At 71.9% G+C, this 56,861-nt stretch carries 50 protein-coding genes and 1 riboswitch (1 of these 51 running past the window's edge); of the genes, 33 read left to right on the plus strand and 17 right to left on the minus strand.

From position 1 onward, the window contains the following. Together GA0115233_RS09510 and GA0115233_RS09515 are read left to right on the plus strand one after the other, a co-directional pair. On the plus strand, positions 1-1,379 hold a 1,379-nt coding region (locus GA0115233_RS09510; RefSeq protein WP_176711700.1), incomplete at its 5' end, for a multicopper oxidase domain-containing protein. Positions 1,380-1,477: 98 nt separating this feature from the next. After that, the gene (locus GA0115233_RS09515) at positions 1,478-1,867 is read left to right on the plus strand and encodes a putative zinc-binding protein (RefSeq protein ID WP_218063431.1); all 390 of its coding nucleotides are present in this window, start codon (positions 1,478-1,480) and stop codon (positions 1,865-1,867) included. Between the two features lie 2 nt (positions 1,868-1,869). Here GA0115233_RS09515 and GA0115233_RS09520 read toward each other — a convergent pair whose 3' ends face one another. The 7 genes from GA0115233_RS09520 to GA0115233_RS09550 all read right to left on the minus strand — a co-directional run bounded on the left by GA0115233_RS09520 (position 1,870) and on the right by GA0115233_RS09550 (position 8,867). Next, positions 1,870-2,526, minus strand: coding sequence for a hypothetical protein (locus GA0115233_RS09520; protein ID WP_093719699.1), 657 nt, complete (start codon positions 2,524-2,526; stop codon positions 1,870-1,872). A gap of 148 nt (positions 2,527-2,674) precedes the next feature. Beyond that, a complete protein-coding gene (locus GA0115233_RS09525) occupies positions 2,675-3,235 on the minus strand; it encodes a DUF7676 family protein (RefSeq protein ID WP_093719700.1) in 561 nt (186 codons plus the stop codon). Then, a complete protein-coding gene (locus tag GA0115233_RS09530) occupies positions 3,232-3,939 on the minus strand; it encodes a (2Fe-2S)-binding protein (protein WP_093719701.1) in 708 nt (235 codons plus the stop codon). Before GA0115233_RS09530 ends, GA0115233_RS09525 begins: the two co-directional genes overlap by 4 nt. After that, complete coding sequence (locus GA0115233_RS09535; protein ID WP_093719702.1) at positions 3,933-4,979, minus strand: ABC transporter ATP-binding protein; 1,047 nt, start codon at positions 4,977-4,979, stop codon at positions 3,933-3,935. Before GA0115233_RS09535 ends, GA0115233_RS09530 begins: the two co-directional genes overlap by 7 nt. After that, positions 4,976-6,076 carry a FecCD family ABC transporter permease gene (locus GA0115233_RS09540; protein ID WP_250746061.1) on the minus strand — a complete coding sequence of 367 codons (1,101 nt, stop codon included), beginning with the start codon at positions 6,074-6,076 and terminating at the stop codon, positions 4,976-4,978. Before GA0115233_RS09540 ends, GA0115233_RS09535 begins: the two co-directional genes overlap by 4 nt. Beyond that, a complete protein-coding gene (locus GA0115233_RS09545) occupies positions 6,073-7,290 on the minus strand; it encodes an ABC transporter substrate-binding protein (RefSeq protein ID WP_255310114.1) in 1,218 nt (405 codons plus the stop codon). Before GA0115233_RS09545 ends, GA0115233_RS09540 begins: the two co-directional genes overlap by 4 nt. A gap of 245 nt (positions 7,291-7,535) precedes the next feature. Further along, a riboswitch (cobalamin riboswitch) is annotated at positions 7,536-7,720 on the minus strand. 94 nt (positions 7,721-7,814) lie between these two features. Then, on the minus strand, positions 7,815-8,867 hold the full coding sequence (locus GA0115233_RS09550) for a LacI family DNA-binding transcriptional regulator (protein WP_313895831.1): 1,053 nt from the start codon (positions 8,865-8,867) through the stop codon (positions 7,815-7,817). Between the two features lie 171 nt (positions 8,868-9,038). On the opposite strand from GA0115233_RS09550, the gene GA0115233_RS09555 reads away from it, so the two are divergent. Further along, positions 9,039-9,518, plus strand: a complete 480-nt coding sequence (locus GA0115233_RS09555) for an ATP-binding protein (RefSeq protein ID WP_093719704.1) — start codon at positions 9,039-9,041, stop codon at positions 9,516-9,518. On the opposite strand, the gene GA0115233_RS09560 is transcribed toward GA0115233_RS09555, so the two are convergent. Next, on the minus strand, positions 9,496-10,521 hold the full coding sequence (locus GA0115233_RS09560; protein WP_313895839.1) for a LacI family DNA-binding transcriptional regulator: 1,026 nt from the start codon (positions 10,519-10,521) through the stop codon (positions 9,496-9,498). The two genes, GA0115233_RS09555 and GA0115233_RS09560, sit on opposite strands and share 23 nt — an antisense overlap. Before the next feature lie 286 nt (positions 10,522-10,807). Here GA0115233_RS09560 and GA0115233_RS40950 point away from each other — a divergent pair, with 286 nt between their 5' ends. The 6 genes from GA0115233_RS40950 (at position 10,808) to GA0115233_RS09590 (ending at position 18,531) form a co-directional block, all read left to right on the plus strand. Beyond that, on the plus strand, positions 10,808-13,309 hold the full coding sequence (locus GA0115233_RS40950; protein ID WP_313895840.1) for an ATP-binding cassette domain-containing protein: 2,502 nt from the start codon (positions 10,808-10,810) through the stop codon (positions 13,307-13,309). Beyond that, entirely contained in the window at positions 13,309-14,316 is a 1,008-nt protein-coding gene (locus tag GA0115233_RS09570) for an ABC transporter permease (RefSeq protein ID WP_093719706.1), read from the plus strand. Before GA0115233_RS40950 ends, GA0115233_RS09570 begins: the two co-directional genes overlap by 1 nt. A 111-nt stretch (positions 14,317-14,427) precedes the next feature. After that, positions 14,428-15,459, plus strand: coding sequence for a substrate-binding domain-containing protein (locus GA0115233_RS09575; protein WP_218063434.1), 1,032 nt, complete (start codon positions 14,428-14,430; stop codon positions 15,457-15,459). Between the two features lie 185 nt (positions 15,460-15,644). Further along, entirely contained in the window at positions 15,645-16,664 is a 1,020-nt protein-coding gene (locus GA0115233_RS09580) for a substrate-binding domain-containing protein (protein WP_218063436.1), read from the plus strand. 3 nt (positions 16,665-16,667) lie between these two features. Beyond that, positions 16,668-17,678 (plus strand): ABC transporter permease, encoded by a 1,011-nt coding sequence (locus GA0115233_RS09585; protein ID WP_255310117.1) that lies wholly within the window; start codon positions 16,668-16,670, stop codon positions 17,676-17,678. Positions 17,679-17,793: 115 nt separating this feature from the next. Further along, positions 17,794-18,531 carry a nucleoside/nucleotide kinase family protein gene (locus tag GA0115233_RS09590; protein ID WP_093719707.1) on the plus strand — a complete coding sequence of 246 codons (738 nt, stop codon included), beginning with the start codon at positions 17,794-17,796 and terminating at the stop codon, positions 18,529-18,531. 33 nt (positions 18,532-18,564) lie between these two features. Here the strand turns inward: GA0115233_RS09590 and GA0115233_RS09595 are convergent, their stop codons facing one another. Next, on the minus strand, positions 18,565-19,593 hold the full coding sequence (locus tag GA0115233_RS09595) for a LacI family DNA-binding transcriptional regulator (RefSeq protein ID WP_255310118.1): 1,029 nt from the start codon (positions 19,591-19,593) through the stop codon (positions 18,565-18,567). Between the two features lie 308 nt (positions 19,594-19,901). Between GA0115233_RS09595 and GA0115233_RS09600 the strand changes: the two genes are divergently transcribed. Next, a complete protein-coding gene (locus GA0115233_RS09600; RefSeq protein WP_255310123.1) occupies positions 19,902-20,720 on the plus strand; it encodes an ATP-binding cassette domain-containing protein in 819 nt (272 codons plus the stop codon). Between the two features lie 38 nt (positions 20,721-20,758). Here the strand turns inward: GA0115233_RS09600 and GA0115233_RS09605 are convergent, their stop codons facing one another. Then, on the minus strand, positions 20,759-21,943 hold the full coding sequence (locus tag GA0115233_RS09605; protein WP_176711702.1) for an ROK family protein: 1,185 nt from the start codon (positions 21,941-21,943) through the stop codon (positions 20,759-20,761). A gap of 167 nt (positions 21,944-22,110) precedes the next feature. Then, positions 22,111-24,117, minus strand: coding sequence for a phosphoenolpyruvate--protein phosphotransferase (gene ptsP / locus GA0115233_RS09610; RefSeq protein ID WP_093719710.1), 2,007 nt, complete (start codon positions 24,115-24,117; stop codon positions 22,111-22,113). Between the two features lie 176 nt (positions 24,118-24,293). Here ptsP and GA0115233_RS09615 point away from each other — a divergent pair, with 176 nt between their 5' ends. The 6 genes from GA0115233_RS09615 (at position 24,294) to GA0115233_RS09640 (ending at position 31,795) form a co-directional block, all read left to right on the plus strand. Beyond that, positions 24,294-24,770, plus strand: a complete 477-nt coding sequence (locus GA0115233_RS09615) for a PTS sugar transporter subunit IIA (RefSeq protein WP_093719711.1) — start codon at positions 24,294-24,296, stop codon at positions 24,768-24,770. Further along, positions 24,767-25,048, plus strand: a complete 282-nt coding sequence (locus GA0115233_RS09620; RefSeq protein ID WP_093719712.1) for a PTS sugar transporter subunit IIB — start codon at positions 24,767-24,769, stop codon at positions 25,046-25,048. Before GA0115233_RS09615 ends, GA0115233_RS09620 begins: the two co-directional genes overlap by 4 nt. 113 nt (positions 25,049-25,161) lie before the next feature. After that, entirely contained in the window at positions 25,162-26,649 is a 1,488-nt protein-coding gene (locus GA0115233_RS09625; protein WP_093719713.1) for a PTS ascorbate transporter subunit IIC, read from the plus strand. A 111-nt stretch (positions 26,650-26,760) separates the two neighbouring features. Then, positions 26,761-28,815, plus strand: coding sequence for a transketolase (tkt, locus tag GA0115233_RS09630; protein WP_093719714.1), 2,055 nt, complete (start codon positions 26,761-26,763; stop codon positions 28,813-28,815). A 31-nt stretch (positions 28,816-28,846) separates the two neighbouring features. Then, a complete protein-coding gene (gene tal, locus GA0115233_RS09635) occupies positions 28,847-29,956 on the plus strand; it encodes a transaldolase (RefSeq protein WP_093719715.1) in 1,110 nt (369 codons plus the stop codon). A gap of 381 nt (positions 29,957-30,337) precedes the next feature. Continuing rightward, positions 30,338-31,795: a sugar porter family MFS transporter gene (locus tag GA0115233_RS09640; RefSeq protein WP_093719716.1), complete on the plus strand. Its 1,458-nt coding sequence runs from the start codon at positions 30,338-30,340 to the stop codon at positions 31,793-31,795. Between the two features lie 61 nt (positions 31,796-31,856). Here GA0115233_RS09640 and GA0115233_RS09645 read toward each other — a convergent pair whose 3' ends face one another. Both GA0115233_RS09645 and GA0115233_RS09650 read right to left on the minus strand, forming a co-directional pair. Beyond that, positions 31,857-33,503: an MFS transporter gene (locus GA0115233_RS09645; RefSeq protein WP_093719717.1), complete on the minus strand. Its 1,647-nt coding sequence runs from the start codon at positions 33,501-33,503 to the stop codon at positions 31,857-31,859. A gap of 274 nt (positions 33,504-33,777) precedes the next feature. After that, positions 33,778-34,542 (minus strand): IclR family transcriptional regulator, encoded by a 765-nt coding sequence (locus GA0115233_RS09650; protein ID WP_093719718.1) that lies wholly within the window; start codon positions 34,540-34,542, stop codon positions 33,778-33,780. Positions 34,543-34,645: 103 nt separating this feature from the next. On the opposite strand from GA0115233_RS09650, the gene GA0115233_RS09655 reads away from it, so the two are divergent. The 8 genes from GA0115233_RS09655 (at position 34,646) to GA0115233_RS09690 (ending at position 41,988) form a co-directional block, all read left to right on the plus strand. Continuing rightward, on the plus strand, positions 34,646-35,806 hold the full coding sequence (locus GA0115233_RS09655) for a cupin domain-containing protein (protein WP_218063439.1): 1,161 nt from the start codon (positions 34,646-34,648) through the stop codon (positions 35,804-35,806). Between the two features lie 2 nt (positions 35,807-35,808). Then, positions 35,809-36,636, plus strand: a complete 828-nt coding sequence (locus tag GA0115233_RS09660; protein ID WP_093719720.1) for a fumarylacetoacetate hydrolase family protein — start codon at positions 35,809-35,811, stop codon at positions 36,634-36,636. A 23-nt stretch (positions 36,637-36,659) separates the two neighbouring features. Then, the gene (locus tag GA0115233_RS09665) at positions 36,660-37,322 is read left to right on the plus strand and encodes a maleylpyruvate isomerase N-terminal domain-containing protein (protein WP_093719721.1); all 663 of its coding nucleotides are present in this window, start codon (positions 36,660-36,662) and stop codon (positions 37,320-37,322) included. Between the two features lie 12 nt (positions 37,323-37,334). Further along, positions 37,335-38,615 (plus strand): FAD-dependent oxidoreductase, encoded by a 1,281-nt coding sequence (locus GA0115233_RS09670; protein WP_304363111.1) that lies wholly within the window; start codon positions 37,335-37,337, stop codon positions 38,613-38,615. Further along, positions 38,612-39,805 (plus strand): thiolase family protein, encoded by a 1,194-nt coding sequence (locus GA0115233_RS09675; protein WP_093719723.1) that lies wholly within the window; start codon positions 38,612-38,614, stop codon positions 39,803-39,805. Before GA0115233_RS09670 ends, GA0115233_RS09675 begins: the two co-directional genes overlap by 4 nt. Positions 39,806-39,937: 132 nt before the next feature. Then, complete coding sequence (locus GA0115233_RS09680; RefSeq protein WP_093719724.1) at positions 39,938-40,630, plus strand: 3-oxoacid CoA-transferase subunit A; 693 nt, start codon at positions 39,938-39,940, stop codon at positions 40,628-40,630. Then, positions 40,630-41,307, plus strand: coding sequence for a 3-oxoacid CoA-transferase subunit B (locus GA0115233_RS09685; RefSeq protein ID WP_093719725.1), 678 nt, complete (start codon positions 40,630-40,632; stop codon positions 41,305-41,307). The genes GA0115233_RS09680 and GA0115233_RS09685 overlap by 1 nt, the downstream gene beginning before the upstream one ends. Before the next feature lie 72 nt (positions 41,308-41,379). After that, positions 41,380-41,988: a TetR/AcrR family transcriptional regulator gene (locus GA0115233_RS09690; RefSeq protein WP_093719726.1), complete on the plus strand. Its 609-nt coding sequence runs from the start codon at positions 41,380-41,382 to the stop codon at positions 41,986-41,988. 9 nt (positions 41,989-41,997) lie between these two features. Here GA0115233_RS09690 and GA0115233_RS09695 read toward each other — a convergent pair whose 3' ends face one another. Genes GA0115233_RS09695 through GA0115233_RS09710 form a run of 4 tightly spaced genes read right to left on the minus strand, consistent with a single transcriptional unit; the run spans position 41,998 to position 45,428 of the window. Continuing rightward, positions 41,998-42,921, minus strand: coding sequence for a LysR family transcriptional regulator (locus GA0115233_RS09695; protein ID WP_093719781.1), 924 nt, complete (start codon positions 42,919-42,921; stop codon positions 41,998-42,000). Positions 42,922-42,931: 10 nt separating this feature from the next. After that, on the minus strand, positions 42,932-44,074 hold the full coding sequence (locus GA0115233_RS09700; protein ID WP_093719727.1) for an NAD(P)/FAD-dependent oxidoreductase: 1,143 nt from the start codon (positions 44,072-44,074) through the stop codon (positions 42,932-42,934). After that, positions 44,071-44,259, minus strand: coding sequence for a ferredoxin (locus GA0115233_RS09705; protein WP_093719728.1), 189 nt, complete (start codon positions 44,257-44,259; stop codon positions 44,071-44,073). The genes GA0115233_RS09700 and GA0115233_RS09705 overlap by 4 nt, the downstream gene beginning before the upstream one ends. Next, on the minus strand, positions 44,256-45,428 hold the full coding sequence (locus GA0115233_RS09710; protein WP_093719729.1) for a cytochrome P450: 1,173 nt from the start codon (positions 45,426-45,428) through the stop codon (positions 44,256-44,258). The genes GA0115233_RS09705 and GA0115233_RS09710 overlap by 4 nt, the downstream gene beginning before the upstream one ends. 243 nt (positions 45,429-45,671) lie before the next feature. Between GA0115233_RS09710 and GA0115233_RS09715 the strand changes: the two genes are divergently transcribed. The 9 genes from GA0115233_RS09715 to GA0115233_RS09755 all read left to right on the plus strand — a co-directional run. Then, a complete protein-coding gene (locus tag GA0115233_RS09715) occupies positions 45,672-46,646 on the plus strand; it encodes a phosphotriesterase family protein (RefSeq protein ID WP_093719730.1) in 975 nt (324 codons plus the stop codon). A gap of 82 nt (positions 46,647-46,728) precedes the next feature. Next, positions 46,729-47,685 carry a phosphotriesterase family protein gene (locus tag GA0115233_RS09720; RefSeq protein WP_093719731.1) on the plus strand — a complete coding sequence of 319 codons (957 nt, stop codon included), beginning with the start codon at positions 46,729-46,731 and terminating at the stop codon, positions 47,683-47,685. Between the two features lie 13 nt (positions 47,686-47,698). Then, positions 47,699-48,817, plus strand: a complete 1,119-nt coding sequence (locus GA0115233_RS09725; RefSeq protein ID WP_093719732.1) for an FAD-dependent oxidoreductase — start codon at positions 47,699-47,701, stop codon at positions 48,815-48,817. Positions 48,818-48,824: 7 nt separating this feature from the next. Beyond that, positions 48,825-49,748: an alpha/beta hydrolase gene (locus tag GA0115233_RS09730; RefSeq protein WP_093719733.1), complete on the plus strand. Its 924-nt coding sequence runs from the start codon at positions 48,825-48,827 to the stop codon at positions 49,746-49,748. Between the two features lie 30 nt (positions 49,749-49,778). Then, a complete protein-coding gene (locus GA0115233_RS09735) occupies positions 49,779-50,717 on the plus strand; it encodes an MBL fold metallo-hydrolase (protein ID WP_093719734.1) in 939 nt (312 codons plus the stop codon). Positions 50,718-50,735: 18 nt separating this feature from the next. Next, a complete protein-coding gene (locus GA0115233_RS09740; RefSeq protein WP_093719735.1) occupies positions 50,736-52,463 on the plus strand; it encodes a CocE/NonD family hydrolase in 1,728 nt (575 codons plus the stop codon). A gap of 184 nt (positions 52,464-52,647) precedes the next feature. Next, a complete protein-coding gene (locus tag GA0115233_RS09745; RefSeq protein ID WP_093719736.1) occupies positions 52,648-54,819 on the plus strand; it encodes an MMPL family transporter in 2,172 nt (723 codons plus the stop codon). Positions 54,820-55,160: 341 nt separating this feature from the next. Further along, positions 55,161-56,486, plus strand: a complete 1,326-nt coding sequence (locus GA0115233_RS09750; RefSeq protein WP_093719737.1) for a streptophobe family protein — start codon at positions 55,161-55,163, stop codon at positions 56,484-56,486. Between the two features lie 13 nt (positions 56,487-56,499). Then, positions 56,500-56,861, plus strand: partial view of a response regulator transcription factor gene (locus GA0115233_RS09755; RefSeq protein ID WP_093719738.1) — the start only. Its footprint extends 370 nt past the window's final position; the window shows 362 of its 732 coding nt (coding positions 1-362); its start codon is at positions 56,500-56,502; the stop codon falls past the right edge of the window.

Here is a 56,861-nt window from a genome sequence, read left to right on the forward strand (position 1 = left end):
ACGTACGGTCGCTGCCCGTCGTGGGCCGGTCCGCCGCCACGAGCGCGGACGGCGGGCGCGAGGTGACACCGACGGGCCGTACCACCGAGGTCGATGTGACGATCCGCGGGATGCGGTTCTCGCCCGCCTCGGTCGACGTGCCCGCCGGGGACCGGCTGGTGATCCGGCTGCACAACACCGGCACCGACACCCACGACCTGGTCCTGGAGACCGGCGCCCGCACGGAGCGGCTCAGCCCCGGGAAGCGGGACACGCTGGACGTGGGAGTCGTCGGCCGGGACCTGTCGGGCTGGTGCTCGGTGGTCGGGCACCGGCAGATGGGCATGGTGTTCGCCGTACGCGTCACCGGGGCCGAGCAGCCGTCGAGCGCAGCCGCCGACCACGATGGCACCGACCACGATGGCACCGACCACGATGGCACCGACCACGATGGCACCGACCACGACGGCACGGCCCACGACGGCACGGCCCATGACCAGGCCACAGGCACCGGCGCATCCGCCGCGAAGGTCTTCGACCCCATGGCCGAACCGCCCGAGGGCTTCACCGCCCGCGACGCCCAGCTCCCGCCCGCCACCGGCACCCTGCACAAGCGCACCTTCACCGTGAAGGAGACGAAGGCGGAAGTCGCCCCGGGCGTACGCCAGACCCTGTGGACCTTCGACGGCACCGCCCCCGGCCCCGTCCTGCACGGCAGGGTCGGCGACACCTTCGAGATCACCCTCGTCAACGACGGAAGCATCGGCCACTCCGTCGACTTCCACGCCGGAGCGCTCGCCCCGGACCGGCCGATGCGCACCATCCAGCCCGGCCAGTCCCTGACGTACCGGTTCAAGGCAACCCGCAGCGGGGTGTGGATGTACCACTGCTCGACCATGCCGATGTCCCTGCACATCGCCAACGGCATGTTCGGCGCCGTCGTCATCGACCCTCCGAACCTCCCCGAGGTGGACCGCGAATACCTGCTGGTCCAGTCGGAGTTCTACCTGGGCGGGCAGAACGGCACGGCCGACGCCGACAAGGTGAACGCCAAGCGGCACGACATGGTCGCCTTCAACGGGTACGCCAACCAGTACGACCACGACCCGCTGACCGCGCGGACCGGAGAACGCGTCCGGATCTGGGTGCTGGCGGCCGGGCCGAACGTGTCCAGCGCCTTCCACGTCGTGGGCGGCCAGTTCGACACCGTCTTCCGCGAGGGCGCCTACGACCTGCGCCCGGGAGGCGCCGAACGCGGAGGCGCACAGGTCCTCGATCTCGCCCCCGCGTCGGGCGGTTTCGTGGAGCTGACCTTCCCCGAGGCGGGCACCTACCCCTTCGTCACCCACGCCATGACGGACGCGGAACGGGGCGCGCACGGAGTGATCCGCGTGCGCTGAACGCCTCGTCGGCGCAGCCCGCGCCGGGGCCGAACGGCCCTGGTCACGGCCCCGAAAGCCCCATGCTCCGGACCGCCCGCCCCGCCTAGCATCACCGTGTGGAACGTCGCAAAGACCTGCCCCTCGTCTACTCCTGCTCCGGTTGTTCGAGCGCGGCCCAGATGACCAACTGGATCGCCGTCCAGCTCGACCGGCGCGGCATCGCCGAGATGTCGTGCATCGCCGGGGTCGGAGGCGACGTACCGAGCCTCGTGCGCAAGGCCCGCAGCGACCGTCCGGTCATCGCCGTCGACGGCTGCGTCCTTCAGTGCGCCCGCAACTGCCTCGCCCGGCACGGCGTGACCCCCACCGTGCACCACCTCCTCAGCGACGACGGCGTGCGCAAGCGGCTGGGCGAGGACTTCGACCCGCGGCAGGCGGAGCAGGTCCTCGACGGGCTGATCGCCAGGATCGCCGCGGCCGTCGAGGAGACCGCCCCGCAGCACTGAGCTCAGTTGGCCAGCGCCATCCGCTCCACGTACGCGACCTTCACCGAGTCGATGTCGGACAGCTCGCGGCCGTCCTCCAGGGCCGTGTACTCGTCGAACTCGCTCTTCTCGGTCTCGGTCTTGCCGGCCGCCACATGGGAGGCGCCGATGTAGGTCTGGCCGACGTAGTCGCCGTCCTCGTCGAAGGCGTTGACGATCACCGAGTAATTGGCGGGCCCGTCGCCCTTGTTGGTGATCTTGTACTTGAACTCGTAGACGGAGTCCTCCGATTCGCAGTCGTTGTAGGAGTACTCGTCGGTGTCGTCGCACTCCCCGCCGTAGGAGTCGGTGGGCTCCTCCTCCACCAGCTTGCCGCCGGAGAGCTCGACATGGTCGATCGGGTCGTCGCCGCGGGTCAGGGCCCACCAGGTGACGCCGCCACCGGCGAGGAGTATGACCGCCGCCACGGCGCCGATCACCGGACCGCGTCTGCGCCGAGGCGCCGTCGGCGGTGCGCCGTACCAGCCGGCGGGCTGTGTGGGCGGGGCCGACGGGGCGCCGTACCAGCCCCCGGGCTGCGTGGGCGGGGCCGGGGGAAGCGGGGGCTGCGAGGAGCCCACGAGTTCCGGCTGGGAAATGGTGGGCTGGGACTCCGGGTGCTGGGGTGCCTGGTCGTTCACTGGCTCTGCCTTCTCATGAGGGTCGGACGGGGTCGTCCACGAACATGCCCGCGGCGACCGGGGCGGGGAACACACCGGAAGTCTGCCAGCCGATTCCCGACGGCAGTTGGCCGGGAGTACGGCGGCGAGGGTTCTGCGATCCCTGCCGTCAGCCGCCGTGCCGGAAGCCGCTCCCCGTGCGGTCCAGGGGATCGGGGCCGAGGCCGAGGAACCGGGCGCGGAGGGCGTCCCAGGCGGCGAGGCGGCCGAAATCGGGGGTGTCGAGGATCTCCTGGCGGTCGGTGAGGAACGGGTTGGGCAGCAGGACCGTCATCATCTGCTCGTCGCGGCCGTTGAACAGGCGGATCCCCCAGGTGACGGGCGCCCCGTCGGAGCCCAGACCGCGGTACAGCTCGGCGCGCGAGCAGCGGCGGATCCGGCCGAGTTCGGGGCCGGAGGCGGTGTGCTCGCCGATGCACAGGTGGAAGTGCCAGGCGCCGAAGTCGACCGTGACGTACCCGTCGTTCAGGGTGATCGCGGTCGGGGCGCCGGGGGCGCCGACCTCCCAGGCGGCACCCTCGATGATCGGGCCGAAGTGGATGTGCTTCCAGTGGTCGGTGAAGACGGTCGTGATCAGGCCGAGGAGCGTCTTCTCGTCGACCGGGAGCGGCCAGACGTGCTGGGTGCCGCCCGAGGGCGTCTCGACGACGGTGGGTTCGGTGACGGTCATGCGGTCTTCTCCCTGTGGTTGGTCAGGACGCAGTCGCCGCACGTGCCCGCGCCCGGCACGCGGTAGTACAGGCAGCAACTGCGGCGTCGGAAGGTCAGGGGACGGGCCGGGGGCGCGGCGTATGTGCCGGCTCCTGCCAGCGGGGGGTGGTCCAGCAGGGCGCGGACCAGGGGGACGACGGGGAGTGGGGTGTGCGGTGCTCTGGTGAGCAGGACGCGGTGGGCGCCGATCAGGGCGGAGGCGGCGTTGCCCCGCAGGGTGTGCGGGGAGACGCCGGACGTGCGGCGGACGGCGTCCGCCCAGGGGGCGAGGTTGTCGACGACGACCGTGCGGTGCAGGGCCGTTCGGGGATCCTCCTCGTCCAGGGTGCTCGGGGCGGTCAGCCACAGGTCGAGGGGGCCCGAGGCGGGCAGGCGCCACCACAGGCGGCCGGGGTTCAGGTCGGGGACGCGTCCGGTGTACGCGGCGCAGGCCAGGGCCAGTGACCACAGGCGGGAGGCCGTGCCCAGGTGCAGGGTGGAGGCGGCGACCCTGGGCCGGTCGGTGCCGAGGCGGTCGGCGACCGCCCCGACGCAGGCGTCCAGCGCGGCCCCGTCCTCGTACAGCTCGGTCAGGGGGCGGAAGCCGTCCGGCCGGGGGCCCGTGCCGACCGCGAAGTACGGGCCGATCGTGGCGATGCGCGCCAGGACCTCGGGGGTCACCATGTGCGCGCCGTGCGGGTCAGCTCGTGGAAGCCGTGCGCCTCCGTCGTACGGGCGTCCGGTCCTACGAGGGTGAAGCGGCTCCCCTCCGTCCAGCTCACCCGCGCGTCCGCCCCCGCCCCGGTGTCCGCCACGGACAGGCCCTCGCGGGCCAACGCCCTTTCCACCAAGGGGAGTACGTCCGCCGGGGCGTCCACCGCCACCGCGGCGCGGGTGGCGCGGCGCAGGCCGAAGGTGCCGGTCAGCGGGTCGAAGGCGAGGTGGTCGGCGTCGAAGGCGGACGCCACCGCACCGCCCCGGATCAGGTCCTCGGGCGCCCCGGCGTGGACGCGGGACGTGCGGTCGACGAGCCAGACCGCGTCGGCCACGCGCAGGGCCAGCTCCAGGTCGTGGGTGCTGACCACGACCGTCAGGCCCTTGTCCCGGGCCAGATCGCGCAGCAGCACGGTGAGCGCCACCCGTGAGGGCACGTCCAGAAATGCCGTCGGCTCGTCGAGGAGGACGACCTCGGGCTCCTGGGCGAGCGCGCGGGCGGTGAGCACGCGTTGCCGCTCGCCGTCCGAGAGTTCCGCGGCCGGTCGGTCCGCGAGGTGGTCCGCGCCCACCGCCTTCAGTGACCACTCGACGGCCGCGTGGTCCGCGGCCGTGAGGCGGCCGGTGAACCCGGTGTGCGGATGGCGCCCGAGTCCGGCCAACTCCCGTACGGACAGCAGCCCGGCGTCCACCCGGTCGGTGAGGACGACCGCCAGCCGACGGGCGAGGGCGGCCGGTGAGGTCCGCGCCAGGTCCGCGCCGCCGATCCGGATACGGCCCTCCAGCGGCGGCAGAAGTCCGCACAGGGTGCGCAACAGGGTGGACTTCCCGGCGCCGTTCGGGCCGAGCAGGACGGTCAGTTCGCCGGGCGCGGCGTGCAGGGCAAGCCCCGACAGCACGGCGCGGGACGACCGCGAGCGGGTGCGGTAGCCGACGGTCAGCTCCTCGGTCTCCAGACCACCGGTCCGTATCCCCGGCTGGGCCGCTGTCTCGGTCAGCGTCTCGGTCACGAGGCCACTCCTTGTACGCCGCGGCGGCTGCGGATCAGGAACGTGATGACGACGGGGGCGCCGAACAGGGAGGTGATGGCGTTCAGCGGCAGCACGGAGTCGGTGCCCGGCGGTTGGCTCAGCAGCGCGCAGGCCAGGGCCAGGAAGGCTCCGGCGAGCATGGACGCGGGGATCAGCGCCCGGTGGTCCGAGGTGCCGAGGGCCACCCGGGTCAGGTGCGGAACGGCCAGGCCCAGGAAGGCGATCGGGCCGCAGAAGGCGGTGGCCGCGCCCGCCAGCACCGAGGTGCCGAGCAGGGCGAGGTCGCGGCTGCGCCGTACGTTCAGGCCCATGGTGCGGGCGTAGTCCTCACCGAGCAGCAGGGCGTTGAGGCGCTTGGCGGTCAGCGCGGCCAGGAGCAGCCCGGCGCCGACGACCGGCAGCATCACCCTCAGGTCGGGCCAGGTGGTGGCGCCGAAGCTGCCGAGGCCCCACATCACGAACTGCTGGGCCCGCTCGGGCCGGGCGTACACCAGCATCACGCCCACCACGGCGGTGGCCGCCGAGCCGATCATCACGCCGATGACCAGCAGGGTGACCGCCGAGCGCACCCAGCGCGACAGCAACAGCACGAGCGCCAGTACGGCGGCCGCGCCGATCGAGGCGGCCAGTACGACGCCCACCCGCCCCAGCCCGGCCAGGTCCCCGGTGAAGCTCCCGGCGACCCCGCCGGTGCCGACGACCACGGCGGCGACGCCCATGCTCGCGCCCGAACTCACGCCCAGGGAGTACGGATCGGCCAGCGCGTTGCGGAACAGCGTCTGCATCTGCACGCCCGCCACCGCGAGGGCGGCGCCCACGGCGGTGGCCGTCAGCGCGCGGGGCAGCCGTACCTCCTCGACGATCACGGTCCAGCGCGGGTCCTTCGCGGCGCCGCCCAGCAGGACCCGTACCACCTCCGCCACCGGCACCCGGTGGGAACCGGTCGCGACGGTGAGCACGAACAGCGCGGCGGTACCGGCCGCGAGGGCGAGGACGACGGCAGCGCGCCGCCGCCTTGGCCGTACCGCCGATGGCTTCTCGGGCTTCTCGGGCTCGATGGCCAGGGGGGTCGTCATGCCTTGGGCACCTGTCGGTAGAAGGCGAAGGTGTGGCCCTTCGCCTGCTCCGGGTGGAGCAGTGCGAACAGGTCGGCGAGGACCAAGTCGGGGCGCAGGACGCCGCGTTCGTAGTACTCGTTGCCGCCGCCGGGGCCGAGCGCCTTGGTGTTCGTCCAGACCTCGCCGTCGCTGACGGCCGTCAGCTTCCCGTACCGGTTGTCCGCCTTCACCGCGTCCGCGGTGGACTTCCACCGCTGGTCGGCGAGCCAGACCGGGGCGTCGCCGCCCTTGGCGTACACGGCCTCGAAGTTGAGCTGGAGATTCCCGGAACCACCCTTGCCCGACCAGGGGTAGGTTCCGCCGGCGTCCTTGATGAGCCGGGCCGCGTAACTGCCGCCGGCCGGCATGTACCACGTCCCCTGATACATCGTGCCGGGCAGCACCTGTACGGGCTCGGACACCTTGGCCGCCTTCTCGGCGACCTCGCGATAGTCGGCCTCGACGGTGTCGAACAGCTCGTCGGCCCGCTTCTCCGCGCCGGTGAGCGCGGCCATCGCCTTCACCCACTCGGCACGGCCCAGCGGACTGGGCTCCAGCCACTCGGCGTTGGCGACCACCGCGATCCCCGCCTGACGCAGCTTCGGGTACTGCGGGTCGTCGGTGCCCTGGGTCATCAGCACGTCCGGCTGCTCGCCGATGACCGTCTCGGCGTTGATGGCGCGGTCCTTGGCGTACTCGGTGACCTTGCCCTCCTCCACCCGCTCGATCACCTCGGCGGAGGAGATGTTCGCCTTGCTCGCGACACCGGTCAGCACGTCCAGGGTGCCGGTCTCGGTGAGCAGCGGCAGATGGGTGGTGGAGGCGGAGTACAGGCTCTTGACCGGCACGGTGATCTGCTGCGCCTTCGCCAGCGCACCGGTCAACTCCGGCTTCGGAGCACCGCACTTGACCAGCACGTACGACTCGGGCCGGCCCTTCGGGTACGGCTCCTTGACGGTGAGGACCTGGTAGCTCTTCTCGTAGCGGAGGGTGAAGTTCTTGGCGTGCTTCACCTGCGACTTGACCGGGAAGTAGTCCGTGCCCGGGTCGAAGTCCTTGATGCAACCAGCCTGCGGCGCCTGCGCTTTGGCGCCGGCGGGGGCATCGGGGTCACCGCACGCGGTGAGCGTGAGGGCGAGGGCGGTGGTGAGGACGGCGGCGGCCGAGGGCAGGGGGAAACGACGTACGGACACAGGCAGCTCCGGATGGCATGCGTGACAGACGCACCGGGCGCGCGGCACGCGGTGGCGGTGCGGTGAAGGGGCGTACGGGGAAGGCCCGTTGAGAAAGGGGAGGGAGGCTCGCTAGAACCGGAAGCGGAGCAAGGGCACGTCACTCGTCACGCGACGGCTCCGACGGAACACGGGCAGCCCACGGCCGCCGACACACCTGCACGGGCACACGAGTGCCACCGCCTCTCTCGGGGAAATCCGCCCCGTACTTCGAGGTGCGACGGCGTGAGTCTCCTGACTTGGGATCACAGCTTCTCCGGCCTTCCCATCCCTCGCGGGACGGTGGCCATGGGCGGAGTCGCTCCCCCTACACAGTGGCGGTACCGTGCCGGAATCTCACCGGCTTCCTCGTTCCGCCGTCGCTTGTCGGACGAAGCATCGCAGAACGGGGGTTGGGCACGCCAGGGCGCCTTTTGTGCGATCAGCCACAGGGAGGGTAGGGGCGACTACTCCACGTCCATGATCGGGCAGCGTTGCCGACGGCCTCAGCGGGCGGAGCCGCCGTCCTCCCCGGACCCGCAGCCGCACGAGTCACGGTGCTGGAACGTCGGCTGGATCAGGACCCGGCGCGGAGGCAGGTCGGGGTGCGAGATCCGGGACAGGGCCAGCTCGAATGCCTGCTCGCCGATCATCAGGGTGGGCTGGGCGATCGCGGTCAGCCGGGGCTGGAACAGGTCCGACCACTCGAAGTCGTCGAAGGCGACCAGCGCGATGTCGTCGGGGACGCGGATGCCGGCGGACCGCAGTCCCCGCATCGTCCCGATGGTCATCTGGTTGTTGCCCACGACGAGCGCGGTCGGCGGCCTGGACAGGTGCAGGAGCTTGGTGACCGCGTGCTGTGCGGGGGGCGCCTGGGAGTCACCCGGGACCAAGTACTCGTCCCGCCTGGGGATGTTGTTGCGCTCCAGGCCCCGCCGGTAGCCGCGGACGCGTTCCTCCGACGTGGCCAGCCCGGGGCGGCCGGAGATCATCGCGATCCGGGTGTGGCCGATCTCCGCGAGGTGGTCGACGAGACGGGCGGTGGACTCGATGTTCTCCACGCCGATCTGGTCGACCTCCTCCCGCACGAAGCGGTCCAGCACCGTCACGGGGATGCCGGCCTGCCTGGCGTAGCTCAGCGTCCGCGCCGCGTCGCCGGACGGGGCGAGCACGATCGCGCTCACCCTGCGCCGGAGCAGTTCGCCCACGGCCCGCAGTTCTGTGTCCGCGTCGTCGTGGGTCTCGGCCAGCAGCAGGGAGTAGCCCTCCTTGGTCGCCCGGCGGTCGAGTCCGTGCACGACGTCGGCGAAGTAGGGGTTGGAGATCGCGGACATCGCGAGCCCGATGGTGCCGAACTCCTCGCGCTGCTGCCGCGCCTGCTTCTCGGGGACGTAACCGCAGGCGGCCACCGCGTCGTGCACGAGACGGACCGTGTCCGGGGCCACCGTGCGGGTTCTGTTCAGCACGTGAGAGACCGTCGAGACGGAAACACCCGCGATGCGCGCCACGTCGCTCATCGTGGCGGTCTGACGGGGACGCCTGCCTGCCATGAACGGCATACTAGCAAAATTTGCGCAAACGGAACCGCCCCGGATGGGGGTGCCCGGCCTCGGCAAGGAGGCGGCGGAAGTGGGTGGCAAAGCTTTGCGCAAAGTCTTTACGGGGTGTCGCGCCGCCCTGTAACTTCCCTGTGTGCCGCCGGACAGGGGGCAGGTGAGGAGGTAGCCATCATGTTCACGAAAGCCGCCGGACTCGCCGCCCCACAGGCCGACGCCGTCTGCTCCATGGCCACTACCAGTGAGGCGGTGCCCGCCCTGCGGGCCTTCGCCCGGGACACGGCCCGGCGCTGGGGGATGGCCGAGGATGCGGTCCACGCCGTGCGCGTGACCGTCTCCGAACTGGTCACCAACGCCGTCCTGCACAGCGGCAGCCCCGACGTCGAACTCGGCATGCGCCTGCGGGGTGCCACCGTGACCGTCCTGGTGAAGGACAACGGCACATGGCTGCCCCGCGAGCCGTCACCGGTGCGGCGGTGCGAGTCCGACCGGACCCGGGGCCGCGGCCTGAACATCGTCCGCGCCTACGCCACGCACTGCTCCGTCGAGTCCTCGGTGAACGGCACCCGGGTCCGCGCCGAGTTCGATGTGTCGGCGCCCGCCCCTGAGTTCGCAGCCTTCGACGCCGAACTCATGGCTGTCGCCGCTCTGTAGAGGGCGGGCCCGGCTGCTCCGCGCACCCGCAGGACCGGCGGTGCGTCAGCCGGGGCCGCAGGCGCTCCACGCGCGGGGGTGCGTCCGGGTCCGCGAGGCGTTCGAGGAGGAGCTGGACCGCGCGCTCCCCGAGGGTGCCGGTGGGCTGGGCGAAGGCGGTCAGCGGCGGGTCGAACAGGTCGGCGCCCGGCAGGTCGTCGTAGGAGACCAGGGCCATGTCCTGAGGGATGATCAGGCCGGCCGTCCGCAGGGCCTGCATCGCGCCGATGACCATGGCGTTGTTGCCGACGATCACGGCGGTCGGAGGAGTGCCGGCGGCCAGCAGCCGCTCCATGGCCGCGCGGCCGCCGGGGATGTCGGAGTTGCCGTCGGCCACCAGGGAGGGGTCGTAGGGCAGTCCGCCCCGGGTCAGGCCCAGGCGGTAGCCGGTGAGGCGTTCCCTGCTGGTGCCGAGGCCCGACTTGCCGCCGATCAGGCCGATCCGGGTGTGGCCCAGCGCGGTGAAGTGGTCGACCAGGGAGGCGGTGGCCTCCTCGTTCTCCGGGCCGATCTGGTCGAAGCGGTCGTCGACGACCCGGTCCACCAGCACCGTGGGCGTCCTGGACTCCCGCAAGTGGTCCAGAGTGCGTCCGGGGCTGACCGAGGCCGCGAGGATGACGCCGTCCACGCGGCGCTGGCGCAGGCTGCGCACCACCTCGTACTCACGCTCGGGTTCGTCGTGCGAGTCGGCGAGGAGCAGGGTCAGTCCGGCGCGTACGGCCGCCTGGTCGACGCCCGCGAGGACGCCCGCGAAGAAGGGGTTCGTGATCGCCGACACGACCACGCCGATGGAGCTGGTGCTCGACATGGCGAGGGAGCGGGCCAGGGAGTTGGGTGTGTAGCCGGTGCGGGCGATGGCCTCCTCGACCCTGCGCCGGGTCTCCTCGCGCACCGGCCGGGTCCCGTTGACCACGTAGGAAACCGTGGCGATGGACACGCCCGCGACGCGTGCCACCTCGGTCATGGTCGTCACGGGATCACCTTCGTCGCTGTCGGGCCGGGCGCTGTCATCGGTCCGGCTGTTGTTAATCGCTTAGATTACCGGCCGGTCCCCCCTTGTTAAGCGCTTAACGCGCCCTTAATGTGGCGGCCGGTCGACGAATCTAAGCGCTTAACACATTCGCGACCCGCCGCCCCCGTCCCCACCCTCTCTCCACCCCGACCTCACAGGAGCCGCGATGGACACTGCCCGTACTCGAAGTCGCGCCCCCGGAGCCGCGGTGGCCGCCCCGCCGCGCGGCGCCGTCGCCATGGAACTCCTCGACGCGGCCAAGGTGTTCGGCTCGACCACCGTTCTCGACGGGGTGTCCCTGAGTCTGCGCCGCGGCGAGGTGCTCGGCCTGCTCGGTGAGAACGGCGCGGGCAAGAGCACCTGCGTCAAGATCCTGGCCGGGGTGCACCGGCCGGACCGGGGCGTCGTCCGCATGGGCGACCGCGACCTGGTCCTCCACGGTCCCGCCGACGCCCGCCGGCACGGAGTGGCCGTGGTGCACCAGCACCCGGGCCTGTTCGGCGACCTCTCCATCGCCGAGAACATCCACACCGGCCGGCTGCCCCGCACCCGCACCGGCGCGGTCGACTTCCGGCTGATGCGCGAGGAGGCCGCCCGCTGGCTCGCCGTGCTGGGCCTGGACCGCGACCCCGGTCTGCCGGTGTCCGAGCTGTCCACCTCCGAGCAGCAGCTCGTGGAGATCGCCCGCGCCCTCGCGGGCGAGGCCGAGGTGCTGATCCTCGACGAGCCGACCGCCGCCCTGTCCGCCGCGGAGGTGGCCACCCTGGAGGGCGTCATCCACCGGCTGCGGGAACGCGGCGTGGCGATGATGTTCGTCGGCCACCGGATGGAGGAGATCTTCCGGATCTGCGACCGGCTCGCCGTCCTGCGCGACGGACGGCTGCTGAAGACCGTACGCAGCCGTGACATCACCCAGCGGGACGCGGTTGCCCTGATGGTCGGCCGGGAACTCACCGACCTCTACCCCGAGCGCGAGGTCACACCGGGCGACGCCGTCCTCCAGGTCAACGGCCTCTCCCGGAAGGGGGAGTTCGAGGATGTCGACCTCACGGTGCGGGCGGGGGAGATCGTGGGGCTCGCCGGGCTCGTGGGCAGCGGCCGTACCGAACTGGCTCGCGTGCTCTTCGGAGTGCGGCGGCCGGACTCCGGCGAGATCCGGCTGAACGGGGAACCGGTCGCCCCGCGGTCCGTCGCCGACGCGCTCTCGCGCGGTATCGCCTACGTCTCGGAGGACCGCCGCGGGCAGAGCGTGATCGAGGAGTTCTCCGTCCTGGAGAACGCCACACTCCCCGTCATCGACAAGGCGACCCGGTTCGGCCTGGTGCTCCGGCGTGCTCAACTCGCCCTGGTGTCAGGTGCCCTGGAGCGGATGAAGCTGCGCTCCGCCGGGTACGACCAGCCGGTCGGGGCCCTGTCGGGCGGCAACCAGCAGAAGGTCGTGCTCGCGAAGTGGCTCGCCGTGCAGCCGCGGCTGCTGATCCTCGACGAGCCGACCCAGGGCATCGACATCGGCGCCAAGGCCGAGGTGCACCGGATCGTCAACTCCCTCGCGGAGAAGGGCATGGCGATCCTGCTGATCTCCTCGGACCTGCCGGAACTGCTCGGCATGTCCGACCGCGTCCTGGTCATGCGGCACGGCTCGGTGGCCGCCGAGTTCGACCGGGACCAGGCGACTCCCTACGCCGTGGGGCTGGCCGCCACCGGAGTCGGCGAGGAAGGCGCGCCCGAGGCCCGGAAGGCGTCGGCGGAGGCGGACCGCCCCTCCGGGCGATCGCTGTGGGCCCGGCTCCGCTCCCGCCGGGAGACCGGACTGCTCATGGCGCTGCTCGCGCTGGTCCTGCCGCTCAGCCTGCTCAACCCCCAGTTCCTGTCGCTCGGCAACCTGTCCGACCTGACCATCAGCGCCGCCCTGCTCGGCACCGTGGCCCTCGGTCAGCTGCTGGTCATGCTGACCCGCAACATCGATCTGTCGGTGTCGTCGGTCATCGGACTGACCGCCTTCGCCTCGGCCTCGCTGATCAAGGACCATCCCGGCCTGCCGATCGTCGTCCCCGTGCTCCTGGCCTGCGCGATCGGGCTGGTCTGCGGAGTGTTCAACGGACTGGTGGTGTCGTACGGACAGGTGCCCTCCATTGTGGCCACGCTCGGCACGCTGGCGCTCTTCCGCGGCATCGACGCGATGATGTCCGCGGGCAAGCAGGTCGCCGCGGGTGAGGTCCCGGATGCCTGGCTGGCGTGGACGGCGGCGAAACCGCTCGGTGTGTCCGTGCTCATCTGGATCAGCCTGGCGCTCTTCGCCGCGGCCGGGTTCGCGCTGGGCCGCACCAGACAGGGCCGCGAGCTGTACGCCTCGGGCTCCAACCCGGCCGGTGCCCGGCAGATCGGCATTCCGGTGGACCGGCACGTGCTCGCCGCGTTCACCGTGTCCGGGCTGCTCGCCGGACTGGTTGGCGCCCTGTGGGCCTCGCACTACGGCACCGTCGACGGCCAGGCGGCCTACGGTCTCGAACTCACCGTCATCGCCTCGGTCGTGGTCGGCGGAGTCGCCCTGCGCGGAGGTTCCGGCACCGTGCAGCAGGTCGCCCTCGGCACCTTCACCCTGCTGGTGATCGAGAACGTGCTCACCCTGGTGCGTGTCGACTCCCGCTATCTGCAGGCCGTGTTCGGCGCCGTGATCCTCGTCGCCGTCTCGTTCGACGCGGCCCTCGCCCGCCGCCGCTCCCATCGGAGGGCCGTCTGATGCGCACCTCCCTGCGGGCCCGGCTCACCAGCTGGGACTACATCCTCGCCGCTCTCGTCGTCGTGCTGCTGGTGGCGGCCTCGCTCACCCAGCCCGGTTTCGCCGGCGGGTTCAACTTCGCCAACTCGGTCTCGCAGATGTCGGACAAGGCCCTGCTGGTCCTCCCGCTCGCCCTGCTGATCATCGCCCGGGAGATCGACATCTCCGTGGCCAGCGTCGCCGGACTCAGCGGCGTCGTCCTCGGCATGGCCCTTGAGGCCGGCGGCCCGCTGCCGCTCGCCATCACCCTGGCGCTGCTCGCCGGAACGCTGTGCGGGGCGCTCAACGGCGTACTGGTCACCTTCGTCGGGCTGCCCTCCCTCGTGGTCACCCTCGGCACGCTCGCCCTGTTCCGCGGCCTGTGCTACGTGCTGCTCGGTGGGACCCCGATCACCGACATCCCCCTGTCCCTCACCACGTTCGGCAACGAGACGATCCCGCGCACCTACGTGCCCTGGGACATCGTGCCCTTCCTGGTCCTCGCCCCGCTGTTCGCGTTGTATCTGCACCGCACCGCCGCGGGGCGCCGTACCTACGCCATCGGCGGCGGGCCGGACATCGCCCGCTACGCGGGCGTCCGCCTGAACCGCATCCGGTTCGGACTGTTCGTCGTCTCCGGCGCCGTCGCCGCGCTCGCCGGGGTCATCACCGTGGCCCGCACCAGCCAGGCCGCCCCGGACGGCGCTCTGGGCTTCGAACTCGACGCCATCACCGTCGTGTTCCTCGGCGGGGTCAGCGTGCTGGGCGGCAAGGGCCGGATGCCCGGCGTCTGCTGGGCGCTCGTCCTCGTGGTCGGCCTGCGCAGCATGCTCCAGCTCGGCAATGTCAGCGGATACGCCCAGAGCGCGGCCGTAGGAGCCCTGCTGATCCTCTCGCTGCTGGCCACCAACACCGCCCACCGCGTCCACGCCGCGCTGACCCGGCGCCGGCTGCGCGCACTCGCGGTACGGGAGTCGGCGGTCCCCTGAGCCGAAGCGCCCCTTCAGGACCAGCGGAACACCCGCTTCAAGAGCCCCACGCAAGACCCGGTTCACAACCCCCACGCAAGACCGCACCACCCCCCGGAACGGAGAACCATGATGATGCGTCGCAGATCGATCGCGCTGGCCGTGACCCTGGCACTGGGCGCCGCGGTGAGCGGATGCGCCGGTGAGGACGGGGGCGCGAGCAAGGCCGCGGACACCTGCTCCTCTGGGCCGGTGACTGTCGGCTATCTGCCCAAGCTCGGCACCGACCCGTACATGACGACCCTGCGCGACGGCGCGAAGGCGGCGGCGGAGGAGATCGGCGGGGAGGTCGTCTACACGGCGCCCAGCGAGGCCACGGGCGCCGCCCAGATCCCGTTCGTCAACCAGCTCATCGCCCAGAAGGTGGGTGCCATCGTCATCTCCGGAAGCGACCTCAACGGCGCGGCCGCGGCACTGAGGAAGGCCCGGCGGGCGGGCATCAAGGTCATCTCCGTCGACTCCGACGTGGCCACCGACGCGCGCTCCCTGTTCGTCAACCAGGCCAAGACCTCCGAGCTGGGCGCGAAGATGCTCGACAGCATGGCCGAACTCATCGGTCACAAGGGCGAGTTCGCGGTGCTGTCGTCCACCGAGACGGCTGTCAACCAGAACGCCTGGATCGAGGACATGAAGTCCCGGCTGGCCACCGATCCGAAACTCAAGGACATGAAACTGGTGACGGTCGCCTACGGCCAGGAGAAGGCCGACGTGAACGCCCAGAAGGCGAAGTCGCTCGTGCAGGCGTACCCGAAGCTCAAGGGCATCATCGTCCCGGCCGGCATCGGCCTGCCCGCCGCGGCGGAGGCGCTGTCCCAGACCGGTGACCTCGGCCGGGTGAAGCTGACCGGACTGGCCCCGGCCTCGTTGATCAAGAAGTACATTCGCGGCGGGGACGTGCAGGACATCTGGTGGAACGTGCACGACCTCGGCGGGCTGTCCTACCACGCGGCCCAGGCGCTCGCGCAGTGCAAGGTGAAGGCCGAGCCCGGTGAGCGGATACCGGCCGGGGAGCTCGGCACGTACACGGTCGGCGAGCGCGGCGAGGTGGTGCTGGGCCCGGCCACCGTCGTCACACCGAAGAACATCGACGACTTCGAGTTCTGAGCACTTCCAGTTCCGAGTTCTTCCCGAGGGCGCGGGCGGTCCCCTGTCCCCGAGGGCTTCTCCCCTCGATGGGGGACCGTCCGCACCTCATGGCGCAAAGCTTTGCGCAATTGCTGTTCGGCCCGGTTTCGGGGCTGTATCGTCGCATTTGTCGCGCCCGATTGCGGCGTTATCAGGAGGTATTCATGTCTGGGAAGAAGGTGCGGACCAGTGCCGTGGTCATGGTCGCGGCGGCCGCCTGCGTGGTGACGAGTGCCGCCTGTACGTCCGAGAAGGTCGGCGGCGACTCCTCCGGCAACTCCGGTGACCAGGTCGCGATCGGGCTGGTGACCAAGACCAACACCAACCCGTACTTCGTCGAACTCCGTGAGGCCGCCCTGGCCCAGGCCGACAGGCGCGGTGCGAAACTGATCGCCCTCGCCGGCAAGTTCGACGGGGACAACCAGGGCCAGGTCGACGCCATCAACAACCTGGTCGCCCAGAACGTCAAGGGCATCCTGATCACCCCCAGCAGCTCCAAGGGCGTACTCGGGGCCATCGCGGCGGCCCGGGCCAAGGGCATCCTGGTGATCGCCCTCGACACCGCCACCGACCCGGCCGACGCGGTGGACGCCACGTTCGCCACCGACAACAAGGCCGCCGGGGTCGCGCAGGGCACGTACGTCCGCGCCGCGCTCGGCAAGGAGGAGCCCAACGTCCTCCTGCTGGACGGCACTCCGGGCTCCACCGTGGACGACCAGCGCCACACCGGTTTCCTCGAAGGCATGGGCCTCACCGAGAATTCACCGGAGATCAAGGGCACGGCGGTCACCAACGGCGACCAGACCAAGGCCCAGACGGCGATGGAGAACCTGCTCCAGCGCGACCCCGGTGTCAACGCCGTCTACACCATCAACGAGCCCGCCGCCGCGGGCGCCGCCAAGGCGCTGGGTGCGAAGGCCGGGTCCGGGGACGTGGTCATCGGCTCCATCGACGGCTCCTGCACCGGTGTGCGCAACGTCAAGGAGGGCCGGTTCGCGGCGACGGTCATGCAGTTCCCGCAGAAGATGGCGCGGACGGGCGTCGACGCCGTCGTGGAGTACGCCGACAACGGCACCGAGCCCTCCGGCTTCGTCGACACCGGCTCACAGCTCATCACCGACGACCCCGTCCCCGGCGTGCCCAGCAAGGACACCGCCTGGGGCCTGAAGAACTGCTGGGGGTGAGCCGTGACCGCCACCACCACGGCCCCGAAGGACCGGAGCGCCGCGCGACGCGGCCGCACCCTGATGAAGTGGTTCGCCACCAGCACGGCCGCGGGACCCCTGGTCGCCCTCCTGGTCGCGGTCACCGTCTTCGCGCTGACGACCGACACCTTCTTCACCGTCGACAACGGCTCGCTCATCGTCCAGCAGGTGCTCGTCGTGGGCACCCTGGCCATCGGGCAGACCCTGATCATCCTCACGGCGGGCATCGACCTGGCCAACGCGGCCATCATGGTGCTCGGCACCCTGGTGATCGCCCGGCTCGCCGGGGAGAGCGGGATGCCACCCCTGGCCGCCCTGATCGTCGGCATCGTGCTGTGCACCGCCCTCGGCGGTCTGTCCGGCGTCCTGGTCACCCGGCTCGCCCTGCCGCCGTTCATCGTCACCCTCGGCGTGCTCAGCGTCCTCACCGCCACCTCACAGCTCTACGCGAGCGGCCAGAGCTTCCCCGTCACGTCGTCGCTGCTGACCTGGCTGGGGGAGAAGAGCTATCTGTTCGGGCGGATCGAGGTCACGGTCGGGATGACCGTGATGATCCTGCTGACCGCCGGCGTCTGGTTCGCCCTGACCCAGACCTCCTGGGGCCGCAACGTCTACGCCGTCGGCGACGACGAGGAGGCCGCCCGCCTCAGCGGCGTCAACACCAAGCGGGTCGTCCTCAGCGTCTACCTGCTCGCCGGCTTCGTCTACGGCATCGCCGCCTGGCAGGCGCTGGGCCGCATCCCCAACGCCGACCCCAACGCCTTCCAGCTCGGCAACCTGGAGAGCATCACGGCCGTCGTCATCGGCGGCACCAGCCTCTTCGGCGGGCGCGGCAGCATCCCCGGCACCATCCTGGGCGCCCTGGTGGTCACCGTCCTGGCCAACGGGCTCACCCAGGCCGGCATCGACAGCCTCTACCAACAGGTGGCCACCGGCGTCCTCGTCATCGTCGCGGTCGCCGTGGACCGGCTGGTCCGGGTCCGGGCGACATGACGAACCGAACGCACGCCCCGGGCGGGGCCGGGAGGCGCGCCGCGCCTCCCGGCCCCGCCCGCGCGACCACGAGCCCGAGTCCCTTTCCTACCACCCTTGTTTTCCTGGAGAGCACATGACCAACGCCCTCACCGACTCCGGCGCCACGGGGGAGTTCGAGCCGATCTACCACGATCCGCCGCTTCCCGAACTAGCCGAGAGCGCCCTGCGACTTATGGGGCCGCACCGTGCTCTGCTCGGCATCGTCGGGGAACCCGGAGCCGGGAAGTCGACCTTCGCCGAGCAACTGCTGGCGCGGGTCGAGGCGGTACGGCCCGGGATCGCCACGGCCGTGTCCATGGACGGCTTCCATCTCGCCCAGCGGGTCATCGACGACCTGGGCATGGCACGGCACAAGGGCACCATCGAGACCTTCGACGGCCACGGCTTCGTCGCCATGCTGCGCCGCCTGAGGGACGAGACCGAGCACACCGTCTGGTGGCCGGACTTCAGCCGGGAACTCGAAGACCCGGTCGCGCAGTCCCTGGAGGTGGCGCCCCGGCACCGGCTGGTGATCGTGGACGGCAACTTCCTGCTGGCCACCCGGCCGCCCTGGGACCAGGTGCGCGGACTGCTCACCCAGACCTGGTTCCTCGACGCGGCCCCGGACGAGCGCCGCAGCCGCCTGATGCACCGCTATGTGCGGTACGGCTTCAGCCCGCACAACGCCCGCGTCAAGACCGAGGGCATCGACGAGCGGACCAGCGCGCTGATCCGCCGTACCGCGCACTTCGCCGACCGGATCCTGAGCGAGCGGCGCCCGCAGGCGTCCCGCGCGCACGGAGCCGGGGTGCCGTCGCACCACGGCTGCTGAGGACGGTACGCCATGCACGCGAGTCGTGGAAGGTCAGTTCGCCCCGGCGGCGCAGCCGCACGACTCGCGGTGCTGGAAGGTCGGCTGGACCAGGACGCGGCGCGGGGCGACGGAGGGATCGGCGATCCTCGACAGGGCCAGCTCGAACGCCTGCTCGCCGATGAGCGCCGTGGGCTGGGCGATGGCGGTGAGCCGGGGCTGGAACAGGTCCGACCACTCGAAGTCGTCGAAGGCGACCAGCGCGATGTCGTCGGGTACCCGTACGCCGGCCTCCCGCAGTCCGCGCATCGCGCCGATGGTCATCCGGTTGTTGCCGACCACCACCGCGGTGGGCGGCTCGGCCAACCGCAGCAGAGCGGTTGTCGCCCGCTGCGCCGGATCGGCCTGCGAACCCCCGCTGACCAGGTACTCCTCCCGCTCACGCAGGTCGCGCCTGGACAGGCCGAGCCGGTAGCCCCGGACGCGCTCCTCGGTGGTGGCGAGCCCCGGACGGCCGGAGATCATCGCGATCCGGGTGTGGCCGTTCTCGGCGAGGTGGTCGACCAGCCGCGCCGTCGACTCGACGTTCTCGACGCTGATCTGGTCGGTGTCCTGCCGTACGGCCCGGTCCAGGACCGTCACGGGGACCCCGGCCCGGCGCGCGTAGGCCAGGGTGCGCTCGGTGTCGCCGGACGGGGCGAGCACTATGGCGCTCACCTTGCGCCGCAACAGCTCGCTCACGGCGCGCAGTTCGCCGTCCGGGTCGTCGTGTGTCTCGGCCAGCAGCAGCGAGTACCCCTGCTTCGACGCCCGCCGGTCGAGGCCGTGCACGACATCGGCGAAGTAGGGGTTGGAGATGGCGGACATGGCCAGGCCGATGATGCCGAGGCCCTCCTGCTGCTGCCGGGTGACCTGTTCCGGCACGTATCCGCACGCGGCCACCGCGTCGTGCACCTGCCGGGCGGTGTCGGGGGCGACCGGACGGGTCTGGTTGAGCACGTGCGAGACCGTCGAGACCGAGACGCCCGCCAACCGGGCCACATCGCTCATGGTGGCCGTCTGCCGCGGCCGTCTGCCTGCCATGCCGGGCATCGTAACAACCTTTGCGCAAAGGAAAGGAAGTCGATTCGGACGCTCGGGCCGAGGCTTCCCGACCCCGGTGGCCGAACGCCCCGCAAAGGTTTGCGCAAAAGCTGTACAGAGGGTTTTGGGCGGAGTAGCGTCGGGCGTCGCCAAGGGTTCTCGCCCGGACGGCGCGACGCATCCTGGACCGGCACCGCACGCGGTGCCGACGACGGAGGTACGTAATGGACACCAAGACGCCGGCCGGATCGGGCTCGCATTCCTCACCCTCCTCCTCGGCGGTCGCCGAGGACGGGGCCCGGATCGTCATGCGGGCCGAGGGCCTGGTGAAGCGCTACGGGAACGTCGTGGCGATCCGGGAGTCGGACTTCGACATCCGCACGGGCGAGGTCCTGGCTGTGGTCGGCGACAACGGCGCCGGCAAGTCCAGCCTCATCAAGGCACTTTCCGGCGCGCTCGTCCCGGACGCCGGCACCATCACACTGCACGGCAGGCGGGTGCACTTCCACTCCCCGCGCGACGCCCGCGTGCTGGGCATCGAGACGGTGTACCAGACCCTCGCGCTCGCCCCGCAGTTGGACATCGCGACCAACCTCTTCCTCGGCCGCCCGCGCCGCCGCCCCGGAGTCCTCGGCTCCTGGCTGCGGCTGCTGGACCACCGTGCCATGCGGGAGGAGGCGGCTGCCCAGCTCGACGCGCTCGGCATCGCCACGCTCCAGGACATCGGCCAGTTGGTCGGGTCACTGTCGGGCGGGCAGCGCCAGGCGGTGGCGGTGGCCCGCGCCGCCATGTTCGGCACCGAGCTGATCATCATGGACGAACCCACGGCCGCGCTCGGCGTCCGTGAGTCCGACCAGGTGCTGGAGCTGATCCGGCGGATCCGCGACCGCGGCATCCCCGTCATCCTCATCAGCCACGACATGCCCCAGGTCTTCGAGGTGGCCGACCGCATCCATGTGCACCGGCTCGGCCGCCGCGCCGCCGTCGTACGGCCCCACGATGTCACGATGACGGATGTGGTCAGCCTGATGACCGGCGCGCTGAGCCAGGACGCGGACGGGCGGCTGTTCGAGACCGAGGTCGCGAAGAAGAGACACGAAGGGCACGGTCCCGCCACGCGGGACTGACGGCAGCCATCATGTCGGCGCGTACGGCGGCGGCCCGGTCAGCCCTTGCTGAGCTGGGCGTCGATGGCCTCGGGCGCGAGGAGCTGCTCGGAGGCGAGGGTGGCGGCGCCGACCAGACCGGCGTCGCCGCCCAGGAGGCTGTGGGTGATCTGCAGATCGCGCGTGGCCAGCGGGTGGGAACCGGCGTAGACGGCCTCGCGGATGCCCGCGAGCAGTGTCTCGCGCGCCTCGGCGAGCGCTCCGCCCACGGTCACCACGGACGGGTTGAGGACGCCGACGAGATCGGCCACCACGCTGCCGATGGCCCGCCCCGCCTGCCGTACCAGACCGACCGCGTCCGGGTCGCCCTCCCGGGTGAGCGCCACGATGTCCGCGGCCGTCCGCGCCTCGCGGTCCATGCTCCGCAGGTCCCGGGCGATCGCCCAGCCGGCCGCCTCCGTCTCCAGGCACCCCACGCTGCCGCACCGGCAGACCCTGCTGCCGCCGCGGCTGAGGTGTCCGATGTCCCCGGCCGCGCCGAGCGAGCCGCGGAACAGCCGTCCGTCGAGGACGAGACCGCTGCCGATGCTCATCCCGGCGTCCACCATCAGCAGGTCGGGTGTGTCCGGCCACTGCTTGCGCTGTTCTCCGAGGGCCATGACATGGGCGCGGTTCTCCAGATGGACCGGCACCTTCGCGAACCGCTCCGCGAAGAACCCACGCAGGTCGTAGGCGTGCCACTTGCCCATCATGGTGGGGGAGTTGATGCGCCCGGTGGCCGCCTCGACCAGACCCGGCAGGGCGAGGGCGATGGCCCGCACCTCGGCGGCGGCCTTGCCCGAGCGCTCCAGTACGGCCGTGAAGTGCTCGTCGACCTCCCGCAGGACGTGCTCCGGCCCGGAGTCCATGTCCACCGGGCCGCCGGCCGACGCCAGGATTCCCGCGTCCAGGTCGGTGACCGCCACCCGGCAGTGGTCGAGTCCGAGATCGGCGGCGAGCACGGTGCCGGAGCGGTGGTTGAACTCGAACACCTCGGCCGGGCGCCCCACCGAGGCGGAGCCGGGGCTGCCCGCGCCGTAGACGATGTAGCCCGCCTCCAGCAGGCCGGTAAGCCGGTTCTCGACGGTGGCGCGAGCCATGCCGGAGGCGCGGACGAGCTCGGACCGGGTGCGTGCCCGCTTGTTGCGGATCATGTCCAGCAGGTGGCCTGCCCCTGCCGCTGCTCGGCCGTTGCGAATCCCCATGCCAGTCATTATGCCAATCGTGTGAATAATTCGGTTCGGCAGTGGCGGGAAGCCGGAGCGCGATGAGACCGGGCCGGCACGGAGGCGGGGACGAGGGCATACGCACCGGCCCGGGGACTGGGGCCGGGCCGCTACGGGAGGTCAGGTCGCCGCACCGGCCCGGAGTCTCAGGGCCGCGTCGCCAACTGCGCGCCCAGGGTGGTCACGGCCTCGCGGGCATCCTCGCCGCGGGCCTCCACCCGCACCTCGGTGCCGCAGTCCGCGCCCAGGCCCAGCACCGCGAGCATGGCCTTGGCGGGGGCCCGCCGACCGGCCGCGGCCAGGGTGATCTCGGAGCGGAAGCGCTGCGCGGTCGCCACGAGCTGCGCGGCGGGGCGGGCGTGCAGGCCCTCGGGGTCGGCGACCGTCACGGTGACGGCCCAGCCGTCCTCGCCCAGCGGCTCGGCGGTGACCTGCGGGGTGGGCGGAGCGGACTCCAGGAGCGCGCGTACGGCGTCGGCGTCGTCGGCGTGCGCGGCCTGACCGGCGACGATCCTGGCCTCGGCGGCGCTCAGCGCGCCGATGGCGCGCGCGGCGTCCGGCAGGCGGGCGGCGGTCATGGACAGTTCGTCGACGCCGAGACCGAGCAGCAGCGGCTGGATCGCGGGGTCGCTCGCGGCCTCGCCGCACACGCTGACCGTGATGCCGTGCGCGTGCGCCGCCGCGACGACCAGCCCGATGGCGTGCAGCAGGGCGGGGGTGTGCGGGTCGAGGAGATGGGTGACCCGGCCGTTGTCCCTGTCTGCGGCGACCAGGTACTGCAGCAGGTCGTTGGTGCCGACGGAGAAGAAGTCGGCCTCGCGGGCGAGCGCCGAGGCGGCGAGCACCGCGGCCGGGGTCTCGATCATCACGCCGAGCCGGACCGGCCCGTGCGCCACCTCGTCGGCCGCCAGCTCGGCCCGCACTTCGTCGAGATGACCGCGTACGGCGGCCAGTTCCGCGATGCCGGAGATCATCGGCACACAGATCCACACCTCGCCGTGGGCGGCGGCACGCAGGGCGGCCCGGAGCTGGGTGCGCAGGACATCGGGGGCGTCGAGCAGCAGCCGCACGCCGCGGTGGCCGAGCATCGGGTTGGCCTCGGTGCTGGTCAGCGGGGGCAGCGGTTTGTCGCCGCCGACGTCGAGCAGACGGATCGTCGTGCGGCCCCCGTCCAGCGCTTGTACGGCCCCGGCATAGGCGGCGAACTGCTCCTGCTCGTCCGGCAGTCCGTCCGCGGCGAGGAAGACGAACTCGGTGCGGAACAGACCGACCGAGCGGGCTCCGGCCCGGTGGGCGCGTACGGCCTCGTCGGCGGAGCCGATGTTCGCGGAGAGGCGGACCCGGTGCCCGTCGGCGGTGGTGGCGTGGGGCAGCGGCTCGGCCGCGGCCGACTCCCGGTCGCGGGCGGCGGCGGTGGCCCGCTCGATCTCCTCGGGGGAGGGGTCGCAGGTCACCGTGCCCCGGTCGCCGTCGACGAGCAGCGGTGCCCCGGCCCGTATCGCCTCAAGACCCGGGACCTGTACGACGGCGGGGATGCCGAGGGAGCGGGCGAGGATCGTGGTGTGGGCCGTCGGACCGCCGCCGGAGAGCACGAACGCGCGCAGCCGGGTCCGGTCCAGGCCGATGGTCTGCGACGGAGTCAGGTCCGACGCCACCACGACGGCGTCCTCGGGGAGTTCGGGCTGTCCGGTCCGCCGGGCGGCGCCGAGCACGGTGAGCAGGCGCAGGCGCAGATCGTCGACGTCGGTGGCCCGCTCGGCGATGCGCGAGCTGTCGGAGGCCCGCAGGGCGTCCGCTTCCGCGGTGAGCACGCGTTGTACGGCGGTGGCGGCGTCCACGAGCTGTTCACGCACCGCGGCCGCCAGGCGTTCGCGCAGGTCGGGGTCGGCCAGCATCGCCAGGTGCGCGGCGATGATGCCCTGCCCCTCGGCGCCGGACACCGCGGAGCGGAGCGTTTCGAGTTCCTCGGCGGCGCTCTGAAGTCCACTGTCCAGCCGGGTCAGTTGGCCGGCCGCCTGGTCCGCCTCGATACGGGTCTCCACCAGATGCGTGTCGGGGGAGTTCCACAGCACTGCCGTGCCGCCGGCGATGCCGGGGGAGGCCGGGATCCCGGTGAGCGGGGTCGCCGTGGCCGGTACGGAGGGTGTTGCCATCAACGGTCCTAGGGTCGGGCGGCCGAGTCGCCGCGGTTGCCTGAGTCTCAACCAGGTTTCAGTTCAAAGTCAACAGATTTATGTCTAGCGCTAGACAGAATTCCTGTTTACGCTGCCGTCACCCGCCGCACACGTCCGCGACCGGGTGCATCTCCCCAACCAGCAAGGTTCCTCACATGTCCGACAAACTGTCCCTGCTGGGCCTTCTCCCCGAACAGTCAGTCCTGGTCAACGCCTCGGCGAGCGACTGGCGTTCGGCGATCCGCCTGGCCGGAGAGGGCCTGATCCTCTCCGGGGCCGCCACCGCCGACTACAGCGACGAGATGATCGCCACGGTCGAGGAACTGGGCCCGTACATCGTCATCGCCCCGGGGCTGGCCCTGGCCCACTCCCGCCCCTCACCCGCGGTCCGCGCCACCGGACTGTCCTGGGTTTCCCTCAGGACGCCCGTCCGCTTCGGCCACCAGGACAACGACCCGGTCCGCCTGGTCGTCGGCCTCGCCGCCACCGACCACAGCCAGCACACCGCGGCGCTCGGCGGCCTCGCCCAACTGCTCGCCGACCCCGCGCGGCTGGCGGAACTCGCCGCCGCCCCCGACGCCGCCACCGTGCGGCGCCTGATCAGCAACTTCGAACCGGAGGTCCAGTCATGAAGATTCTCACCGTCTGCGGCATGGGAGTCGGCAGCAGCATCATCCTGAAGATGAATGTCGAGAAGGCCCTGCGCAGGCTCGGCGTGACCGCCGACGTCGAGGTCGCCGACATCGGCACCGCACGCGGCGCCGCCGCCACCGCGGACTACATCGTCACCTCCGGCGAACTCGCCCCTCAGCTGGGCGAGGTGAAGGCCCGGATCGTGGTGATCGACAACCTCGTGAACGTCGACCTCATCGCCGACTCGCTCGGCGCCGCCCTGCGCGAAGCGGGCTGACGCACCGCACCGCCGCACCCCGCTCTCTCCCCGCACCCCGGGGGCCCAACTCGCCAGGGGCCCCGCAACCCCCAACTCCCCGCTCTCCCCGCCCGCTCCGAGGAGCACCCCGCATGGATGTCATCGTCGGCACAGCCGAATTCATCGTCAACAATGTTCTCAACCAGCCCGCCTACCTGGTCGGCCTCATCACCGCGATCGGTCTGATCGCCCTGCGCCGCAGCGCCGGCCAGGTCGTCGGCGGAGGCCTGAAGGCCGCGATGGGATTCCTGATCCTCGGCGTCGGCGCCTCCACCGTGGTCAGCGCTCTCGAACCGCTCGGAAAGCTCATACTCGGCGCCACCGGCGCCCGCGGTGTGGTGCCCACCAACGAGGCCGTCGTGGCGCTGGCGCAGGAACAGTTCGGCGCCCAGGTCGCCTGGGTGATGATCGCGGGATTCGCGGTGAGCATCCTGCTCGCCCGGTTCACCCCGCTGAAGTACGTGTTCCTGACGGGACACCACACCTTCTTCATGGCCACCCTGATCACCGCCCTGCTCGCACTGGCCGAGCTGTCGGCGGTCTGGATGATCCTGGTCGGCGCGGTCCTGCTCGGCACGATCATGGTCGTGATGCCCGCCTTCACCCAGCCGTGGACGCGCCGCGTCACCGGTGGCGAGGACGTGGCCATCGGGCACTTCGGGTCCATCGGCTACATCGCGGCCGGCACCGTCGGGCGCGTGGTCGGCAAGCGCAGCAAGAGCACCGAGGACATGAAGTTCCCCGAGGGCCTGAAGTTCCTGCGCGACTCGATGATCGCCACCGCGCTGTCCATGGTCCTCATCTACACCGTGGCCGCCCTGGCCATGCTCGGCCGGGCCGGCAAGAAGGAGGCGTTCGCCGTCATGGACGTCGCCTCCGTCGGCGAGTACATCATGGCCGGCGTCATGCAGGCGCTGCTGTTCGGCGTGGGCGTGGCCGTCATCCTCTTCGGCGTCCGCACGATCCTCGGCGAACTGGTCCCCGCCTTCAACGGCATCGCCGCCAAGGTCGTCCCCGGCGCCCTGCCCGCCCTGGACTGCCCCGTCGTCTTCCCCTACGCGCCCAACGCCGTGCTCATCGGCTTCATCGCCAGCTTCACCGGCGGCCTGGCCAGCCTCGGCGTGCTCATGGCGTTCGACGCGCCGCTCGGCCTGGCCCTGATCCTGCCCGGTATGGTCCCGCACTTCTTCACCGGCGGCACGGCTGGCGTCTTCGGCAATGCCACCGGCGGACGCCGCGGCGCCGTCGTCGGCGGCTTCGTCAACGGCGTCGTCATCACCTTCCTGCCCGCCCTCCTGCTCAAGGTGCTCGGCTCGCTCGGTCTGGCCAACACCACCTTCGGCGACGCCGACTTCGGCTGGTTCGGCCTGTCGGTCGGCTACGCGGTCAAGCTCGGCTCCGTGGGCGGCGTCCTGGTGATCGCGCTGATCGTCCTCGCCCTGCTGGGCGGCGCCATTGCCTTCCAGCGCCTGGTCGTGGACCGCGGCTGGAACCCGGCCGCCGCCCGCGAGGCCCACTTCGCCGAGCCCGGCAAGGACAAGGAGGACTCGGGCCCGCGGTCCGTGCCCGCCACCTCCTGACCCCCCTACCCGTCCGCCGCCCACCGGGCCGACCCCAGTGAGCGGCGGACGACCAGCCCGACGACCGGACGCCCCGCTCCGGCCGACCGACCGAAGGAGCCCTGACCCAGGGTGAGCACCCCAGACCTTGAGTGGACCGAGCTGGACCGGCGGGCCGTGGACACCGCGCGCCTGCTGGCCGCGGACGCCGTGCAAAGGGCCGGCCACGGCCACCCCGGTACCGCGATGAGCCTCGCGCCCGTCGCGTACACCCTCTTCCAGAAGGTGATGCGGCACGACCCCGCCGACCCGCGGTGGCCGGGCCGCGACCGGTTCGTCCTGTCCGCCGGTCACTCCTCCCTGACCCTCTACACCCAGCTGTACCTGGGCGGTTTCGGCCTGGAGCTGGACGACCTGAAGTCGTTCCGCACGTGGGGTTCGCGGACCCCCGGGCATCCGGAGTACGGCCACACCCCGGGCGTGGAGACGACCACGGGTCCGCTGGGCCAGGGTGTCGCCAACGGGGTGGGCATGGCGATGGCCGCCCGCTACGAACGTGGCCTGTTCGACCCCGGGACCCCGGTGGGCGAGTCCCCCTTCGACCACTTCGTCTACGTGATCGCGGGCGACGGCTGCCTCCAGGAAGGGATCGCCGCGGAGGCTTCCTCCCTGGCGGGCCATCAGAAGCTCGGCAACCTGGTCCTGCTGTGGGACGACAACCACATCTCGATCGAGGGCGACACCCGGACGGCCGTCTCGGAGGACGTGCCCGGGCGCTACGAGGCGTACGGCTGGCATGTGCAGCGCGTGGAGCCGCAGGCGGACGGCGACGTGGACCCTGCCGCGCTGTACGCGGCGATCCGGGCGGCGCAGGCCGAGACCGAGCGGCCGTCCTTCATCGCCCTGCGCACGATCATCGCCTGGCCCGCCCCGAACGCCCGGAACACCGAGGCGGCGCACGGCTCGGCGCTGGGCGAGGAGGAGGTCGCGGCCACCAAGCGCGTCCTGGGCTTCGACCCGGAGCGGACCTTCGAGGTCTCCGACGAGGTCGTCGCCCACACCCGGGCGCTCGTCGAGCGCGGCCGCGCGGCCCGTGCCCTGTGGGAGAAGTCCCTGGCCGAATGGCGCGCCGACAACCCCGGGCGGGCGGCGGAGTTCGACCGGATCGGCGCCGGGCAGCTCCCCGAGGGCTGGGAGGCGGCGGTGCCGGTGTTCGAGCCCGGCAGGTCCATGGCGACGCGAGTCGCCTCGGGGAAGGTCCTCCAGGGGCTCGGTGCGGTGATCCCGGAGCTGTGGGGCGGCTCGGCCGACCTCGCGGGGTCGAACAACACGACCATCGACAAGACCAGTTCGTTCCTGCCGAAGGGCAACCCGCTGCCCGAGGCCGACCCCTACGGCCGCACGATCCACTTCGGCATCCGCGAGCACGCGATGGCGGCGGAGATGAACGGCATCGCGTTGCACGGCAATACGCGGATCTACGGCGGCACGTTCCTGGTGTTCTCCGACTACATGCGCAACGCCGTACGGATGTCCGCGCTGATGCGGCTCCCGGTGACCTACGTGTGGACGCACGACTCCATCGGCCTGGGCGAGGACGGTCCGACCCACCAGCCGGTGGAGCACCTGGCCTCGCTGCGCGCCATCCCCGGCCTGAACATCGTCCGCCCGGCCGACGCCAACGAAACGGCGGTCGCCTGGCGCGAGATCCTGCGCCGCGACGCCCCGCACGGGCTCGCCCTGACCCGCCAGGGCGTGCCGACGTACGAGCGCAACGAGGCGGCCGCGAAGGGCGGTTACGTCCTTGTGGACGCGTCGAACGGCTCGCCCGAGGTGCTCCTGATCGCCACCGGTTCCGAAGTGCAACTCGCCGTCGCGGCGCGGGAGCGGCTGGAGGCCGACGGCGTGCCGACCCGGGTGGTGTCCATGCCGTCCGTGGAGTGGTTCGAGGAACAGGAACAGGCATACCGGGACAGCGTCCTGCCGCCCGCGGTCAGGGCGCGGGTCGCGGTGGAGGCCGGTGTCGGCCTGACCTGGCACAAGTACGTCGGGGACGCCGGCCGCATCATCTCCCTGGACCACTTCGGCGCCTCCGCCGACGGCAATCTCCTCCTGCGCGAGTACGGGTTCACACCGCAGTCCGTGGTGGCCGCCGCGCGGGACTCACTGAGCGCGGCAGCGCGCTGACGCCCATGCACACGAATCTGGAGCACCTCTCATGACCGACGCACTCAAGCGCCTCTGCGACGAAGGCGTCGCGATCTGGCTGGACGACCTCTCGCGGCAGCGGATCGCGTCGGGCAGCCTGGCCGCGCTGATCGAGAAGCAGCATGTGGTCGGCGTGACCACGAACCCGTCCATCTTCCACCAGGCGATATCCGAAGGGCGGGGCTACGAGGCGCAGTTGAGCGACCTCGCCGCCCGCCGGGTGACCGCGGACGAGGCCGTCCGCATGATCACGGCCGTGGACGTCCGGGCCGCCGCCGACATCCTGCGGCCGGTCTTCGACGCCACCCACGGGCGGGACGGCCGGGTGTCGATCGAGGTCGACCCGCGGCTCGCGCACGACACACGCGCGACCATCGCCGAGGCCAAGCAGCTGGCCTGGCTCGTCGACCGTCCCAACGTCATGATCAAGATCCCGGCCACCGAGGCGGGGCTGCCGGCCGTCACCGAGGTCATCGCCGCCGGTATCAGCGTCAACGTCACCCTCATCTTCTCGCTGTCGCGCTACTGGGAGGTCATGCAGGCATACCAGGCGGGCCTGGAGAAGGCCAGGCAGCGGGGCCTGGACCTGTCCCCGATCCATTCCGTGGCGTCCTTCTTCGTCTCCCGTGTGGACGCCGAGATCGACGGGCGGATCGACGCGCTCGGCATGGACGAGGCCGCGGCCCTCAAGGGCAGGGCCGCCCTGGCGAACGCCCGTCTGGCGTACCGGGCCTACGAGGAGGCGTTCGGCACCGACCGCTGGGCCGCGCTGGAGGGTGCGGGCGCCAACAGGCAGCGTCCGCTGTGGGCTTCGACCGGTGTGAAGGACCCGGCGTACAAACCGACCCTGTACGTCGACGAGTTGGTCGCCCCGAACACCGTGAACACCATGCCTGAGGCCACCCTCCGAGCCGTGGCCGAGCGCGGCTCGGTCACCGGGGACACGGTGCGCGGCACGTACGAGGAGGCGCGCGCGGTGCTCGACGCGATCGGGAGGCTCGGCATCTCCTACGAGGAGGTCGTGCGCCTGTTGGAGGACGAGGGCGTCGCGAAGTTCGCGGATGCCTGGAACGACCTGCTGGCCTCGACGGAGAGGGAGCTGAAGCGCCTGGCTGGCTGACCGGCGCGGGCGGCCTGGACGGAAGGGCCGGCGGCACGCTCCCCGAGTGCTGCCGGTCCTTCTTTGCGTCAGGGAAGTCAGGGCAGGGTCCGCGGGCGAGGAAAGATCTCGGGAAACTATTGCGCAAAGCATTGCGCATTTGGGTTCCATGGCGGATGCTCTAGCCGTCCACCCGTAAAGGCCCTGGCTGTCCCATCCGAGCCGCATCTCCTGGACCGCGGACGGCGCTTGTCCGCCGGAAGCCGTCATGCCCAGGGCCGAAGTGGCGCCCCCGGCCTGCCGTTCGGCGGCGGCCGGTGCGCGCGGTCACCCGTGCCCTGTTCCGCCGGGGTGACCGCGGGTCCAGGTGACGGCCATCCGAGAAGGGAAGACGGCGGATCCATGCAACTCGCCACAGACGCCACCAGACAGCCGCCCGGGGGCGGCGTCAAAACCTCGTCCATGGCCGCGATCGCCCTGATCGCCGCGATGTCCGGCCTCCTCTTCGGCTACGACACCGGCATCATCGCGACGGCGCTGCCCGGAATCAGCGACTCGTACCACCTGGTCTCGGAGAGCGACAAGCAGATCATCACGTCCGCGCTGCTGCTCGGCGCTGTGTTCAGCGCGCCGTTCACCAGCTACCTCTGTGACCGTTACGGCCGCAAACCGATGCTGCTGCTGATCGCCGCGCTCTTCATCGTGGCGACCCTGGTCTGCGCCGTCCGGACCACCCCGGCCGTGCTGACCGTGGCCCGCTTCTTCCTGGGGCTGGCGATCGGTGCGGCGAGCGGCGCGGCGCCGATCTACATATCGGAGATGGCACCGGCGGAGCGGCGCGGCCGGCTCGTGGTGCTCTTCCAGCTCATGATCATGATTGGGATCGTCTGCGCCCACTTCACCGGCTACTTCGTCGGCCACGAGGCATGGCAGTGGCTGATCGGCTTCGGCGCCCTGCCCGCCGTCGCGATGCTGCTCGGGGTCACACTCCTGCCCGAGAGCCCGCGCTGGCTGTACGCCCACGGGATGGTCGACAAGGCGGGGGCGGTACTGATGAGGCTGCGCGGCGACCGGGCGCTGGTCGAGCGCGAACTCGGCGGCATGGCCGAGGCGGTGGCCGAGGAGCGGCAGGCGAACGCGGGCACCTGGCGGGAGTTCTTCTCGGCGCGGGTGCGTCCCGCGCTGGTCCTCGGCGGCGGTGTCGCCATGTTCTCGCAGATCACCGGCAACAACGCGCTCGTCTACTACATGCCGACGGTCTTCCACGACCTGGGCTTCTCGGAGGACGCCTCCGTGCTGATGCCCGCCTTCGGCGCGGTCGGCGTCATGGTGATGACGTTCGTCGGCAGCCATCTCGTGGACGTCGTCGGTCGGCGCAGGTACCTGCTGGTCATGGTGCCCATCTCGATCGTGTCCTTCATCGTCATCGCGCTCCTGCTGGGCCAGGGCGCCGACGCCACGCAGGGCTGGCAGCTTTACGCGATTTTCGCCGCCGTCATCCTGTACATGGTTGCCAACAACGGCGCGTTCGGAGTGACGATCTGGCTCGTCAACGCCGAGGTCTACCCGATGAAGCTGCGCGGAAAGGGCGGCGCCTTCGGTGCCTTCAGCCACTGGTTCTTCGACTTCATCATCGCCGCCACCACGCTGACCCTGTTCCAAGTCCTGGGCGCGGCAGGCCCGTTCTGGCTCTTCACCGGCATCTCGGTGGTGTCCCTCGCCTTCGTCTACTTCCTCCTCCCCGAGACGAAGGGCAAGTCCCTCGAACAGATCGAGCACGAGCTGAACCAGGGGCGGTTCTACCAGTTCCAGCGGCGCGGCGCGCGTCGGGTGGAGTCGCGGACCGGCACGACTGTCTGACGCCGCGCGGCGGCAAGGGATGGACGCGCCCGCCGACGCGATGGCCGGCGGGCGCCGGTGGTCAGGGGCGGGCGGCGTCGGCCGTCGGCTCCGCCCATTCGGTCGGGGGAAGTGTGGCGGCGGTCGTCTCGGCCTCGTTCGCCGTGTCCGAGCGGATGCCGATCATGCCCAGGGCGGCGAGGGCCGCGGCGATCAGGGCCGCCACCGCACAGACCAGGTAGGCCGTGCTGAAGCCGGTGCCGAGGGCGTCCAGGGCCAGGCCGTGGGCCGCGGCACCCGGGGCCTCGGCGGGCAGGCTGTTGACGGCGATGGGGCCGCCCGCCTCGGCGATCTGACGGGCCGCCATCACGTCGCCGCTGGACAGGGTGGTGGACCCGGACAGGCTGGACGTGAAGGCCGAGCCCGCGCTGCTGAGGGCGACCGCGCCGACGACCACCGGGCCGAGGGCGAAGCCGAGGTCGCGCAGCATGTTGGTGGTGGCGCTGGCCATGCCCGCCAGGTGCGGGGGCACGCTGCTGAGCGCCACGGCCGTCACCGAGCTGACGCTCAGGGCGAAGCCGATGCCGATCAGGAGGGCGGGCACCAGGAACGGGCCCAGGTCGGTGTTCGTGACGTCCAACTGCGTGCACATCAGGGCGCCGATCGCGATCAGTACGAACCCGGAGGTCAGCAGCCAGGCCGGGGCGACCCGGTGGAGCAGCCGGGAGACGACCGGGATGAGGACGAACGCCGGTCCCTGGAGGAGCAGGAAGGGCAGCGCCACCCGGATCGGGTCCTGGTGCTGCACCGGACCCAGCCACATGCTGGAGGCGAAGCAGGCGCCGAGGAAGGCGAGCATGCCGATGACCGCGGCGAGGGAGGAGACGGCGAAGGCCCGGTTGCGGAACAGCCTGAGGTCGAAGATCGGGGACTCCGCGCCCAGTTCGACCACGACGAAGGCCGCGAGGATCACCACGCCGAGGGCGAGGGAGAGCATGACCGGCAGGGTCGTCCAGCCGGACTCGGGGCCCTCGACGGCGGCGAACAGCACCAGGACGAGACCGACGGCGAAGGTGACCTGACCGGCCACGTCGAGCCTGCGGCCCTCGGGCGCCCTGGACTCCGTGGCCAGCGCGGCGGTCAAAGCCATGCTGACCAGGGCCAGGCCGACGAGCACCCAGAACGAGCCGCGCCACGAACCGACCTTGGCGAACACACCGCCGATCAGCGGGGACACGGCGGCACCGGCGGACAGGAACCCGGCCCACACGGCCACGGCGTGGGCCCGCTGGCGCGCGTCACGGGTGACGGCGGTCAGCGCGGTGAGGGAGCCGGGGAACATGGCACCGGCGCCGAGGCCGTTCAGGGCGGCGCCGATCCACAGCACCTGGACGGTCGGGGCGAGGGCGGCGACAGTGCTGCCCGCGGCGACCAGCGCGGTACCCGTCAGGACGAGCCTGCGGCGGCCGAAGAGGTCGCCGAGGACGCCGAAGGTGAACTCGAAGCACACCACCGCGAGCATGAACGCCGCGGTGATCCAGGTCAGTTGCGAGCCGTGCGTGTTGAGGTCCTGCTGGAACAGTCCGTTCAGCGAGGCCGGCAGCGCGTTCGCGGTCTGAGCCACGAAGACCGCACCGCAGGCGGCAGCCAGTGTTCCCGCGTAGCCCGTCGGCCGGGCGGCCCCCGCGGTGGGGCCCTGGGACGTCGTCGTCCCGTTGTTGAACGTCATTGCTGTTGTTCTCCCTGACTGGGACCTCGGGGCTCCGGGGGAGGGAGACCCGAAGTGTGGAAGCGCTCGGCTCCGCGCACGCGGTGGGGGAGAGGGGGCACGGCGCGCGTCCGGCGTGGTGCCGTGGAGAATGGCATTTCGCTTTACGTAGCGTCAATGAAACGGACGGAAGATAATGCAACTGTTCTCTATGTAAGACGGGGCTCTGTCGCGGGGAGGGTCACGGAATGGGTCAGGGAATGGGTCAGGGAATGGGCCACGGAACGACGAGCGGCTACTGCCCGTCCGCCAGGTCCCGCTCCACCCCCCGCGCCGCCGCCTCCAGCGTCGCGACCAGCGAAGGAAGTTGCTGGGCGTCGTAGCGGACGCTGGGCAGGGACACCGACAGGCCCGCCAGTGCTGTGCCGTCCCGGTCGCGGACCAGGACGCCGATGGCGACGAGGCCGCGTTCGGACCGTTCCCGGTTCACGGCGAAGCCGTTGCGGCGCAGGCGGCGAAGTTCCGTCCGCAGCCGCCCCAGGTCGATGTCGTCGGCGTCGGAGTCGCCGTAGAGCTCCGCCAGTTCCTCCTCGGGCAGCTCGGCGAGCAGCAGCAGGCCCGCCGTGGTGCGGTGGGCCGGGAAGACCATCCCCTCCCGGGAGCCGACGCGCAGCGCCTGCCGGCACTCCACGCTGGCGATGAACCGCACGGTGTCCCCGGTGCGCACGATCAGGTTCGTCGTCTCGTCGAGGAGGCCGACCAGCCGGTGCAGATGAGGAAGGGCCACCGCGCGCAGCCGGGAGACCAGGGACTGCGAGTGCGCGGCCAGCTCCAGCACCGGGCCCGCGCGGTAGACGCGGTCCTCGCCCTGTACCGCGAAGTCCCGGTAGACGAGCATCGCCAGGATGCGGTGGGCGGTGGACCGGGCGACCCCCAGCCGCTCCGCGAGCTGCGCCACCGTCGCCCCGCCCTCCAGCTGCAGGATCGTCGCCGCGCGCAGCGCGTGGTCCACGCTGGCGATGGGGTAGGGCGGGGGAGTCTTCAGCGGCTTGTTGTCCATGGCGATCCCTCGGATTCTGCGGTGCCGGGCCGCAGCAGGCGTACGAATTCTGCTGTGCAGAATTTCCATGTTCTCTCAGCAGACAGCTTGCACGCTGAGCCCTGTGACTGAGTCCTCCCTCACCCCAGACATGGCCCACGGCTCCCCGGTCCGGCTCCAGGCAGTCGCCGCCGAGGGACAGCCCGACGTCACCCCGGCGCTCGAAGATCTCTACCGGGGCTTCGAACAGGAACTCCTCGTCCCGCTGTGGACCGAGATCGGCGACCTGATGCCCGCCCACCCGCGCTCGCGCGCCGTCCCGCACCTGTGGCGCTGGCGGAAGCTGCGGGAGCTGGCCGCGCAGGCCGGTGACCTGGTCCCGGTCGGCCGGGGCGGCGAGCGCCGCGCGATCGCGCTGGCCAACCCCTCCCTCGGCGGACGCCCCTTCGCCACGCCGACCCTGTGGGCCGCCATCCAGTACCTGATGCCCGGCGAGGACGCCCCCGAGCACCGCCACACCCAGCACGCCTTCCGCTTCGTGGTCGAGGGCTCCGGCGTGTGGACGGTCGTCGGCGGCGACCCGGTGCCCATGAACCGCGGCGACTTCCTGCCGCAGGCCGGCTGGAACTGGCACGCCCACCACAACGCCACCAGCGAGCCCATGGCCTGGATCGACGGCCTGGACATCCCCTTCCAGTACGTCACCGAGGCGCAGTTCTTCGAGTTCGGCCGCGACGAGATCACCGACGCCGAGCGGATCACCCCCGAGCGGTCCCGCTCCGAGCGCCTGTGGGGCCACCCCGGGCTGCGCCCGCTGTCGGCCGTGCCCGCGACCCCGGGCAGCCCGCTGCTGTCGTACAAGTGGGAGTACACGAACGCCGCCCTGCGTGACCAGCTCCTGCTGGAGAAGGAGGGCTACGGAGGCACCGTCGAGCCCGGTCACGCCGCCGTACGCTACACCAACCCGCACGACGGCTCCGACGTGCTGCCGACCATACGCGCCGAGTTCCACCGCGTCGCCCGGGGCGCCGAGACCGCACCGGTACGCGAGACCGGCTCCTCCGTCTACCAGGTCTTCGACGGCTCCGGCACCGTCACCGTCGGCTCCAAGACGTGGACGGTGACCCGCGGCGACCTGCTCGTCGTCCCGTCCTGGGAGCCGTTCTCCGCGAAGTCCGAGGCCGGGAGCGACGACTCCGACTCCGGCGCACTCGACCTGTTCCGTTTCTCCGACGCGCCCGTCTTCGAGGCGTTGAGGCTCGACCGCACCCAGAAGGACGCCTGACCATGAAGCTCGCCACCCTCCGCACCGCCGACGGCACCCGTGCGGTCCGCCTCGACGGCGACCGCCTCGTCGACCTCGGCCGCGCCGACCTGGGCGAGCTGTTCGCCGAGGACGGCTGGCAGGACCGCGCCGCCGCCGCGACCGGAATCACGTACCCGGTCGAGGGCGCCGACTTCGCGCCGGTCGTCCCGAACCCCTCCAAGGTCGTCTGCGTCGGCCACAACTACACCAACCACATCAAGGAGATGGGCCGGGAACTGCCCGCCTACCCGACCCTCTTCCCGAAGTTCGCCGACACCCTCCTCGGCGCCCACGACGACATTGTCAAGCCGGACGAGACCGACGCCCTGGACTGGGAGGTCGAACTCGCCGTCGTCGTCGGCAAGCAGGTCCGCCGCGCCGACGAGCGGCAGGCCGCCGACGCCATCGCCGGCTTCACCGTCATGAACGACATCTCCGTGCGCGACTGGCAGTTCCGCACCATCGAGTGGACCCAGGGCAAGATCTGGGAGGCCTCCACCCCGGTCGGACCGTACGTCGTCACCCCGGACGAGGTCGGCGGCGTCCGCCCCGCGCTCACGGTCACCACGACCGTCGACGGCGAGGTCATGCAGCGGGACGACACGGGCACGCTGCTGTTCGACCCGGTCTTCCTGGTCCAGTACATCTCCACCGTGATCACCCTGCGCCCCGGCGACATCATCGCCACCGGTACCCCGGCCGGCGTCGGCAACGCCCGCGACCCCAAGGTCTTCCTGGTGCCCGGCCAGACCGTGGTCACCGAGATCAGCGGACTCGGCGCCTGCGTCAACGAGGTGGTCAAGGCATGACCTCGACTCAAGGCGGTCAAGGCATGACCTCGACCCAAGGCGGTCAAGGCACGACCACGGTCACCCGCGGCCTCACCGACGCGCGCGCCTGGGCCCGTACCGGCACCGAACTGCTGCTCGACGCCGTCGCGGGCCTCGACGAGAAGGACTTCGCCGCCCCCAGCGTGCTGCCCGGCTGGACCCGCAAGCACCTCGTCGCGCACGTCGCCGCCAACGCCGACGCCCTCGGCAACCTGGTGCACTGGGCCGCCACCGGGGAGCGGACGCCGATGTACGCCTCCGCCCAGGAGCGCGCCGAAGGCATCGCCAAGGGTCCGATGCTGTCGGCCGGAGAATTGCGCGCCTGGCTGACCGACTCCGCGCGGAAGCTGACGGCCGGACTGGACGCGCTCTCCGACGAGCAGTGGCGCAGCGAGGTCGTCACCGCCCAGGGCCGTACCGTCCCCGCCACCGAGATCCCCTGGCTGCGCGCGCGTGAGGTGTGCGTGCACGCCGTCGACCTCGGCACCGGCGTGGTCACCTTCGCCGATCTGCCCAAGGGTTTCCTGGTCGCGCTCGTCGCCGAGATCCGCGACCGGCGCGCGCTCCCCGAACTCCCCGACGGACCGCTCCCCGAGGTCGCCGCCTGGCTCGCCGGACGCCCCCACACCCTCACCGACGCCCCCGAACTGGGCCCCTGGCTCTGAGAGGTCAGTGACATGTCCCAACCTGATGTGATCGTCGTCGGCGGCGGCATCGGCGGCCTGGGTGCCGCGTACTCGCTGACCCGCCAGGGCCTCGCCGTCCGCCTGCTGGAGAGCGCCCCCGCCTTCGGCGAGGTCGGCGCCGGCATCCAGCTCGCCCCCAACTGCACCCGCATCCTCGACGACTACGGCCTCCTCGACGAGGCCAAGAGCCTCGGTGTGGTCCCGGACGCGATGGTCATGCGCGACGCCGTGGACGGCACGGAGCTGACCCGGCTCGACCTGCGCCACCTGGAGGAGCGCTACGGCTACCCGTACCTGGTCATCCACCGCAGCGACCTGCACGGCCTGCTGCTGCGCGCCTGCGAGCGCGCCGGGGTGGAGCTGATCAACAACGCCAAGGTGACCTCGTACGAGAACTACGAGAACACCGACGGCGGCGGCGCCCGCGTCACCCTGGCGAACGGGGAGACCCACGCGGCCGGGGTCGTCATCGCCGCCGACGGGCTGCACTCCGTCGCCCGCAAGCTCCTCGTCGACGACCAGCCCGTCTCCTCCGCCTACGTCGCCTACCGCGGCACCGTCCCGGCCGAGCAGCCTCGGGTGAAGTCCGTCGACCTCAGCGAGGTCGTCGTCTACATCGGCCCGCGCTGCCACTTCGTCCACTACGGCCTGCGCGGCGGCGAACTGCTCAACCAGGTCGCCGTGTTCGAGTCCCCCAAGGCCCTCGCCGGCCAGGAGGACTGGGGCACCCCGGACGAGCTGGACGCCGCCTTCGAGGGCACCTGCGACTTCGTCCGCGAGGGGCTGCCGTACATGTGGCGCGACAAGTGGTGGCGGATGTTCGACCGGGACCCGGTGATGACCTGGGTGCACGGCCGGATCGCCCTGCTCGGCGACTCCGCGCACCCGCCGCTCCAGTACATCGCCCAGGGCGCGATCATGGCCATCGAGGACGGCTGGGTGCTCGGCGAGCACGTCGCCCGCAACCGCGCCGAGGACGGCACCGTCGACTGGACCGCCGCCCTCGCCGCCTACGAGGCCGTCCGCCCCGAGCACTGCCGCCGGGTGCTGACCACTTCCCGCAAGTGGGGCGAGCTGTGGCACCTCGACGGGCTCGCCCGCGAGCAGCGCAACGTCCTGCTGCGCGCCCGCGACACCTACGACTACTCCTTCGTCGACTGGCTGTACGGACCGACGGCGCTGACGCCGGAGGAGGAGCCGGAGCTGTTCACGCCGATTCCGCTGTCCTCGGCCCAACTGCCGGAACCCGCGCAGGCGGTGGGCACGCCATGAGCGACGCCTACCTGTACGCCGCCACCCGCACCCCGTTCGGCCGGTTCGGCGGGGCACTGGCCGACGTACGCCCCGACGACCTCGCCGCCACCGCCCTGACCGGGCTGCTCGACAAGGCCCCCGGCCTGGACCGCGCCGCGATCGGCGACGTGGTGTGGGGCAACGCCAACGGCGCCGGAGAGGACAACCGCAACGTCGGCCGTATGGCCGTACTGCTCGCCGGGCTGCCGGTGAGCGTGCCCGCCACCACCGTGAACCGGCTGTGCGGCTCCAGCCTGGACGCGGCGATCATCGCCTCGCGCACCCTGGAGTCCGGCGACGCGGACATCGTCGTCGCCGGCGGCGTGGAGTCCATGACCCGCGCGCCCTGGGTGCTGCCCAAGCCGGACCGTGCCTTCCCGGCCCGCGACGTCACCGCCGTCTCCACCACGCTCGGCTGGCGGCTGGTCAACCCCGCGATGCCGAAGGAGTGGACGGTCTCGCTGGGGGAGTGCAACGAACTCCTCCAGGAGAAGTTCGCCGTCTCCCGCGCACGCCAGGACGACTTCGCCGCGCGCTCCCACCGGCTTGCCGCCACCGCCTGGGACGAGGGCTTCTACGACGACCTGGTCCTGCCGGTCGAGGGCCTCACCCGGGACGAGGGCATCCGGCCCGGGACGAGCGTGGAGAAGCTCGCCGCGCTCAAGCCCTCCTTCCGTCCCGACGGCACGATCACCGCGGGCAACGCCTCCCCGCTCAGCGACGGCGCCTCCGCGCTGCTGCTGGGCACGGCCGCGGCCGGTGACCGGATCGGGCTGGAGCCCGAGGCGAGGATCGCCGGGCGCGGGGTGTCCGCCGTGGAACCGCAGCACTTCGGCTTCGCGCCCGTGGAGGCCGCCGAGCGGGCGCTGCGCCGGGCCGGTATCGGCTGGGAGGACGTGGGCGCGGTCGAGCTGAACGAGGCGTTCGCCGTCCAGTCGCTGGCCTGCGTGGACGCCTGGGGCATCGACCCGGGGATCGTCAACACCCGCGGCGGCGCCATCGCGCTCGGGCACCCGCTGGGCGCCTCCGGCGGGCGGCTGCTGGGCACGCTGGCCAAGGTGCTGCGCGAGCGGCGCGAGCGCTGGGGTGTCGCGGCGATCTGCATCGGCGTGGGCCAGGCCCTCGCCGTGGTGCTGGAGAACGTGACCGACGAGGTGAGCCAGGGATGAGTACGGTGACTGACGCGGCAAGCGAGCCGACGACGGCCGCGGTGACCGACGAGGTGAGCCAGGGATGAGTACGGTGACTGACGCGGCAAGCGAGCCGACGACGGCCGCGGTGACCGACGAGGTGAGCCAGGGATGAGTACGACCGTCGCCGCCACCACCGACGAGGCCGTGGCCGGGATCCAGGACGGCTCCACCGTCCTGGTCGGCGGCTTCGGCCTGGCCGGAATGCCCTTCGACCTGATCGACGCGCTCATCCGGCAGGGCGCCGGCGACCTGACCGTTGTCTCCAACAACGCCGGGAACGGCGACGTGGGCCTGGCCGCCCTGCTCAAGGCGGGCCGGGTGCGCAAGGTGATCTGCTCGTTCCCGCGGCAGAGCGACTCGTACGTCTTCGACGACCTGTACCGGTCCGGGCGCATCGAGCTGGAGGTCGTGCCGCAGGGCACGCTCGCCGAGCGGATGCGTGCCGCCGGGGCCGGGATCGGCGCCTTCTACAGTCCCGTCGGGGTCGGCACCCCGCTCGCCGAGGGCAAGGAGACGCGGGAGATCGACGGGCGGGTCCACGTCCTGGAGTACCCGATCAAGGGCGATGTCGCGCTGATCTCCGCCCACCGCGCGGACACCATGGGCAACCTCGTCTACCGCAAGACCGCCCGCAACTTCGGGCCCGTGATGGCCACGGCCGCCACCACGGTGATCGCCCAGGTCACCGAGATCGTCCCGGCCGGGGAGATCGACCCGGAGACCGTGGTGACGCCCGGCATCTTCGTCGACCGACTCGTACGGGCCGAGGCCCGCCGCCTCACCGTGGAAGGGGCCCGCTGATGACGACCGCCCTTGGAACGTCCCCCGTACTGGAGCGGGCCGACCGCGCCCCGCTCACCACCGACGAGCTGGCGGCCCGGATCGCCCGGGACATCCCCGCCGGTTCCTACGTCAACCTCGGGATCGGCCAGCCGACCCGGATCGCCGAGTACCTCCCGGCCGACGCCGGGATCGTGCTGCACACCGAGAACGGCATGCTCGGCATGGGCCCGGCGGCGGTGGGCGACGAGATCGACCCCGACCTGACCAACGCCGGGAAGGTCCCGGTCACCGAGCTGCCCGGGGCGGCGTACTTCCACCACGCCGACTCGTTCGCCATGATGCGCGGCGGCCATCTCGACGTGTGCGTGCTGGGCGCCTTCCAGGTCTCCTTCCGCGGCGACCTCGCCAACTGGCACACCGGGGACCCGGACGCCATCCCCGCCGTCGGCGGCGCGATGGACCTGGCGGTCGGGGCGCGGCGGGTGCTGGTGATGATGAAGCTGTTCGCCCGCGACGGCTCCCCCAAGCTGGTGCCCGAGTGCACCTACCCGCTCACCGGCACGTCCTGTGTGCACCTGGTCTTCACCGACCACGGCATCTTCGAGCCCGGCCCGGAGGGACTGCGGGTGCACGAGACGTACGGCATCACCGTGGCGGAACTGGAGCGGCGCCTCGGTGTCGCCCTGGTCGGTTGAATTCTTTACGGCCTGACAGGTGGCCGTCCGTCGTGTACGGACGGCGCGCACGGGTGCGTTAGGCTCCCCGGCATGGCTAACCTCCGGCAGCAGCAGAAGCAGATGACCCGCCGACTGCTGCTGGAGTCGGGGCTCGACCTGTTCACCACCAAGGGCTACGCGGCCACCAAGGTCGACGACATCGCCTCCGCCGCGGGCACCACCCGGGTCACCTTCTACGCCTACTTCCCCTCTCGCAGCGACCTGATGAAGGCACTCATCGACGAGCGCCTCAACGAGGTGCTGCAACGGGAGCGCTCACCGGAGCACGGCTCCACGGCCCTGGATCTGGTCGCCACCGTGGCCGACGGGACGCGCGAGGCGATCCTCGCCTGGCTGCGGGGCACCGCCGACAACTGGCCGCAGGTCCGGCCCATCATCCGGGTCGCCCGGGACGCCGCCGCGGTCGACCCGGAGCTGCGCGACCTGGTGGACCGCTGGATGGAGGAGGCCATCAGCGACATCGAGGACGGCCTGACCCGCGCCGGCCGCCTCGAACCCCACCAACGCCGCTTCCGCGGTGTCCTGGCCATGGCCGAGCTGGACTACGTCGCCCAGCACTGGGGCGACGCCGACTGGAAGCTCGACCGCGCGCAGATGCTCGCCGAGCTGGCCACGAGCTGGGTCCGGCTGCTCACCTGACCCGCCCGCTCACCGCTCGGCCGCCGCGTCCCGCAGCAGTTCCCGCAGCCAGTCGGCGAACTGCCGGTCCGCGAGCCGCGGGTTCCACACCATGTCGATGCCGAGTCCGGGCAGCGGGAACGGGAACTCCTCGATCCGCAGCTCGGCGAGGGCGCGCATGGTGGCCGCGACCCGGTACCGCAGCAGGGCGACGCCGCCGGCCCGGGCCACGTGGAAGGGCACCAGCAGGAAGTCGGAGACCCGCAGCCCGACGCGGTACGGGATGCCCTCGTCCTCCAGCACCGAGTACGGGAAGACCCGCCGCTCGGTGTCCACGATCACGTGCGGCTGGCCGGTGAGCAGGTCCAGGGCGCTCGCCTCCGGCGGGGTGTCCGGCGAGGCGACCACCACGACGCGGTCGTCGTAGAGCCGTTCGCGCGGGTACGGCGAGTAGTGCCCCTCGGAGATCAGCACGACATCGACGCCGCCCTCGGTGAACGTCGGCTCGCTCGGCACGGTGATCGTCCTGATCCGCAGCGTGGCGCGAGGGGCGCGTTCGGTGACCAGCCGGGTCAGCCGGGGGCCGACGACGAAGGCGGTGCTGTTGGTCATGGCGACCGTGATGACGCGGCGGTCGGTGGCCGGGTCGAAGGAGGGGAAGTCGACGATCTGCGCGGTGCGTTGCAGCACGTCGCGCAAGGGGGTGATCAGTTCCAGCGCGCGGGGGGTGAGGGTGACGCCGGCGCCCTGCCGTACGACGAGCTCGTCGCCGAGGAGGCGGCGCATCCGGGTCAGGGCGTGGCTCATGGCGGGCTGCGAGAGACCGACGCGTTCGGCGGCCCGGGTCACGGACCGCTCCTCCAGCAGGGCGAGGAGGGGCACCAGCAGGTTGAGGTTGACCGACGCGAGCCGGTCCAGTCCCGAGGCACCGGGGGCGCCCTCCTCGCCGTTCATGGCGCTCACCCTATGCGGCGGCCCGGCTCAGTCGGCGCAACCGGGGGATGGGGATGCGGTAGTCCAGGGCGACGGCCGTGGTGCCGCCGTCCTCCTGGCACCAGGTCATCAGCGCGGGCCCGTCCGGCCCGCCGTCCACGTACTCCGGCTCCCCGTCGGCGGGCAGGTGCCCGACGGCCTTGAGGGTCCGGCCGAACTGCTCGGTCCAGAAGTACGGCCGGAAGGCGAGCGGCGGGGCGTCGGCGCCGTGCACCAGCGCCCGCGCGGCAACCTTCGCCTGGTCGATGGCGCTGCTCCACAGCGGCACCCGGCGCCTGCCCCGCGAGGTCGGGAACACCGCGAGGTCGCCGACGGCCGCGATGCCGGGCCGCGCGAGACCGCGCTCGTCGACCGGGACCGCCCCGTCGACGACCAGTCCGGTGCCGTGCAGCCACTCGGTGTTCGGGACGTCCCCGACGGCGCTGAGCAGGACCTCCGCCCCCAGCTCGGCGCCCTCGGCGAGGACCACACGGGCGTCGCCGGGCGTCCCCTCGATCCGCGCCGCCCCGGTCTCCACCACGGTGAGCCCCTTCTCGCGGCCCGCGGCGGTGAGGACCCGGGCGAGATACGGGCCGAGCTGCGCGGCCAGCGGCTCGCCCTGCGAGACGAGCGTGACCCGGCAGCCCGAGGCCAGACAGCCCGAGGCGATCTCCATCCCGAGCGGCCCCCCACCGACGACCAGTACCGAGGGCCGGTCCGCCAGGCGGCGGCGCAGCTCCAGGGCGTCGTCGAGCCCGCGCAGGGTCACCTCGTCGGGCAGCGCGGACAGCCGCCGGGCGCGCGAGCCGGTGGCCAGTACGACACCGTCGTACGGCAGTGCCGTGCCGTCGTCCAGCGTGACCAGGCGCCGGTCCGTGTCGAGGCCGGTCGCGCGCACGCCGAGCAGTTCCGTCGCCCCATGGGTGGCGGGCGGCAGGGTGTGCGCGGCGCCGTCGTCGTCGCCGTCCAGCAGCAGCGCCTTGGAGAGGGCGGGGCGGCTGTACGCCGGGTGGCGTTCGTCGCCGACGACGGTCAGCTCGCCGTCGAAGCCGGCCTCGCGCAGGGTGTCGGCGGCGGTGATCCCGGCGATGCCGTTGCCCACGACGACGACCCGGCGCAGGGCGGCGGCGCTCATGCGACCCTCAGCGCGGCGACCGGGCAGACGCGGGCGGCGGCCCGGGCGAGCGCGGCGTCCGGCCCGTCGACCTCCTCCCGGTCCAGGACCAGCTCGCCCTCGTCGTCGAGGTGCATCAGCCGCGGTGCGGCCTCCTCGCACAGGCCGTGACCCTCGCAGCGGGGACGGTCGAGAACGATCCTCATGCGGGGATCACCTCCAGGACGGGGAGCGAGTCGATGCTCCGGGTGATGTTGGCGGGGACGCGGACCTCGGGGCCGACGACAAGACGGTCGACGCGCCGGGACAGCGCCTGGATCACGGCGTGGGCCTCCAGGCGGGCAAGTCCCTGGCCCGCGCAGCCGTGGGGGCCGTAGCCGAAGGACAGGTGGTCGACCGGGTTGCGGTCGATGAGGAAGGTGTCGGGGTCGTCGTAGTGGCGCGGGTCGTGGTTCCCGGCGCCGAGCAGCACCGCGATCTGGGCCCCCTTGGGCACGGTGACGCCCTCGATCTCCACGTCGCGGGTGGCGATCCGGCCCCACACGTTGACGGGCGGCCAGAAGCGCAGCACCTCGTTGAACGCGGCGGCGGCCAGGGCGGGTTCGTCGCGGACCCGGCGGAACTGCTCGGGGTGCGCGGCGAACAGGGCGACCACGTTGCCGATGGCGGCGATCGTGGTGTCGACGCCGGCGCCCAGGTACTGGTGGATGATGTGCCCGGCCGAGCCCTCCGGGATCGCGCCGCGGGCCTCGGCGTCGAAGATGCCGCGCCCGACGGAGCCCTCGGCCAGGTCCTCGGCCTTCACTTGGGAGCACCAGGCGTACAGCTCGCCGGCGATCGGGAAGCTCTCGGCGGTGCGCCGGTTCATCGGGCCGAGGACCTGCATGGCGGCCTGGCCCCAGCGCAGCATGTTGGCGCGGACGTGCCCGGTGAAGCCGATCAGGTCGGCGACGACCTGGAGCGGGAAGGCGCGGGCGAGCGCGTCGACGGCCTCGAAGGTGCCCTGCTCGACGAGGTCGGCGACCAACGCGTCGGCCTTCATCTCGACGCGGCCCTTCAGACCGCGCAGGGCGCGCGGGGAGAGGTTCTCGGTGAGGGTGGCGCGCAGCTGGGTGTGCACGGGCGGGTCGGAGGCCAGCGAGGTGCCGGTCAGGGCCTGGTTGGCGGCCGGGTTGAAGGCGATCGACGTCGAGGAGAAGGACTCCCAGTCGGCGAGCGCGTCCCGGATGACGTCGTAGCGGGTGAGGGCGTAGGCGTCGGTCTTCGGCAGGTGGACGACGGGGGCCGTCTCGCGCAGCTCGGCGTGGAAGGGCAGCGGGTCGAGGAGGACCTCGTCGGCGAAGAGATCGAGGTCGGAGGTGGGTGGGGTGCTCATGCCCTCAGTGAAGGGGCCGCCGCCGCATCCATCAAATGAATGATTCGCATGGCTCGGCATGAATCAGATGCATGTCCGGCGCCTTTCCTTGCCCGTATTGCTCTGACCTCCGCCGATTCCACAACCAGCAATCCATTGTTTTTTCGTGGTGTTCGTTTCATTGACGCGATGTAAAGCGAATGGCTACCGTGACGGTCAGGCACGGGGTGCACCGCCGCACCCCACCGGACACGTGAGGCAGACATGAGCGTGAACAGCACCACCGTGAACACCGTCCTCGGGCCGGTGCCGGCCGACGAGCTGGGCGTCGTCTCGGTCCACGAGGCGCTGCTGTCGGTGCTCCCGGGTGCCGAGCACGCCTTCGACATCACCCTCGACCGCGCCGGGATCTTCGAGACGCTCGCCGCCAAGCTCCGCGACTTCCGCGCCCACGGCGGCGGCACGATCGTCGACAGCACCGGCATGTTCCACGGCCGCGACCTGCCCCTGTACGAGGCCCTGTCCCGCGCCACCGGCGTGCACATCGTCGCCTCCACCGGCCAGGGACCCGAGGAACTGCTCGGCGGCTACTTCCTCACCCCGCAGACCAACCCGCCCACCCCCTGGCCCGCCGAGAAGTTCGCCGACCTGTTCACCCGGGAGATCACCGAGGGCATGGTCGTGCCGCGCGTCGAGCGCCGCCGCCCCGCCGGACTGGTCACCACCGCCGTCAGCCGCGACGGCATGACCGCCACCGACGAGAGCCTGCTGCGCGGCGCCGCCCGCGCCGCCCTCGCCACCGGCACCGCCGTCTCCTTGCGGTACGGCGACGACGCGGCGGGCGAGCTGGACATCGTCCGCGACGAGAAGCTCCCCGCCGACCGGATCGCCGTCGGCGGACTGGACCGCAAGGAGGCCGTCGACGCCGGCGGCCCCGAGAAGATCGCCGCCCGCGGCTCGTACGTCGTCCTCGACCACGTCGGCACCGAGGACGCCGAGCACCTCACCGACGACGACCGCGCCGACCTCGTCGCCGATCTCGTACGCGCCGGGTACGCCGACCGGATTCTGCTCTCGGTCGGCGCGACCGGCGTCGCCAAGGGGCACCCCGCCAACGACCTGCCGTACAGCCATCTGCTGACCGCCTTCGTGCCGCTGCTGACCGGCCGGGGCGTCGGCGGCGCGGACCTCGACCGCATCCTCCGCGCCAACCCGCGCGACCTGCTCGCGGTGCGCTGAGCACTCCCGGACCCCGCGGCCGGACCCGCGCGCCGCGCCCGCCCCGAACGACCGTCAAGAACTTCCCGAAGGTGAGTGTGTTGTGTCGCGAGTGAACACCGTCCTGGGGCCGGTCCCCGCCGAGGAACTGGGCTTCGTGGCGATCCACGAGCACATCGGCTACGGCATGCCCGGCTCCGAACTGGACACGCGGTGGTGGAAGACGCCCGAGCAGCGCTACCAGGAGACCGTCCCGAAGCTGCGCCGCTACCACGAGCTGGGCGGCCGCACCTTCGTCGACGCCACCGGCATCTGCAACGGCCGCGACGTCGACTACTACAAGTCGCTGTCCGCCAAGACCGGCGTGCACATCGTCGCCTGCACCGGCTTCGTCGGCGGCGACACCGCCCTGCCGTTCTTCGCCCGCGCCGATGTCGACTATCTGACCCGGCAGTTCGTGCACGAGATCACCGTCGGCATCGGTGACACCGGCAGCCTCGCCGGGGTCATCAAGGTCGGGGTGAGCCGGGGCGGGCGGATGACCAACCTCGACAAGCGGATCTACCGGGCCGCCGCCCGCGCGGCCCTCACCACGGGCGTGCCGATCCTCACCCACCTCGCGATCGACGCCGAGAACGCCGTCGCCATCTTCGAGGAGGAGGGACTGCCCCTGGACCGCGTCCTGTTCGGGCACGTCGACGACGGCGTCAACGCCGAGAAGACCCGCGACGTCTGGCTCGCCGAGAAGGGCGGCCGGATCGGCTTCGACACCTTCGGCTACGAGACCGAACTGCCCGACCCGCCCTTCTGGGCCCGCCCCCGCAAGGAGCGCCTGGACCACTTCCTGCGCTTCCTCGACGGCGGCCGGCGCCTGAAGCAGGTCCTCGCCTCCGCCGACGCCAACTGCTCACCGCTCGGCTGGCCCGGTGTCAAGGGCCACACCGTCAACTACCTCTTCGACGACCTCGTACCCGACCTGCGCGACGCCGGTCTGGACGAGGCCGCCATCCGGACGATCTTCGTCGACAACCCCGCCGACTTCCTGACCCTCCAGAAGTAAAGCGAGACCCACCATGCAGTCCTCGGAGCTGAAGAACCTGCGCGTCGCGATCGTCGGCGCGGGATACGGCGGCGCGGCCGCGGCCAAGGCCCTCAGCCTGCTCGGCGCCCAGGTCACCGCCTACGAGCAGGCAGGCGCCATCCGCGAGGTCGGCGCCGGAATCGGCCTGCGCCCGGCCACCATGAACCGGTTCCGCCAGTGGGGCATCTTCGACGCCATCGCCAAGGTGACCTCGCCCAGCGAGTACTTCGAGATCCTCACCGCCACCGGCGACCCGATCATGAAGGAGCCCTGGCCCGCCGACGGCGAGCAGACCCACACCCACCTCATCCACCGCGGCGACTTCATCGAGGCCCTGCTCGGCGTGCTCCCCGAGGGCATGGTGCGCCTCGGCCACCGCCTGGAGCGGGTCGAGGACAAGGGCGACACGTCCGTGCTCACCTTCGCCAACGGCACCACCGCCGAGGCGGACCTGGTCGTCGGCGCCGACGGCATCAAGTCGGTCGTACGGCAGCAGCTGTTCAGCGACAAGGGCCCCGTCTTCTCCGGCGAGCACGCCTACCGCGCCGTCATCTCCATCGACGACGCGCACGGCATGGTCACCGACGACAACCTGCGCATGTACATCGGCCGCGGCACCAAGATCTACCTGCTGCCGCTGCGCCACCGCGGCCAGGTCTCCTTCGACATCACCGCCCTGTGCCCGGACCCCACCTGGAACCCGCAGGTCACCAAGGAGGACATGCTCCGCACGGTGCAGGGCTTCGACGAGCGGCTGGTGGAGATCACCCGCGGCCTCGACATGGCCGACGTCAACATCCGCGCCGTCTACGACATCGACCCGGTCGACACCTGGCACTCCGACTCCGCCGTCCTGGTCGGCGACGCCGCCCACTCGATGCTCCACCACCAGGGCCAGGGCGCCAACTCCGCCATCGAGGACGCCGGCGCGCTCGCCGACGCCCTGCGCGAGGCCACCTCCGTGAAGGAGGCCCTCGCCCTCTACCAGGCCGCCCGCAAGCCGGTCACCGACAAGCTCCAGGCCATCTCCCGGCAGGGCTGGAGCGAGGACGAGATCAACGAGGTCTTCCCCGGCCAGAAGCCCGGCAGCACCGCGTACGCGGAGAAGTGAGAACGCCATGCCGCTGCACCCCGAGATCGCCAAGGTGCTGGCCGGACTCCCGGCCCCGCCGCCCGGGCCGCTCGAGCCGGCCGCGATGCGCGCCGCCGAAGAGGCCGACGTGCCCCCGGCCGAGGAACGCCTGCCGCTGCACACGGTGGAGGACCTGACCGCGGACACCGACGCCGGTGACGTGCCGGTGCGCGTCTACACGCCCACCGACGCCGAACAGCACGGCCTGCTCGTCTACTTCCACGGCGGCGCCTTCTTCCTCGGCAGCCTGGAGACCCACGACCACATCGCCCGCGCGCTGGCGAAGGAGACCGGTCTGAAGGTCGTCTCCGTCGGCTACCGCCGCGCCCCCGAGGCCGCCTACCCCGCCGGGCTCGACGACTGCTACGCCGTCACCCGGTGGGTGGCCGGGCACGGCGAGAAGCTGGGCTGGGACGGCGCCACCCTCGCCGTGGCGGGCGACAGCTCCGGCGGCACCTTCGCCGCCGCGGTCGCCGCCCGCGCCCACGACGACGGCTTCGACCGCATCACCCACCAGATCCTCTACTACCCCTCGCTCGACCTGGACTTCGACGAGGACCGCTACCCCTCGCTGCGGGAGAACGCGGTCGGCTACGGCCTGGAGACGGCAGGGCTGAGGCCGTTCAACTCCTTCTACCTGAACAGCGGCGCCGACCCGGGCGACCCCCTGGTCTCCCCGATCAAGCGGACGGACCTCACCGGCCTCCCGCCCGCCCTGATCGTCACCGCCGAGTACGACCCGCTGCGCGACGAGGGCGAGCTGTACGGACGCCGGCTGCGCGAGGCCGGGGTGCGCGCCACCGTCAGCCGCTACTCCGGCGCCGGGCACGGGTTCGTCCAGCACTTCTCCTGGCTCCCGGCCTACCAGCGGGTCTACGCCGAGACCCGCGAGTTCCTCGGCCGAAGCTGAACCCCTTTGCCGTACACGGAAAGCAAGGTCATGACAGACGAGGTCGCCGTTCACCCCCTGGTCTCGCCCTGGGGCCGGTTCGGGCTGTACAGCTTCTACATCGACGCACCCGCACCGGCGATCGTCGACACCGGGATCGCCTCCTCGCCCGCCGAGGGCATGGCGCCCGCGCTGGAGGCGCTCGGCCGCCGGATCGAGGACGTGCGCTGGATCCTCCTGACGCACGGTCACATCGACCACATCGGCGGGGCGTACGACCTGTGGGAGCGCACCGGGCGCCGGGCCGACGTGGTCATCCACGAGGCGGACGCGCCCATGCTGCGCTCCCGGCAGGCGCACGTGGACGAGTACCGCGCCGGGCGCGGCCGGTATCTGCGCGACCCCGAGGGCGAGGCCAAGGTGGCGGCGGCGACCGAGGCCGTCATCTCCGGCGAGATGGAGCCCTCCCTGCTGGTCAAGGGCGGGGAGAGCATCGACCTCGGCGGCGGCACCACCCTGTCCGTGCACGCGATCCCCGGGCACACGCCCGGCTCGGTCGCCTACGTCCTCGACCGGCAGCGCGCGGCCTTCGTCGGCGACGCCGTCCAGGTGCACGGCGCCGCCAACGGCTTCCCCGGCTTCACCGACCCGGACGCCTACCGGGCGGGCCTGACCCACCTGCGCGACGAGGTACGCCCGCGCCGCCTCTACCTCGGGCACCCCTACCGGCGGGCCGACGGCACCCCGTACGGCGTCGAACTCGACGAGGTGGAGGCGAAGGAGGCCCTCGACCAGAGCCTCGCCGCCGAGCAGCGCGTCGCGGCGGCGGCCTGCCGGTGTCTGGAGGCGGGACTGACGCAGACGGACTCCCCGTACTCGCCGTTCGCCCCCGCCGCCGACGAACTCGGCTACACCGGCGACCCGACCCTCGAACCGTCACCGTTCTTCACCTCGATGCACGCCTACCGCACGCGCGCCCGCACCGCGTAACACAGGAGCACCCCCACCATGACCGACCAGCACACCGTCCAGGCGGGCACGCAGACCATCGCCGTCCGCAAGGACCTCCGCGTGCCGATGCGCGACGGCATCACCCTGGCCGCCGACACCTACAGCGCCGTCGACGACACCCCGCGCCCCGCGCTCGTCGCCCTGAGCCCCTACGGCAAGGAGCTCCAGGCCCTCGCCCTGACCACGCCCCCGCAGCGCCGGCCGAGCCCCATGTGGGACGGCTGCATCGAGGCGGGCGACATCGCGCGCGTGGTGAAGGAGGGCTACGTCCACGTCATCGGCGACCTGCGCGGCTCCGGCGCCTCCGAGGGCGAGCACATCGGCAACTACAACGCCGGGGGAGTGCCGCTCGGGCAGGACGCCTACGACTTCATCGAGTGGGTCGCGGCCCAGCCCTGGTGCGACGGCAACGTCGGCATGATCGGCATCTCCTACTTCGGTTCGATGCAGGTGCTGGCGGCGGCCGAACGCCCGCCGTCCCTCAAGGCGATCTTCGTCAGCGGCGGGCACTACGACTTCTACGAGACGACGTACCACGGCGGCGTCATGTGGTTCATGCCGCGCGCCGCCCGCGAGGGCCGGGGCGGCGACTCCGGCTGGGCGTTCACCGACGGCGTCAAGTCCCGGATGCTGGAGACCTATTCGCCCGAGGAGATCAAGAAGCGGGTCGAGGAGCGGCTGAAGGACCCGGACGTGGCCGCCTGGCCGAACCTGGTCCACGTCCTCAACTACCCGAAGAACCACGAGGCCTGGTTCGACATCGTGATGAACGAGGTCGACGGCGAGTGGTACGAGGAGCGCAACCCCATCACCCTCGCGCCGAACATCGACATCCCCGTCTGGCTCCAGATCGACCAGGGCCGCGGCTGGACGATGGACGGCACGATCGAGCTGTTCAGGGCGCTGAAGGGGCCGAAGAAGCTGGACATCGGCCCGTACCCGCCCATGCAGTCGCGCCCCTTCATAGAGGAGCACGACAAGATGTTCCGCTGGTACGAGTACTGGCTGAAGGGCATCGACAACGGGGTCATGGACGAGCCCGCGGTCACGGTCCATGTCGAGGGCTCACGGCAGACCGTCACCGGCTCCCAATGGCCCCCGAAGGACGTCGAGTTCCGCTCCCTCTACTTCCGCCCGCTCCGCAAGCTGTCCTTCGAACCGGAGCTGATGGGCGCCGAGTTCGCCGCACCGGACGGCTTCTACCAGGCGCCGCTGACGGTGACGGACAAGGTGGAGATCCTCAGCTGGAGCACGGAGCCGTTCACCGAGCCGACGGAGCTGATCGGTCAGGGCGCGGCGCACCTCTTCGCCGAGATCGACCAGCCGGACACCAACTTCATCCTGCGCCTGTGGGACGAGGCCCCCGGCGGCAGGCGTCAGCTCATCACGACGGCGTACCTGAAGGCCTCGCACCGGGAGCTGGACGGGTCCCGCACGACGGAGGGCGACCCGTACCACCCGCACACGCGGGCGGTGCCGGTGGAACCGGGGAAGATCGAGGAATACGTCCTGCGCGTCTACCCGTTCGCGGCGACGTTCCTCCCGGGGCACCGGCTGGTCGCCGAGCTGTCCAACGACGAGCCGCTGGCCGACGAGCACAACGCCCTGCTGCCCCCGGACGCCTTCCACCTGCCGGTGGGCCGCCCGGTGACCCACAAGATCTACCGGGACGCTCTGCACCCGTCCCGGCTGGTGCTGCCGTTCACGGTGGCGGCATCGGAGTGACGCACCCGGGAGGGCCCTGGAACTTCCTGTGAATCCGCCGTCCCGGCCGGGAGCTGTGTCCATTTCGCCCCTTCTCGGCCGGGTGGGCTCCCAGAAACCTCCCAGGATCTCCCCGGAGCCGGTCAGAGACGGCTGACAGCGTCGGGCGCACCGCGAATCCCGACCTGACTTGGAGCCCTCTGCCGTGGCGACGTTCCTCTCCCGGCTGGGCCGGTTCTCCTTCCGGAGGCACCGGCTGGTCGCAATGCTGTGGCTGGTCCTGCTCGCAGGGGCGGGGGTGCTGGCCGCGCGCGCCCCCGCCGCGCCGCCGAACGACTTCTCCATGCCCGGCACGGAGGCCCAGCGCACCTACGACCTGCTCGACGAGAGCTTCCCCGAGCTGCACGCCGACGGCGCCACCGCCCGGGTGGTCTTCCGCGCCGAGCACGGCAAGGTCACCGATCCGGCGGCGCGCGAGGCGATCGGCGGGACGGTCCGGGCCCTCGCCGACGACCCGCAGGTCGCGCGGGTCACCGACCCGTTCACCGCCCGTACCGTGAGCGAGGACGGCTCCACCGCCTACGCCCAGGTCTCCTACGCGGTGTCCGCGGCCGAACTCGACGAGGACTCCCGCACCGCGCTGCTGGACACCGTCGAGGCGGCCGGCTCGCCGGAACTGACCGTGGAGGCGGGCGGCAACGCCGTGCAGGGACTGACCGCCGGTCACTCCTCGGAGGCCATCGGCCTCGCCGTCGCCGCCGTGGTTCTCCTGCTCACCTTCGGCTCCCTGCTCGCCGCCGGTCTGCCGCTGCTGACGGCGGTCCTCGGCGTCGGCATCGGCGCGCTGACCATCCGTGTCCTGGCCGAGCCGCTGGGCCTCGGCGCCACCACGACCAGCCTCGCCGTGATGATCGGGCTGGCCGTGGGCATCGACTACGCCCTCTTCGTCGTCTCCCGCTACCGCTCCGAACTCGCCCGCGGCCGGGGCCGCGAGGAGGCGGCCGCGCATGCCGCGGGCACCGCCGGGTCGGCCGTCGTGTTCGCCGGGCTCACCGTGGTCATCGCGCTCGCCGGACTGGGTGTCGTGGGCATCCCGATGCTGACGCAGATGGGCCTCGCCGCGGCCGGTACGGTCGTGATCGCCGTCCTCATCGCCGTCACCCTGATCCCCGCCCTGCTCGGCCTCTGCGGCCGCCGTATCGGACCGGCCCGGCCCCCTCGCCGCGAACGGACACAACTCGGCGTGCGCTGGGCCCGGTTCGTCGTACGCCGCCCGGTGGCGATCCTGCTCGGCGGCACCGCGCTGCTCGGCGCGGTCGCGGTACCGGCCGCGGCCCTGGAGCTGGGCCTGCCCGGCGACGACAGCCTGCCCGTCTCCGCCACCCAGCGCCGGGCCTACGACCTGATCGCCGAGGGGTTCGGCCCCGGCCACAACGGCCCCCTCACCGTGGTCGTCCGCACCGACGACGGCTCCGGCGCCGAACCGGCCGCCGAGGACCTCGCCGGGCGCATCGCCGGACGCGAGGACGTGACCTCCGTGGCTCCGCCCCGGCTGAGCCCTTCCGGTGACACCGCCGTACTGACCGTCGTACCCGAGGCGTCCCCCAGCAGCACCGACACCGCGGATCTCGTACACGCCCTGCGCGAACCGGAGTTGGCCCGGGACGCCGAGGTGTTCGTCGGCGGGACGACCGCCATGAACGTGGACGTCTCGCAGAAGCTGTCGGACGCGCTCGTGCCGTACCTGGCCCTGGTGGTCGGGCTGGCGTTCGTGCTGCTGATCGCCGTCTTCCGCTCGCTGCTCGTCCCGCTCAAGGCGGCGCTCGGCTTCCTGCTGTCGGTACTGGCCGGGCTCGGCGCGGTGGTCGCCGTCTTCCAGTGGGGCTGGCTGGGGTCCGTGCTCGGGGTCACGGAACCGGGGCCGGTGGTGTCGATCATGCCGATCTTCATGGTCGGTGTCGTCTTCGGCCTCGCCATGGACTACGAGGTGTTCCTGGTGACCCGGATGCGTGAGGCGTACGTCCACGGGCAGTCGCCGAAGGATGCCGTGATCAGCGGGTTCGAGCACAGCGGGCGGGTGGTGACCGCCGCCGCGGTGATCATGATCTCGGTGTTCGCCGCGTTCCTGGGCTCCGAGGAGCAGATCCTCAGGACCATCGGGTTCGGGCTCGCCGCCGCCGTCCTGCTGGACGCGTTCGTGGTCCGGATGACGCTCGTTCCCGCCGTCCTCGCCCTCCTGGGCCACGCCGCCTGGCGGCTGCCCCGACGGCTCGACCGGTTCGTGCCCGACCTCGACGTCGAGGGCGAACGGCTGGACCGGCGAGCGGTCGTCGAGCCGTCCGTCGAGACGAGCGGCGCCGAGCCCGTCGGCAAGTGACCACCGTCGGCCAGTGCCCGCCGGTCGGCCAGTGCCCGCCCGTCGCCTAGTGACCACCGGTCGGCTACGGCCCGCCGGTCGGCAAGTGACCACCCGTCGCTCAGTGACTACCCGTCGGCCAGCGACCACCCGTCGGCCAGCGCCCGCCGGTCGGCCAACGTCCGCCGGTCGGCCAGCGCCGACTGGCTGGCAAGTGGCCACCCGTCGGCAAGCGACCACCCATCGGCCAGCCCATCGGTCGGCCAGCGCCCACCGGTCGGCAAGTGACCACCCGTCGCTCAGCAACCACCCGTCGGCCGGTGCCCCCCCGTCGACCAGTGCCCCCCCAGAGGAGACCGCCCATGTCCCCACCCGCGCACGCCGTGCGGCGCCACGTCCTCGACGGCGCCCTTGCCGCGCTGGCCGCCCTCGCCGTCATGGCCGCCACCGCCTGGGCGGCCCTGGCGCTGCTCGGCGCCGACTCCGTCGCCCCGCTGTCCCGGCTGGTCCCGGTGCTGGTGTGCCTGGCCGTGGGCGGCGGCGTCACGCTGGAGTCCAGCGGCGGTGAACTGCCCCTCACGCTCTCCGGGGACGCGGCGCTGACACCCCTCGGCCTCACCTTCCTGGGTACGGCCGTCCTGGTGACCGTGTTCTTCCGGCCCCTGCGCCGCCGGGCGCGGCCCACTCCGGCGATGCTCTGGGCCCGGACCGGCGGCGCGTTGACCACCGCGGCCGTGGCCCTCCCGGTGTGCGCGGCACTGGCGCGGGGCACGGCCGGGCTGCCGGAGAGCGTGCGCGAGAGGATCGGCGACGGGGGCGGCTCGGGCCGGTTCGGCGGCGGGCGCCTGACCGAAGGGCTGGACACGGTGACGTACCGGACCGATGTCCTCCTCACCTCGCTCCTCGGCCTGCTCGGCGTGGCCGCCGTCCTCGCGGTCGGCTGCCTCGCCGCCCGCCGCACCGCACTCCCGCACCCTCTCGCCCTGGGCGGGCTCCGGACGAAGTGGCACCCCGTCCTGTCCGCCCTGACGGGCACCGCGACCGTCCTGTGCTGCGCCGCCCTGGCCGTCGGTGTCCTGGCCGGGGCCCGGGACGCGAGGGCGGCCGGTGTCCTGCTGCTCGCCGGTCCCAACCTGCTCGCCGTCCTGCTCACCTCGGGCACGGGCACCTCCTGGGAGGCGGGAGTACGGCGGCTGCGACCGGACGGCGGCGGGCTGCTCGGCATGATGCCGGGCCCGACGGGCGAGGACCGGACCGTCGACCTGGGGCGCTGGGCGGGCGCGGGCCTGCCCCTGTGGCTGCTCGGACTCCTGCTCATCCTGCTGCTGCTCACGGCTGCCGGATACGTCGCCGCCGCCCGCGCCCCGCGCCGGGACCCCGGCGCCCTCCTCGACCCCCACACGGACACCGCCCTGCGCATGGGCATCGCGGTCGGTGTCATGACCTTCGTGCTCCCGTACCTCGCACGCGGCTCGCTGCACATCGGCGTCGTCCTCATGGGCAGCGAACTGGGCGGCCTCGACGCGGGCCTCACCAGCGCCCCCCGCCTCTCCGCGCTCACCGCCTTCGTCGCCGCCGCCCTCGCCTCGTACGGCGGCAGCCGCCTGCGCGCACGGTTCCGCCCGGCGCCCCCGCCCGCCTCCCGGCGCCGTGCCGCACGTCCGGTCCGGTCCCCCGAGGGGGTGTGATCTCCTGAGAGACATGGCGGCACCGACACCCACCCCGCGCACCACGGACCACCTGCTCGTCGTGGACGACGAACCCACCGTCCGAGAACTGCTGCGCACCGCCCTGCGCTACGCCGGTTTCGCCGTCGACGCCGCCGCCACCGGCCAGGAGGCCCTGGACCTGGCCGCCCGGCAGACCCCGGACCTCGTCCTGCTCGACGTGATGCTCCCGGACATGGACGGCTTCGAGGTGATCCGGCGGCTGCGCGCCCAGCCCCGCACGGCACTGCCCGGACGCGGCGGCGACGTACCGGTCCTCTTCGTCACCGCGCGCGAGGACCGCCAGGACCGGGTGCACGGACTGACCCTGGGCGGCGACGACTACGTCACCAAACC

This window comes from Streptomyces sp. DI166 (assembly GCF_900091315.1).
In the GTDB taxonomy this organism is placed as follows: Bacteria; Actinomycetota; Actinomycetes; order Streptomycetales; family Streptomycetaceae; genus Streptomyces; species Streptomyces fuscus.

What these genes read in the sequence shown, in the direction of transcription:
- GA0115233_RS09675 (WP_093719723.1), top strand. Translation starts at nt 38,612, where the DNA reads ATGAGCGACGCCTACCTGTACGCCGCCACCCGCACCCCGTTCGGCCGG.
- GA0115233_RS09740 (WP_093719735.1), top strand. Translation starts at nt 50,736, where the DNA reads ATGACCGACCAGCACACCGTCCAGGCGGGCACGCAGACCATCGCCGTC.
- GA0115233_RS09730 (WP_093719733.1), top strand. Translation starts at nt 48,825, where the DNA reads ATGCCGCTGCACCCCGAGATCGCCAAGGTGCTGGCCGGACTCCCGGCC.
- GA0115233_RS09600 (WP_255310123.1), top strand. Translation starts at nt 19,902, where the DNA reads ATGCGGGCCGAGGGCCTGGTGAAGCGCTACGGGAACGTCGTGGCGATC.
- GA0115233_RS09690 (WP_093719726.1), top strand. Translation starts at nt 41,380, where the DNA reads ATGGCTAACCTCCGGCAGCAGCAGAAGCAGATGACCCGCCGACTGCTG.
- GA0115233_RS09620 (WP_093719712.1), top strand. Translation starts at nt 24,767, where the DNA reads ATGAAGATTCTCACCGTCTGCGGCATGGGAGTCGGCAGCAGCATCATC.
- GA0115233_RS09575 (WP_218063434.1), top strand. Translation starts at nt 14,428, where the DNA reads ATGATGCGTCGCAGATCGATCGCGCTGGCCGTGACCCTGGCACTGGGC.
- GA0115233_RS09695 (WP_093719781.1), bottom strand. Translation starts at nt 42,921, where the DNA reads ATGAACGGCGAGGAGGGCGCCCCCGGTGCCTCGGGACTGGACCGGCTC.
- GA0115233_RS09660 (WP_093719720.1), top strand. Translation starts at nt 35,809, where the DNA reads ATGAAGCTCGCCACCCTCCGCACCGCCGACGGCACCCGTGCGGTCCGC.
- GA0115233_RS09700 (WP_093719727.1), bottom strand. Translation starts at nt 44,074, where the DNA reads ATGAGCGCCGCCGCCCTGCGCCGGGTCGTCGTCGTGGGCAACGGCATC.
- GA0115233_RS09530 (WP_093719701.1), bottom strand. Translation starts at nt 3,939, where the DNA reads ATGGTGACCCCCGAGGTCCTGGCGCGCATCGCCACGATCGGCCCGTAC.
- GA0115233_RS09640 (WP_093719716.1), top strand. Translation starts at nt 30,338, where the DNA reads ATGCAACTCGCCACAGACGCCACCAGACAGCCGCCCGGGGGCGGCGTC.
- GA0115233_RS09685 (WP_093719725.1), top strand. Translation starts at nt 40,630, where the DNA reads ATGACGACCGCCCTTGGAACGTCCCCCGTACTGGAGCGGGCCGACCGC.
- GA0115233_RS09615 (WP_093719711.1), top strand. Translation starts at nt 24,294, where the DNA reads ATGTCCGACAAACTGTCCCTGCTGGGCCTTCTCCCCGAACAGTCAGTC.
- GA0115233_RS09665 (WP_093719721.1), top strand. Translation starts at nt 36,660, where the DNA reads ATGACCTCGACCCAAGGCGGTCAAGGCACGACCACGGTCACCCGCGGC.
- GA0115233_RS09540 (WP_250746061.1), bottom strand. Translation starts at nt 6,076, where the DNA reads ATGACGACCCCCCTGGCCATCGAGCCCGAGAAGCCCGAGAAGCCATCG.
- GA0115233_RS09735 (WP_093719734.1), top strand. Translation starts at nt 49,779, where the DNA reads ATGACAGACGAGGTCGCCGTTCACCCCCTGGTCTCGCCCTGGGGCCGG.
- GA0115233_RS09725 (WP_093719732.1), top strand. Translation starts at nt 47,699, where the DNA reads ATGCAGTCCTCGGAGCTGAAGAACCTGCGCGTCGCGATCGTCGGCGCG.
- GA0115233_RS09570 (WP_093719706.1), top strand. Translation starts at nt 13,309, where the DNA reads ATGCGCACCTCCCTGCGGGCCCGGCTCACCAGCTGGGACTACATCCTC.
- GA0115233_RS09680 (WP_093719724.1), top strand. Translation starts at nt 39,938, where the DNA reads ATGAGTACGACCGTCGCCGCCACCACCGACGAGGCCGTGGCCGGGATC.
- GA0115233_RS09705 (WP_093719728.1), bottom strand. Translation starts at nt 44,259, where the DNA reads ATGAGGATCGTTCTCGACCGTCCCCGCTGCGAGGGTCACGGCCTGTGC.
- GA0115233_RS09525 (WP_093719700.1), bottom strand. Translation starts at nt 3,235, where the DNA reads ATGACCGTCACCGAACCCACCGTCGTCGAGACGCCCTCGGGCGGCACC.
- GA0115233_RS09715 (WP_093719730.1), top strand. Translation starts at nt 45,672, where the DNA reads ATGAGCGTGAACAGCACCACCGTGAACACCGTCCTCGGGCCGGTGCCG.
- ptsP (WP_093719710.1), bottom strand. Translation starts at nt 24,117, where the DNA reads ATGGCAACACCCTCCGTACCGGCCACGGCGACCCCGCTCACCGGGATC.
- GA0115233_RS09750 (WP_093719737.1), top strand. Translation starts at nt 55,161, where the DNA reads ATGTCCCCACCCGCGCACGCCGTGCGGCGCCACGTCCTCGACGGCGCC.
- GA0115233_RS09595 (WP_255310118.1), bottom strand. Translation starts at nt 19,593, where the DNA reads ATGGCAGGCAGACGGCCGCGGCAGACGGCCACCATGAGCGATGTGGCC.
- GA0115233_RS09670 (WP_304363111.1), top strand. Translation starts at nt 37,335, where the DNA reads ATGTCCCAACCTGATGTGATCGTCGTCGGCGGCGGCATCGGCGGCCTG.
- GA0115233_RS40950 (WP_313895840.1), top strand. Translation starts at nt 10,808, where the DNA reads ATGGAACTCCTCGACGCGGCCAAGGTGTTCGGCTCGACCACCGTTCTC.
- GA0115233_RS09710 (WP_093719729.1), bottom strand. Translation starts at nt 45,428, where the DNA reads ATGAGCACCCCACCCACCTCCGACCTCGATCTCTTCGCCGACGAGGTC.
- tal (WP_093719715.1), top strand. Translation starts at nt 28,847, where the DNA reads ATGACCGACGCACTCAAGCGCCTCTGCGACGAAGGCGTCGCGATCTGG.
- GA0115233_RS09550 (WP_313895831.1), bottom strand. Translation starts at nt 8,867, where the DNA reads ATGCCGTTCATGGCAGGCAGGCGTCCCCGTCAGACCGCCACGATGAGC.
- GA0115233_RS09625 (WP_093719713.1), top strand. Translation starts at nt 25,162, where the DNA reads ATGGATGTCATCGTCGGCACAGCCGAATTCATCGTCAACAATGTTCTC.
- GA0115233_RS09580 (WP_218063436.1), top strand. Translation starts at nt 15,645, where the DNA reads ATGTCTGGGAAGAAGGTGCGGACCAGTGCCGTGGTCATGGTCGCGGCG.
- GA0115233_RS09605 (WP_176711702.1), bottom strand. Translation starts at nt 21,943, where the DNA reads ATGGGGATTCGCAACGGCCGAGCAGCGGCAGGGGCAGGCCACCTGCTG.
- GA0115233_RS09650 (WP_093719718.1), bottom strand. Translation starts at nt 34,542, where the DNA reads ATGGACAACAAGCCGCTGAAGACTCCCCCGCCCTACCCCATCGCCAGC.
- GA0115233_RS09555 (WP_093719704.1), top strand. Translation starts at nt 9,039, where the DNA reads ATGTTCACGAAAGCCGCCGGACTCGCCGCCCCACAGGCCGACGCCGTC.
- GA0115233_RS09560 (WP_313895839.1), bottom strand. Translation starts at nt 10,521, where the DNA reads ATGACCGAGGTGGCACGCGTCGCGGGCGTGTCCATCGCCACGGTTTCC.
- GA0115233_RS09590 (WP_093719707.1), top strand. Translation starts at nt 17,794, where the DNA reads ATGACCAACGCCCTCACCGACTCCGGCGCCACGGGGGAGTTCGAGCCG.
- GA0115233_RS09645 (WP_093719717.1), bottom strand. Translation starts at nt 33,503, where the DNA reads ATGACGTTCAACAACGGGACGACGACGTCCCAGGGCCCCACCGCGGGG.